The 56897-nt window shown below is 55.8% G+C and carries 54 protein-coding genes (2 of these 54 only partly in view); 24 read left to right on the plus strand and 30 right to left on the minus strand.

The window, feature by feature from the left end:
• Both IBT46_RS07945 and IBT46_RS07950 read right to left on the minus strand, forming a co-directional pair.
• A protein-coding gene (locus IBT46_RS07945; protein ID WP_370569421.1) for an A24 family peptidase crosses the window boundary here: on the minus strand, window positions 1-451 show its 5' portion. It extends 326 nt beyond the left edge of the window; the window shows 451 of its 777 coding nt (coding positions 1-451); it begins with the start codon at window positions 449-451; its stop codon lies beyond the left edge, outside the window.
• A gap of 204 nt (window positions 452-655) precedes the next feature.
• Window positions 656-1240, minus strand: a complete 585-nt coding sequence (locus IBT46_RS07950; protein WP_200545190.1) for a helix-turn-helix domain-containing protein — start codon at window positions 1238-1240, stop codon at window positions 656-658.
• Between the two features lie 402 nt (window positions 1241-1642).
• Between IBT46_RS07950 and mutT the strand changes: the two genes are divergently transcribed.
• Window positions 1643-2035: an 8-oxo-dGTP diphosphatase MutT gene (gene mutT, locus IBT46_RS07955; protein WP_105595364.1), complete on the plus strand. Its 393-nt coding sequence runs from the start codon at window positions 1643-1645 to the stop codon at window positions 2033-2035.
• 43 nt (window positions 2036-2078) lie between these two features.
• Here the strand turns inward: mutT and yacG are convergent, their stop codons facing one another.
• From yacG to coaE, 3 genes are read right to left on the minus strand one after another with little or no spacing between them, the layout of a single operon-like run.
• Window positions 2079-2282, minus strand: a complete 204-nt coding sequence (gene yacG / locus IBT46_RS07960) for a DNA gyrase inhibitor YacG (protein ID WP_200545192.1) — start codon at window positions 2280-2282, stop codon at window positions 2079-2081.
• Window positions 2283-2293: 11 nt separating this feature from the next.
• Window positions 2294-3037, minus strand: coding sequence for a cell division protein ZapD (gene zapD / locus IBT46_RS07965; protein WP_200545193.1), 744 nt, complete (start codon window positions 3035-3037; stop codon window positions 2294-2296).
• Window positions 3038-3041: 4 nt separating this feature from the next.
• On the minus strand, window positions 3042-3653 hold the full coding sequence (gene coaE, locus IBT46_RS07970) for a dephospho-CoA kinase (protein WP_200545194.1): 612 nt from the start codon (window positions 3651-3653) through the stop codon (window positions 3042-3044).
• A gap of 270 nt (window positions 3654-3923) precedes the next feature.
• On the opposite strand from coaE, the gene IBT46_RS07975 reads away from it, so the two are divergent.
• Window positions 3924-4964, plus strand: coding sequence for a GMP reductase (locus IBT46_RS07975; protein WP_200545196.1), 1041 nt, complete (start codon window positions 3924-3926; stop codon window positions 4962-4964).
• Window positions 4965-5006: 42 nt separating this feature from the next.
• On the opposite strand, the gene hofC is transcribed toward IBT46_RS07975, so the two are convergent.
• From hofC to IBT46_RS08010, 7 genes are all read right to left on the minus strand, one after another.
• On the minus strand, window positions 5007-6206 hold the full coding sequence (gene hofC / locus IBT46_RS07980) for a protein transport protein HofC (protein ID WP_200545198.1): 1200 nt from the start codon (window positions 6204-6206) through the stop codon (window positions 5007-5009).
• Window positions 6203-7594 carry a type II secretion system protein GspE gene (gspE, locus tag IBT46_RS07985; RefSeq protein WP_200545200.1) on the minus strand — a complete coding sequence of 464 codons (1392 nt, stop codon included), beginning with the start codon at window positions 7592-7594 and terminating at the stop codon, window positions 6203-6205. Before gspE ends, hofC begins: the two co-directional genes overlap by 4 nt.
• Window positions 7591-8031 carry a prepilin peptidase-dependent pilin gene (gene ppdD, locus IBT46_RS07990; RefSeq protein WP_105595371.1) on the minus strand — a complete coding sequence of 147 codons (441 nt, stop codon included), beginning with the start codon at window positions 8029-8031 and terminating at the stop codon, window positions 7591-7593. The genes gspE and ppdD overlap by 4 nt, the downstream gene beginning before the upstream one ends.
• A gap of 306 nt (window positions 8032-8337) precedes the next feature.
• The gene (gene nadC / locus IBT46_RS07995) at window positions 8338-9228 is read right to left on the minus strand and encodes a carboxylating nicotinate-nucleotide diphosphorylase (protein ID WP_105595372.1); all 891 of its coding nucleotides are present in this window, start codon (window positions 9226-9228) and stop codon (window positions 8338-8340) included.
• A gap of 157 nt (window positions 9229-9385) precedes the next feature.
• A complete protein-coding gene (locus IBT46_RS08000) occupies window positions 9386-9922 on the minus strand; it encodes a DUF4865 family protein (protein ID WP_200545201.1) in 537 nt (178 codons plus the stop codon).
• Window positions 9919-10317: a tautomerase family protein gene (locus tag IBT46_RS08005; RefSeq protein ID WP_200545204.1), complete on the minus strand. Its 399-nt coding sequence runs from the start codon at window positions 10315-10317 to the stop codon at window positions 9919-9921. The genes IBT46_RS08000 and IBT46_RS08005 overlap by 4 nt, the downstream gene beginning before the upstream one ends.
• Before the next feature lie 3 nt (window positions 10318-10320).
• On the minus strand, window positions 10321-10629 hold the full coding sequence (locus IBT46_RS08010; protein WP_200545206.1) for a carboxymuconolactone decarboxylase family protein: 309 nt from the start codon (window positions 10627-10629) through the stop codon (window positions 10321-10323).
• Between the two features lie 105 nt (window positions 10630-10734).
• Between IBT46_RS08010 and IBT46_RS08015 the strand changes: the two genes are divergently transcribed.
• Window positions 10735-11655, plus strand: coding sequence for a LysR substrate-binding domain-containing protein (locus IBT46_RS08015; RefSeq protein WP_200545208.1), 921 nt, complete (start codon window positions 10735-10737; stop codon window positions 11653-11655).
• On the opposite strand, the gene IBT46_RS08020 is transcribed toward IBT46_RS08015, so the two are convergent.
• The 3 genes from IBT46_RS08020 to IBT46_RS08030 all read right to left on the minus strand — a co-directional run bounded on the left by IBT46_RS08020 (window position 11630) and on the right by IBT46_RS08030 (window position 13505).
• Window positions 11630-12334 (minus strand): anti-sigma factor domain-containing protein, encoded by a 705-nt coding sequence (locus tag IBT46_RS08020; RefSeq protein WP_200545210.1) that lies wholly within the window; start codon window positions 12332-12334, stop codon window positions 11630-11632. The two genes, IBT46_RS08015 and IBT46_RS08020, sit on opposite strands and share 26 nt — an antisense overlap.
• A complete protein-coding gene (locus IBT46_RS08025; RefSeq protein ID WP_200545212.1) occupies window positions 12331-12876 on the minus strand; it encodes an RNA polymerase sigma factor in 546 nt (181 codons plus the stop codon). The genes IBT46_RS08020 and IBT46_RS08025 overlap by 4 nt, the downstream gene beginning before the upstream one ends.
• Before the next feature lie 71 nt (window positions 12877-12947).
• On the minus strand, window positions 12948-13505 hold the full coding sequence (locus tag IBT46_RS08030; RefSeq protein ID WP_200545214.1) for a fasciclin domain-containing protein: 558 nt from the start codon (window positions 13503-13505) through the stop codon (window positions 12948-12950).
• Window positions 13506-13688: 183 nt separating this feature from the next.
• Between IBT46_RS08030 and ampD the strand changes: the two genes are divergently transcribed.
• Both ampD and ampE read left to right on the plus strand, forming a co-directional pair.
• Window positions 13689-14258: a 1,6-anhydro-N-acetylmuramyl-L-alanine amidase AmpD gene (ampD, locus tag IBT46_RS08035; RefSeq protein ID WP_200545216.1), complete on the plus strand. Its 570-nt coding sequence runs from the start codon at window positions 13689-13691 to the stop codon at window positions 14256-14258.
• A gap of 3 nt (window positions 14259-14261) precedes the next feature.
• Complete coding sequence (gene ampE, locus IBT46_RS08040) at window positions 14262-15116, plus strand: beta-lactamase regulator AmpE (RefSeq protein ID WP_200545218.1); 855 nt, start codon at window positions 14262-14264, stop codon at window positions 15114-15116.
• Between the two features lie 78 nt (window positions 15117-15194).
• On the opposite strand, the gene aroP (IBT46_RS08045) is transcribed toward ampE, so the two are convergent.
• Window positions 15195-16550 carry an aromatic amino acid transporter AroP gene (gene aroP, locus IBT46_RS08045; protein WP_200545220.1) on the minus strand — a complete coding sequence of 452 codons (1356 nt, stop codon included), beginning with the start codon at window positions 16548-16550 and terminating at the stop codon, window positions 15195-15197.
• 1027 nt (window positions 16551-17577) lie between these two features.
• A complete protein-coding gene (gene aroP / locus IBT46_RS08050) occupies window positions 17578-18933 on the minus strand; it encodes an aromatic amino acid transporter AroP (RefSeq protein ID WP_200545222.1) in 1356 nt (451 codons plus the stop codon).
• A gap of 501 nt (window positions 18934-19434) precedes the next feature.
• Between aroP (IBT46_RS08050) and pdhR the strand changes: the two genes are divergently transcribed.
• The 8 genes from pdhR (at window position 19435) to IBT46_RS08090 (ending at window position 29108) form a co-directional block, all read left to right on the plus strand.
• On the plus strand, window positions 19435-20199 hold the full coding sequence (pdhR, locus tag IBT46_RS08055) for a pyruvate dehydrogenase complex transcriptional repressor PdhR (RefSeq protein WP_200545224.1): 765 nt from the start codon (window positions 19435-19437) through the stop codon (window positions 20197-20199).
• Window positions 20200-20389: 190 nt separating this feature from the next.
• Entirely contained in the window at window positions 20390-23053 is a 2664-nt protein-coding gene (gene aceE / locus IBT46_RS08060; RefSeq protein ID WP_200545226.1) for a pyruvate dehydrogenase (acetyl-transferring), homodimeric type, read from the plus strand.
• 13 nt (window positions 23054-23066) lie between these two features.
• Window positions 23067-24677: a pyruvate dehydrogenase complex dihydrolipoyllysine-residue acetyltransferase gene (gene aceF, locus IBT46_RS08065; RefSeq protein ID WP_200545228.1), complete on the plus strand. Its 1611-nt coding sequence runs from the start codon at window positions 23067-23069 to the stop codon at window positions 24675-24677.
• Between the two features lie 176 nt (window positions 24678-24853).
• Window positions 24854-26281 carry a dihydrolipoyl dehydrogenase gene (gene lpdA / locus IBT46_RS08070; RefSeq protein WP_105595386.1) on the plus strand — a complete coding sequence of 476 codons (1428 nt, stop codon included), beginning with the start codon at window positions 24854-24856 and terminating at the stop codon, window positions 26279-26281.
• Window positions 26282-26535: 254 nt separating this feature from the next.
• Window positions 26536-27240, plus strand: coding sequence for an SDR family oxidoreductase (locus tag IBT46_RS08075; protein WP_200545229.1), 705 nt, complete (start codon window positions 26536-26538; stop codon window positions 27238-27240).
• Between the two features lie 13 nt (window positions 27241-27253).
• On the plus strand, window positions 27254-27928 hold the full coding sequence (locus tag IBT46_RS08080) for an energy-coupling factor ABC transporter ATP-binding protein (RefSeq protein ID WP_200545231.1): 675 nt from the start codon (window positions 27254-27256) through the stop codon (window positions 27926-27928).
• On the plus strand, window positions 27925-28569 hold the full coding sequence (locus IBT46_RS08085) for an energy-coupling factor transporter transmembrane protein EcfT (protein ID WP_200545233.1): 645 nt from the start codon (window positions 27925-27927) through the stop codon (window positions 28567-28569). The genes IBT46_RS08080 and IBT46_RS08085 overlap by 4 nt, the downstream gene beginning before the upstream one ends.
• Entirely contained in the window at window positions 28569-29108 is a 540-nt protein-coding gene (locus IBT46_RS08090) for a biotin transporter BioY (protein WP_200545234.1), read from the plus strand. The genes IBT46_RS08085 and IBT46_RS08090 overlap by 1 nt, the downstream gene beginning before the upstream one ends.
• 561 nt (window positions 29109-29669) lie before the next feature.
• On the opposite strand, the gene IBT46_RS08095 is transcribed toward IBT46_RS08090, so the two are convergent.
• Entirely contained in the window at window positions 29670-30656 is a 987-nt protein-coding gene (locus IBT46_RS08095; RefSeq protein WP_200545236.1) for a zinc-dependent alcohol dehydrogenase family protein, read from the minus strand.
• A gap of 46 nt (window positions 30657-30702) precedes the next feature.
• On the opposite strand from IBT46_RS08095, the gene IBT46_RS08100 reads away from it, so the two are divergent.
• From IBT46_RS08100 to IBT46_RS08110, 3 genes are read left to right on the plus strand one after another with little or no spacing between them, the layout of a single operon-like run.
• Window positions 30703-31137 (plus strand): thioesterase family protein, encoded by a 435-nt coding sequence (locus tag IBT46_RS08100; protein ID WP_200545238.1) that lies wholly within the window; start codon window positions 30703-30705, stop codon window positions 31135-31137.
• On the plus strand, window positions 31137-32654 hold the full coding sequence (locus IBT46_RS08105) for a class I adenylate-forming enzyme family protein (protein ID WP_200545240.1): 1518 nt from the start codon (window positions 31137-31139) through the stop codon (window positions 32652-32654). The genes IBT46_RS08100 and IBT46_RS08105 overlap by 1 nt, the downstream gene beginning before the upstream one ends.
• Complete coding sequence (locus IBT46_RS08110) at window positions 32611-33819, plus strand: thiolase family protein (RefSeq protein WP_200545242.1); 1209 nt, start codon at window positions 32611-32613, stop codon at window positions 33817-33819. Before IBT46_RS08105 ends, IBT46_RS08110 begins: the two co-directional genes overlap by 44 nt.
• A 12-nt stretch (window positions 33820-33831) precedes the next feature.
• On the opposite strand, the gene IBT46_RS08115 is transcribed toward IBT46_RS08110, so the two are convergent.
• Both IBT46_RS08115 and IBT46_RS08120 read right to left on the minus strand, forming a co-directional pair.
• On the minus strand, window positions 33832-34719 hold the full coding sequence (locus IBT46_RS08115; RefSeq protein WP_200545244.1) for an enoyl-CoA hydratase/isomerase family protein: 888 nt from the start codon (window positions 34717-34719) through the stop codon (window positions 33832-33834).
• The gene (locus tag IBT46_RS08120; RefSeq protein WP_200545246.1) at window positions 34716-35657 is read right to left on the minus strand and encodes a LysR family transcriptional regulator; all 942 of its coding nucleotides are present in this window, start codon (window positions 35655-35657) and stop codon (window positions 34716-34718) included. The genes IBT46_RS08115 and IBT46_RS08120 overlap by 4 nt, the downstream gene beginning before the upstream one ends.
• A gap of 101 nt (window positions 35658-35758) precedes the next feature.
• On the opposite strand from IBT46_RS08120, the gene IBT46_RS08125 reads away from it, so the two are divergent.
• On the plus strand, window positions 35759-36757 hold the full coding sequence (locus tag IBT46_RS08125) for an aldo/keto reductase (RefSeq protein ID WP_200545248.1): 999 nt from the start codon (window positions 35759-35761) through the stop codon (window positions 36755-36757).
• A gap of 39 nt (window positions 36758-36796) precedes the next feature.
• Here the strand turns inward: IBT46_RS08125 and IBT46_RS08130 are convergent, their stop codons facing one another.
• The 3 genes from IBT46_RS08130 to IBT46_RS08140 are packed head-to-tail and all read right to left on the minus strand — an operon-like array spanning window position 36797 to window position 41172.
• Entirely contained in the window at window positions 36797-38179 is a 1383-nt protein-coding gene (locus tag IBT46_RS08130; protein ID WP_200545250.1) for an aspartate aminotransferase family protein, read from the minus strand.
• A gap of 50 nt (window positions 38180-38229) precedes the next feature.
• The gene (locus IBT46_RS08135) at window positions 38230-39648 is read right to left on the minus strand and encodes an APC family permease (RefSeq protein WP_200545251.1); all 1419 of its coding nucleotides are present in this window, start codon (window positions 39646-39648) and stop codon (window positions 38230-38232) included.
• A gap of 30 nt (window positions 39649-39678) precedes the next feature.
• Window positions 39679-41172 (minus strand): aldehyde dehydrogenase, encoded by a 1494-nt coding sequence (locus IBT46_RS08140; protein WP_200545253.1) that lies wholly within the window; start codon window positions 41170-41172, stop codon window positions 39679-39681.
• A gap of 1475 nt (window positions 41173-42647) precedes the next feature.
• Between IBT46_RS08140 and acnB the strand changes: the two genes are divergently transcribed.
• Window positions 42648-45245: a bifunctional aconitate hydratase 2/2-methylisocitrate dehydratase gene (acnB, locus tag IBT46_RS08145; protein WP_200545255.1), complete on the plus strand. Its 2598-nt coding sequence runs from the start codon at window positions 42648-42650 to the stop codon at window positions 45243-45245.
• A 259-nt stretch (window positions 45246-45504) separates the two neighbouring features.
• Here acnB and IBT46_RS08150 read toward each other — a convergent pair whose 3' ends face one another.
• On the minus strand, window positions 45505-46422 hold the full coding sequence (locus IBT46_RS08150; RefSeq protein WP_200545257.1) for a LysR family transcriptional regulator: 918 nt from the start codon (window positions 46420-46422) through the stop codon (window positions 45505-45507).
• A gap of 66 nt (window positions 46423-46488) precedes the next feature.
• Between IBT46_RS08150 and IBT46_RS08155 the strand changes: the two genes are divergently transcribed.
• Together IBT46_RS08155 and yacL are read left to right on the plus strand one after the other, a co-directional pair.
• Window positions 46489-47106 carry a LysE family translocator gene (locus IBT46_RS08155; protein WP_200545259.1) on the plus strand — a complete coding sequence of 206 codons (618 nt, stop codon included), beginning with the start codon at window positions 46489-46491 and terminating at the stop codon, window positions 47104-47106.
• 195 nt (window positions 47107-47301) lie between these two features.
• The gene (gene yacL / locus IBT46_RS08160; protein WP_105595406.1) at window positions 47302-47667 is read left to right on the plus strand and encodes a protein YacL; all 366 of its coding nucleotides are present in this window, start codon (window positions 47302-47304) and stop codon (window positions 47665-47667) included.
• A gap of 170 nt (window positions 47668-47837) precedes the next feature.
• Here the strand turns inward: yacL and speD are convergent, their stop codons facing one another.
• The 3 genes from speD to IBT46_RS08175 all read right to left on the minus strand — a co-directional run bounded on the left by speD (window position 47838) and on the right by IBT46_RS08175 (window position 49989).
• Window positions 47838-48647 (minus strand): adenosylmethionine decarboxylase, encoded by an 810-nt coding sequence (gene speD, locus IBT46_RS08165; RefSeq protein ID WP_105595407.1) that lies wholly within the window; start codon window positions 48645-48647, stop codon window positions 47838-47840.
• A gap of 27 nt (window positions 48648-48674) precedes the next feature.
• Window positions 48675-49532 carry a polyamine aminopropyltransferase gene (gene speE, locus IBT46_RS08170; RefSeq protein ID WP_200545261.1) on the minus strand — a complete coding sequence of 286 codons (858 nt, stop codon included), beginning with the start codon at window positions 49530-49532 and terminating at the stop codon, window positions 48675-48677.
• 109 nt (window positions 49533-49641) lie between these two features.
• A complete protein-coding gene (locus IBT46_RS08175) occupies window positions 49642-49989 on the minus strand; it encodes a YacC family pilotin-like protein (protein WP_105595409.1) in 348 nt (115 codons plus the stop codon).
• 180 nt (window positions 49990-50169) lie between these two features.
• Here IBT46_RS08175 and cueO point away from each other — a divergent pair, with 180 nt between their 5' ends.
• Window positions 50170-51879 carry a multicopper oxidase CueO gene (gene cueO / locus IBT46_RS08180; RefSeq protein WP_200545325.1) on the plus strand — a complete coding sequence of 570 codons (1710 nt, stop codon included), beginning with the start codon at window positions 50170-50172 and terminating at the stop codon, window positions 51877-51879.
• 58 nt (window positions 51880-51937) lie between these two features.
• Here the strand turns inward: cueO and IBT46_RS08185 are convergent, their stop codons facing one another.
• The gene (locus IBT46_RS08185; protein WP_200545263.1) at window positions 51938-53218 is read right to left on the minus strand and encodes a cystathionine gamma-synthase family protein; all 1281 of its coding nucleotides are present in this window, start codon (window positions 53216-53218) and stop codon (window positions 51938-51940) included.
• 248 nt (window positions 53219-53466) lie between these two features.
• Between IBT46_RS08185 and hpt the strand changes: the two genes are divergently transcribed.
• Entirely contained in the window at window positions 53467-54003 is a 537-nt protein-coding gene (gene hpt / locus IBT46_RS08190) for a hypoxanthine phosphoribosyltransferase (protein WP_105595412.1), read from the plus strand.
• Window positions 54004-54115: 112 nt separating this feature from the next.
• Here hpt and can read toward each other — a convergent pair whose 3' ends face one another.
• Window positions 54116-54778, minus strand: a complete 663-nt coding sequence (gene can / locus IBT46_RS08195; RefSeq protein ID WP_105595413.1) for a carbonate dehydratase — start codon at window positions 54776-54778, stop codon at window positions 54116-54118.
• A gap of 119 nt (window positions 54779-54897) precedes the next feature.
• Between can and IBT46_RS08200 the strand changes: the two genes are divergently transcribed.
• Window positions 54898-55824 carry an ABC transporter ATP-binding protein gene (locus IBT46_RS08200; protein WP_200545265.1) on the plus strand — a complete coding sequence of 309 codons (927 nt, stop codon included), beginning with the start codon at window positions 54898-54900 and terminating at the stop codon, window positions 55822-55824.
• Window positions 55821-56591, plus strand: coding sequence for an ABC transporter permease (locus IBT46_RS08205; RefSeq protein WP_200545267.1), 771 nt, complete (start codon window positions 55821-55823; stop codon window positions 56589-56591). Before IBT46_RS08200 ends, IBT46_RS08205 begins: the two co-directional genes overlap by 4 nt.
• A gap of 50 nt (window positions 56592-56641) precedes the next feature.
• On the opposite strand, the gene panD is transcribed toward IBT46_RS08205, so the two are convergent.
• Window positions 56642-56897, minus strand: the 3' portion of a protein-coding gene (panD, locus tag IBT46_RS08210) for an aspartate 1-decarboxylase (RefSeq protein WP_062747172.1). The gene runs 125 nt beyond the window's last position; only the last 256 of its 381 coding nucleotides appear in the window; its start codon lies beyond the right edge, outside the window — the gene reads right to left on this strand; the stop codon is at window positions 56642-56644.

The following is a 56897-nucleotide window of genomic DNA, read 5'->3' on the forward strand; positions in this document are numbered from 1 at the left end:
GGAGGAGCTGAAACAGCATACCCAGCCATAACAGCGGAAGCGTCAGTAAATCGGGCAACAGCTGATGTTCAATATCGATCAGGGTCAGTGCCAACAGTAGCCAGACAAGTATCCATGAGGCGATCAGCGTTCCTCCTGGCGGCAACAGTGCGGCCATCATCATCCATAACAGCATGCAGCTTAATTCGACCAGCGGATAACGGCACGATATGGCGTGCGAACAGTAGCGGCAACGCCCCCGTAGTATCAGCCAGCTAAAAAGAGGGATATTATCAAAGTATTCAAGCGGATGAGCACATTGCGGGCAATGGGATCGCGGCAGCCACAGATTCAAGCCGTCCTCCTGACGCTTGATCATGTGCGGCAGGCGATAAACCACCACATTGAGCAGACTGCCAAAGCAGATCCCCAGCAGCGCAGTGAAGAAGAACAGAACGGGATTATTCATCAGGTAACTCCTTTTACCTTTTACATATTATCCGGGGCGATAAGCTTGTTACTGCGTTACTGCGTTACTGCGTTACTGCGTTACTGCGTTACTGCATTGGTTGAGTGAAGCTATCGCCATTTATCCGTCAGGTACAGCATAAATGGCGGCTTTATTGCGGCTATGGAAACCTGCTCGCAGCTTCTCTTCATCTTTACATTCATGTTGTTAGATAAATACGATCAGAGCCACAAACATACACAGGATAAAAGCATTCTGCGTAATTGATGATTGTGAAAAATACGGTGAACGCATTAACTGCTCTGATAGTGCAACATTGTTGTGCTGTGTATTAGGTGTATTTATTACCGTATTCTCAAGACCTATATCAGAATCTGAATTGATTGCGCTTACTTCCTGCTTCACTGATGTATATTCTTCAACAGGTGCTTTTGCCAGCGTTTTCCACTGATTCTCATTTAATTTCAAACCATAATACGGTACGGTAATCAGCAAATTTGCGGGTAAGTTATTGCGATGTAACAAAGCTCTGATCTGGAATGTCAGTTGATGATAATTGTTGTCACTAATTCGCTGGTGGTTTTCGTACCAAACGATATTGATAATATCCCGCTTGGTGTAGACTTTCTTAATCAGACATACGAGTAAACGTTTTTGTGCTTCATTTAAATCGATGCTGAGCTGGCGCGATGCTATCTCCAGAGTATTAGTATTACAGTTAACAATTACACCTTCAGATAACTCCAGTGTGTCGTGATTAAGTATTTCAATACATTCTTCAGTGCTAAACATGATGTAATCCTTATGTGTTGATATTTTCAATGCCGATAATGCTAATTTTAAGTGTTATTGCTTGCAAGAGGGTGGATTTATTAAGACGTGATTAATAATGAATTAATGTGTTTATCTTGTTGTTTTTAAAGTGATTAATTATGACTTCCTGATGTTGTTTAATAATAAATTAAAAACAACATTATTGGTTTTTTTTATCTTTTTTCATAATGACTTTCATTTTTTTCATGGTGGTTTAATACATTTTTATATGTTTTTTGTTCATCTTTTAATGAAGTCGGGACTTCCTGGCTTTGTCTGAATTCTCTACAGGGGACATACACTGAAATCATGAGAAGAGTGTTGCGGATGCACCAGGGTAAATGCTAATGTTTAACAGGTTTTTCTATCAGAGTGATAATTATGAAGTATCTGCACATTGCTGTGGGGATTATACGTGATGCACAGCAGCGTATTTTTTTGACTCAGCGTTCGGCTGATTCTCATATGGCAAATAAATGGGAGTTTGCTGGCGGGAAGTTGGAGTCTGGTGAAACGGCTGAACAGGCATTAAAACGTGAGCTGAATGAAGAAGTCGGCATTGACGCGATTAGTTTTCTCCCCTTTATGACAATTGAACATCAATTTGACGATCGGCACGTGACAATCGATTTCTTTATTGTGGAAGAATGGCTGGGTGAACCCTATGGACGGGAAGGTCAACCACAGCGTTGGGTGGCTCAAAGTGAACTGGTGGCTGAAGAATTCCCTCCAGCTAATGCTGAAGTTATTGCTCGTCTGAAAGCCAGCGCGTAAAACGCCAGGTAATATTCGACGAGCTATAACATTAAACTGGCCGTTATCGGAATTCGTCTTGCTGCTCACTCCAGTCATCGCTATCGTTTCGATCGCTATGGCTGGGGATATATTTCTCTTCAGCAGCCCATTCACCTAAATCAATCAGCTGACAGCGCTTGCTGCAGAAAGGGCGCCATGTGCTTTGTTGATCCCAGATCACCTGTTTACCGCAGGTGGGGCAATCAACCATCGTTACGTCACTCATTTTTTATAACCTTAACAACAGGCCAGCTCGAAATCGAGACGGGCAGGGACTTCACCATTTTCACTGTCCAGCGGCAGGAAGCGAATGGCATAACGGCTCTTATGGCCGGAAACTTGGGGATATAGCGAATCCTCAAGCTTTAACTGTACACGCAGCAGATCGGAGCTTTCGGCGTTGTCCTGAAAGAACCCATTCAAACTGGTGTGATTGCGGAAGATCCCTGCCTGGCGAATCAGGTCAAGAATGGTGGTAAGTGCAGCTCGAATCGGTTCCAGCGAACTGAGCCACTTACTGACCTGGCGATCGCGCACCGATTGTTCAACGTGCAGCCAGATGTGCAACGTCGGGAGATCAAAACTACAGCATCCACCGGGAATGCTTAAACGCTGACGGACCAGACCGATCATCCGATCTTCACGTAGAGCCTGTCCCATCCGCGGTGCAGCCATCAGCGCATCGTTGCGCTTTCTGAGGTCGCTGCTCAGGGCATTGACTAAGGTGATATCAACACCGGGCAGTTCAGCCCATGAACGCAACTTCTGCTGCTGCCGTTCCAGTTCTTTTAAAATTTCGGTTCTTAACTCGCCGCGTTCAAAAACGTCCAGCAGTTCTGCCGCATTGCGAAAAAAAGTCAGTGCGCCAAGATGGTCAACAATATTCTGGCTTGCGGATAGCTGCTTGAGTAAGAACTCAATGCGTAGCCAGGTGCGCATTTTTTCATTCAGTGGGTATTCAAAAAGAACCGTTGTGCTCATACTGTTAATCCCGATCTTTTGCCGCAGCCAGTGCGATGTAGCGCTGGTTGAGTACGGCAACATGCGTTATCACCTCTTCCGGTGACGCGCTGTTATCAATAATGTCATCAGCCACCGCCAGGCGCTCATCGCGTGAAGCCTGGGCGGCCAAAATGTTTTCAGCCTGTTCACGACTGATATTGTCGCGAGCCGTGGTGCGGATCAGTTGGGTTTCTCGATCCACATCAACAACCAAAACCCGGTCAGCCAGGCGTTGTAGTCGATTTTCTACCAGTAGCGGGACAACCCACAAACACCATGCAGAACGTGCTAATGCTAACTGTCGTTGTGTCTCTGCGTGGATAAGAGGGTGTAACAAATTGTTAACCCAGTTTTTCTCTACGCCAGAATTAAAAATGATATGGCGTAACGCCGATCGGTTCAGGCCGCCGGTTGGCAACAGAACATCGTCACCAAACCTTTCCTGCAAGGCCAACAGCGCCGGTTGACCGGGCTCGACCACCTGACGGGCAATGATATCGGCATCAATAACGTCAATGCCCAGCTGCGCAAAGGCATTGGCCACGGTACTTTTCCCGCTGCCGATCCCGCCGGTCAGCGCTACGGTGTAAGGCATAGCTTGATTCTCGCTCCCTTGCAACGGTACATCTGCAACGTCACCGGGCTTTTACAATGCGGAAGACGGCAAATATGAGGCACAGATCACAAGAGATATTTACAGGTAAATTTATCGGATTGTAGCGTAAATATTTCATGTTTCGCAGTCTTGTCGACGCGTTTTTAGCGCGTATGATAACGTCACTGGAACTGGCATTCAGCCTGTGATCGGAGATCTCCCCGGAAAGGGGACGTTTCTGAATCAACGCCATAAACCAGGAAAATCGTTATGCGTATTGAAGAAGATATCAAGTTAGGCTTCAAAGATGTCCTCATTCGGCCTAAGCGTTCAACGCTACAAAGCCGTTCTCAGGTGGAACTGGAACGTCAGTTTACCTTCAAGCATTCGGGTATTGCCTGGTCAGGTGTACCGATTATCGCCGCCAATATGGATACCGTTGGTACCTTCAGCATGGCGGAGGCGCTGGCTTCTTTCGATGTTCTCACCGCGGTGCATAAGCATTACAGCGTTGAGCAGTGGAGCCAGTTTATCGCCCGGGTGCCGCAGTCTGTGCTGCAACACGTGATGGTTTCAACCGGTACCTCTGCTGAAGACTTCAATAAACTGCAGAAAATTCTCGCACTTTCACCTCATTTGAACTTCATCTGTATTGATGTTGCCAATGGTTATTCAGAGCATTTTGTTACGTTTCTTAAACGGGCGCGAGAAGCCTGCCCTGGCAAAACGATCTGTGCCGGAAATGTGGTAACCGGTGAAATGGTGGAAGAACTTATCCTTTCCGGTGCCGATATTGTAAAGGTTGGCATCGGGCCGGGTTCTGTTTGCACCACGCGGGTAAAAACCGGCGTCGGTTATCCGCAGCTTTCCGCCGTTATTGAGTGCGCCGATGCCGCACACGGCCTGGGCGGACAGATCGTCAGCGATGGTGGCTGTTCTGTACCGGGCGATGTTGCTAAAGCTTTTGGCGGTGGCGCGGACTTCGTCATGCTAGGCGGGATGCTTGCCGCTCACGATGAGTGCGAGGGCGAAATCATTGAAGAGAACGGCGAGCAGTTTATGCTGTTTTACGGCATGAGTTCTGAGTCTGCGATGAAACGCCACGTCGGCGGCGTAGCGCAGTATCGTGCAGCAGAAGGTAAAACCGTTAAACTGCCGCTGCGTGGTCCGGTTGAACTGACCGCCCGTGACATACTGGGTGGCTTACGCTCGGCTTGCACCTACGTTGGTGCGGAACGACTGAAAGAGCTGACCAAACGCACAACGTTTATTCGCGTTGACGAGCAGGAAAACCGCGTTTTTAACCGCTAGCGGTCGTCGTTGAACCTCCCTGCGTTGCTTGAAAAGGGAGGTTCAGCCCAGCGCATCCCCAAGGCGAAATACCGGCAGATACATTGCCACCACCAACGTTCCTACGATAATACCAATCACCACCATCATCATCGGCTCCAGTGCCGCCGCAAGCGTATCGGCCAACTGGTGTGTCTCGGCCTCATGCCAGCTGGCAAGCCGGGTCAGCATCGCATCCAGCGATCCAGACTCTTCACCCACCTTGATAAGCTGGTAGCACAGAGGCGTAAACAGACTGTGTGGTTTCAGCGCCTGGTGCAAAGGATTACCTGCGGCAATATGCTGCTGAAGCTTAACGATGGCTTCCTGCCAGAGTAATGCACTGACCGTTTTCTCCACCGCCTGTAGGCTTTGCAATAAAGTCAGACCCGCGTGCTGAGTCAGCGCCAGGGTCGTGTAAATCTGGCTGAGCTGGCTGCCCCGATAAAGCGCTGATAATAACGGAGTCTTCAGCAGAAGCCTTTGTTCAACTCTTTGCCAGTTCGGGATGTTTTTACGCTGCCTGCGATAGAACATGCCGGCAGCGATGACCGGCACTATCAGCAGCGGTGCCTGCTGCTGTAACCATTCTGAAAAGGCAATCACCGCCGCGGTAAAGGCAGGCAGTGGCGCATCAAAAGTCTGATAGATCGCGACAAATTCCGGCAGTACAAAAATCAGCATGCCGATGCTCACCAGTAGCGCGACGGCCAGAATAAACAGCGGATAGCGCAGCGCTTTCTTCACTTTTTGCTGCAACAGCTGCTGCCGTTCCTGCTGCTGTGCAAGACGCAGGCAGCATTCATCCAGCTCGCCTGTGAGTTCACCGATATGAATCAGCGCAGGATAGAGTGGCGAGAACACTTCTGGCCACTCCCGTAGTGCTGATGAAAATGGCTCGCCGTGCGTTATCTTCTCCTGCAGGTTTAGCAGGAGTGCCCGCCAGCCTGAATCGGGATGGCCTTCAGCGAGCAGCTGAAGCCCACTGACCAGTGGCATTCCCGCTTTTAACAGCGTTGCAAGTTGACGGATGAAGGCGATTTTATGTTGCCACCGCCAGTCACCAGCACGGTAGCGGCGACCGCGGGAAATTTTTAACGGTAGCTGTTTCATACCGACGATTTCATCAACGACCCTGGCAGAATCTGGCGCAAAGCCGCAGCCGCTGTGAATGGCACCATTATCGTCGATCGCCTGCCAGCGAAATAAATAGCGCCTGCTCATCCCGGTCCTCCGGTCACTCGCGTCAACTCTTCGAGTGTTGTCTCTCCTCTATTTACGCAGTGCAGCCCGCCGACGAATAAAGGTTCCATACCCTGTTGCAGAGCTAACTTTGCCAGTGCTTCCGGGCTGGCATTCTGCGCAAGGGCATTTTGCAGTGATGGAAAAACGGGCAGCATCTCAAACAGCGCCAGCCGACCGTAATATCCTGAAAAGCAGCGTTCACACCCAACGGCTCGCCAGTTCTGCACCGTTCCCGGCCAGATATCGCTGGGAAAATGCGCCAGTGCTTCCGCTGGCTCGCGGCAGTGCGAACAGAGCTTCCTCACCAGGCGCTGCGCAACGATCAGTTTGAGTGCGGAGGCCAGCATATAACCCGGAACACCCATCTGCCCCATGCGAACCAGCGTTTCCGTGGTGGAGTTAGTGTGCAGGGTAGAGAGCACCAGATGCCCGGTTTGCGCGGCCTTGACGGCTATTTCAGCCGTTTCAGCGTCGCGGATTTCCCCCAGCATAATCACGTCCGGGTCCTGGCGAAGCAGCGCCCTAAGTACAAGATTGAAACTCAGCCCGGAACGCGTGTGGATCTGGGTCTGATTGACTCCCGCAAGCGGGATCTCTACAGGGTCCTCTACGCTGCACAGATTGCGGCTGGGTGCATTAAGCCAGCTCAGACCGCTGTAAAGCGTAAACGTCTTGCCGCTGCCGGTAGGGCCGGTCACCAAAATTAACCCCTGTGGTTTAGAGAGCGCGCTACGGTAGTGTTTTAGCAACGTCGCAGGCATGCCGAGTTTTTCCAGTGATATTGCCTGTTCATCACTTTGCAGTAGCCGTATTACTGCTTTTTCGCCGCAGCGGGTGGGCAGGGTCGATAACCGGAAAGACTCGGTTTTATCGGCAAGCACCAGCGAAAACTGGCCATCCTGCGGGACTCGCCGTTCAGCGATATCCAGACTGGCAAGTATTTTAAGCCGGGCGATTAGCGGCGCGCTGCCCTCACTGAGAACCATTGCCTGCTGTAAAACGCCGTCCACCCTTATCCTGATCCGCAGAGCGTGCTCCTGGGGTTCAATATGTACATCGGAGGCGCGTTTTTGCAGTGCCATACTCAGCAGTTGGTTAACTCTGTCTACTGCGCCAGCGCCTGCCTCATCAGTGCTTTCTGCCCCTTCCAGGGTTCCCTGATTACGGTGTAAATATTGCTCGAGCCGTGCCTGCGGCCAGCATTCCACGTCGATTACGCCAGGCGTGATAAAACGCAGCTCTGTCATCATCTCATGCGGTGGTGTACCGGACAGCGCAATGTGCAGGCGCTGGTGGCTGAACTCAACGATTGCGGCCTGATAGCGCTCGCAGATGGCTTCAACGGCACGCTGGCTGGCGCTAATCATTGTTTCTGCTCCTGTTCAAAGCGGAACAGGTCCTCACAGGCTTCCTTTAATCCACTGCTGTCGCTGGTGCAGCTACGTTGCCAGCTGAGATAACCGTCGCTGCTGTCCCACTGTGGCGTTAATGTCACGTTCAACCCTTTCAGGCTTTCCTGACCGGTGAGCGAGATAATGCCTGCGCTTACCGTTATCGCAGAAACGTAGCGCGAAGTTCGCGTTGAAGGTACACCCTGACTGCCAGCATCACAGCCGGTAATGCCGCCGTGCTCAATCGCACATAGCTCAACACCGGTTTTATACGGCATAGCCGTTTGCAGCATGTCTGTCAGTGCAGCCTTCTGCAGGTAGTTCTGGTATGCGGGCAGGCCAATCGCACTCAATATGGCGACAATGGCAATAACGATCATCAATTCAATCAACGTAAATCCCTGCTGGCTCATGGTAAGTCTCCTTGTGGTTAACAGGAGGGACCATAATCCTGAATAAAAACGTGGAATAGCGGCAAAGCAGGCAATTCAGAGGCTGATTCAAAACAATTAAATGGGGTAGCTTTGTTGCATAAAAGGTTTGCGGCAAGTGCCGCATTTTGTCCCTTAAGGGCTTTTGAGGGACAGGCGCAAGGCGTATCTTTCGCCACTCCCGGCCATGTATTTCAGGCCGAAGGGCACCAGTTAAAGGGATTTCAGGGATAAAAAAGGTCAGCACAAAAGGCTGACCAGGGGAGGTATATGGAAAGCGGCAGAGGCTTAACGAAAACGCATCGACAGATCCAGCGCCCGCACGTGCTTGGTCAGTGCGCCAACAGAAATATAGTTGACCCCGGTTTCGGCAAAGGTCCGCAGCGTTTCATCGGTGACGTTGCCAGACACTTCCAGCAACGATCGGTTATTGCTCAGAGTGACGGCTGCGCGCATCTGCTCAACGCTGAAATTATCCAGCATGATAATGTCTGCGCCAGCATTCAACGCCTGTTCCAGTTCGTCCAGGGACTCGACTTCAACTTCAACCGGCACGTCCGGGTGCAGCCAGAATGCTTTTTCAACCGCTTTGGCAATCGAACCACAGGCTATGATGTGGTTCTCTTTAATCAGGAAAGCATCGGACAGGCCAAGTCGATGGTTAGCACCACCTCCGCACAGTACGGCATACTTCAGCGCTGTGCGCAGTCCCGGCAGTGTCTTTCGTGTGTCCAGCAGCTGAGTGTGTGTGCCTTCCAGCAGGGCAACATAGCGGCTAACCTCCGTTGCCACACCGGAAAGCGTTTGAACAAAGTTCAGCGCTGTGCGTTCCGCCGTCAGGATCAGCTGCGCCGGGCCGCTAACCTCAAACAGCGTCTGGTTGGCGGTAATCGCATCCCCATCGGCAACGTGCCAGGTAATTTGCGTTTTATTCCCCAGCTGGATAAACACCTCTTCAACCCAACGTTTTCCGCAGAAGATCCCCGGTTCACGGGTGATCACCACCGCGTGAGCCTGGGTATCCTCTGGCAGCAGGCCAGCAGTGATGTCTTTGCAGGGATCGACTTCGCCACCAAGGTCTTCACGCAGCGCCTGGGCGACGGCAGGGGGAATATCGTCCTCAATACGCTCCATCAACTCGATACGGCGGTTATCAGGATCGTAACGGCGGGATGTCATGATTTAACTCCGAAAGGTCGGGTAACAGATATTGCCATGCTAGCCTGTTTTTCCCCCGTTTGTCAGCCATCGGTGGGGCCTGTTACCCGACATTTTCTTATCGACTCCGGTGCCAGAAACATCGGTATTCGCTCTACTCTGGCGTTAAACCGACTGGCTACCGAGTAGAAAGGGAGATATGCCCAACGCGATAGCGCTCTGTACTCGGGGTATCGTCAAACGGCATTTCGCTTAGCTCAAAGCAGAGCCGCCGCCACTGCTGTACATCCCAGGCAAGGATGCGGGTGATACCGGCTGCTGGTTCGGGGAGGTTGCTGATTTGGCTTAAATCGCTGTCTGCGGCAATGGGCACGATCTCGCGTCGGGCAAAGGCGGACCGTTGCAAAGTGCTACCCGGGCGGAAGCCCAACACCGGCCAGCAGTCGATAGCGGGCCTGCCGAAGTCTGTAACCAGTTTTTTAAAGCCGGTGCTTTGTAAAAAACCGGCCATGCCAGCGCTGTCCTGCCACAAATAGAACGGCGCGTAGAGTGGTTCACTGGCGGTATGCGGATCGCTACTGCTGGCATAGCACCAGGCTTTGATAACCAGGCCGGGAAAGTTATCCAGCAGGTGTCCGTTTTCCCGCACGCGATTTTCAATAATCGTCATGTCGTAATCGGTGGGCAGGCGAAAGCGATATTGCATGGCGATCATAGCGGCTGCTCCTGCGGCCAGTTGAACGGATTTCCGTTGGCAAATGACCAGTCTTCAGGCTGGCTGAAACTTAATGTGATCATCACATCTTCCGGGCGCACCGCCAGTTCGGCAGAGAGCCGCCGGGCAAGATTCTGATAGAAAAGATGTTTCTGCTCAACGCTGCGTGGCCGGCCTGCGGTGATATGGAACCAGATGAATCCCTCTGAACGCGGTCCGCCAAGATAGTGACGAGGGAAAACACGCAGCCCGGGGGCATATTCATCAAACAGCTGGAAGCAGTCATCCTGCGGTACATCGAAGAAATCGACCAGCGTTTGGTGTAACAGAGTTGAAAGCGTTTGACGGAACGCCGCGGTTTTTCCGGCAGGCAGGGCGATACGGGTAAAGGGCATGGTTTACTCCTCCGGAAAATGTAAATGACCGAGTGCGGTGACTGCGGCGGGCCAGCCGCAATAAAACGCCAGATGGGTAATGGCTTCGGTCAGCTCGTCACGTCTGAGGCCATTTTCCTGGGCAAAATTCAGGTGCCACGGCAGCTGCTGATGGCGGCCTGTTGCAATCAATGCGGCAACGGTAATCAGGCTGCGATCGCGCCTGCTCAGCTCGCTGCGCTGCCAGATAGCGCCAAACAAAGTTTCATCTGTAATCGCAGCAAAATGGGGGGCAATTGCCGCCAGATCGTCGCGGGTAAGTGAGTGAGGCATCTTAACTCCCTGTGGATATTGATGAGTGAATGCCAGAATAGAGGGAAGTAATTGTTTATAAAATCGCATATATTTGGATTGATAATCCCGAAAATCAGGATGGTTATGTCTCGGAACAAACGTGTGACTTTTGACCTTGAAGCGCTGCGCACTCTGGTCACCGGTATTGAGCTGGGCAGCTTTGCGCTGGCCGCCATAAAACTTAATCGCTCAACGTCAGCGGTCAGCGCCCAGTTGAAAAAGCTGGAGCAGCAAAGTGGCCTGCCGCTGCTGCAAAAGTCCGGACGTCGACTGGAACTCACTGCTAATGGTGAATTACTAATGGCATATGGTCGCCGCCTGCTTGCCCTCAATGACGAAGCTTTTAGCGCACTCTGTGGCCGTCATCTGGCGGGCAGCGTAAGCCTGGGAATGCAGGAGGACTTTGGTGAGGCGCTCTTACCAGACTTGCTGGGGCAGTTTGCCCGTGCTTTTCCACAGGTTGAAGTCTCAGCACGTATTGGTCGCAATGGTGAACTTGTGCAGGCGATGCGTCATGGAGATCTTGATCTGGCGCTGTGCTGGCAGGGTGACGAAAATACACGGTTTATGCAGGCACTGCCTGCCGCACCGCTTCACTGGATTGGACGTTCTGATGCCGATCTGGCGCGCTGGCTGACAGGAGAGGAGACGCTGCCGCTACTTCTGTTTGATGCGCCCTGCATGATGCGAAGCCGTGCAATTGGTGCCCTTGACCGGGCGGCGATCCCCTGGCGGGTGGCTTTTACCAGCCGCAGCCTGAGCGGTATCTGGGCCGCAGCCGCAGCCGGGCTGGGTATTACGCTTCGCAGTCGTTTTGGTCTACCTGCCGGGCTACAGGTGCTACAGCATGCACGGCTGCCATCGCTGGGCAAGTTGGGAATAGCGCTGCATACGGCCGACGAGCTACTGAACCCTGCGGCAGAGCGGCTGCGCGATATCATTTTAGAACGGCTGGTACCCCCCGTGTCGCAGCCGTCCTCTACAGTAGAGATATTTTACCGCTGAATAGTACGGGGCCAGTAGGTTGGCCGGTTGGTGAACCGCCCGGCGGCTCCAGACTGATTGCGAGATCCGGTAAGGCATCAGGTTTTAGAGGAGCAAGGTTCACCCGACGGTTGCCGGAGACATCCAACAGTCCTAATGACTGCGGCTTGCCGCCTGGTGGGATCAGCCAGAGTTGCAGACTGTGGTCAGGCCCGATGTTCGGTGGTGCCGCCGTCTGCACGGTCAGCCTGTTTTGCGCCGGGTTGATGCCGATAACCCAGATCCCCTGTTGCTGACTGTTGCTCAAAACGGCAATCGCCTGAGGGGGCACGGGGGCAGGAACCAGCTGGGTATAGAGCAGTGCACCGGCAAATGAGGCTGCCAGACCCCAGCCAAGCCACAAAGGCCATGCACTGCGCGGTATTTTTACCGGTTGCGTGACAGGTGGAGACGACAACGTGCCGGGTTGTAATTCTGTGGGCAGATCGCCAACAATGCGCGGCCACAGTGTTTCTGGCGGTGTAACGGGGATGACATCGCTATCCAGTGCGACCAGCGCGTTTTGCCAGCGCTGGACTTCAGCTGCCAGCTCGGGTTCCTGCTCGATACGGCGCATGAAACGCAGGCGAGCCGCACCACGCAGCGTACCCAGGGCATATTCTGCGGCCAGGGCGGAATCAAAATCGTGTTTGCTTTTCATATGCCCACGCAGCCTTTTAAATGCATTAAGGCCCGGCGTATCCAGCTTTTGACGGTACCGGCAGGCTGTTGCAGATGTAGCGCGATTTCACCGTGTGAAAGACCATGATGATAAGCCAGAACGATGCTTTGCCGCTGCTCTGTGGGCAGGGCGTCCATGCAGGTTAAAAGCCTGCGTGATTCGTATGTCGAAGGTGCATGATCGCACGTACCTTCAGCCGCGATCGCATCGCCCTCATCGTCCAGTTCCAGAACGCGATTGTCCTGCAAACGCAGATAATCAATCGCACGATGGCGAACAATATTGGTCAGCCACGTTTTGGGCGCGCTTTGGGTCGGATCGAAGCTACCAGCCCGCTGCCAGAGAGCGAGAAAACTGTCATGCAGTACTTCCTCCGCCCAACCACGACGGTGAAGAAGACGTAGCGCGATGGCAAACAGATAGGGCGAGTAGCTGCGGTAAAGCGCTTCGAAAGCGCGTTTATCACCGGCTGCCACTGCCCGAATCAGTAAAACCTGACTGTCGATTGATTCTTCCGCCATGAATCGTCCTGAGAGAAGTGCAGAGGTGAACAACGCGTTCCCCCTGCACAGGGTATAGACCCTTTTTATCGTTATGGCATTAGCACAGTATCAATAACGTCGATTGCGCCATTTTTCTGCTGAACGTCATAGGTACTGATGTTGGCGACATTACCCTGGTTATCTTTCAGCTGCAGGTTGTGTGGGCCATTCTGCATCACCCACAGCGAAGCGCCGTTAACGGTTTTCAGCTCGGCACGGCCATGGCCCTGTTTGACCTTTTTCTCCAGCGCCTTCATGTCATATTTCCCGGCCACGACGTGATAGGTGAGGACGGCGGTCAGTTTGCTTTTATTTTCAGGTTTTAGCAGCGTATCGACGGTACCCATAGACAGTTTGGCGAAAGCCGCATTAGTGGGGGCAAATACGGTGAAGGGGCCGGGACCTTGCAACGTATCGACGAGGCCTGCTGCTTTAACTGCGGCGACCAGCGTGGTGTGATCCTTCGAGTTCATCGCATTTTCAACGATATTTTTAGAAGGGTACATGGCTGCCCCTCCCACCATCACAGTGTTTTGTGACATCTCTGCCAGAGCGGCAGCGCTAAACAGGAAAGATGCACACAGAGCGGAACGGATGACAGTTTTCATGCTGAATTCCTCGGGTAAGAGAAGGCGTATTTGCCTCACATTGCTATCTACGTTCAGCGATGAAAAACGGATGCAGAAAAATGAAAATATCTTTTTTACGCGATAAGTGTGCGGTGAGAAGTTTGCCGGAGCCAAAATAAATCATGTTAATCTGAGCAGATTCTGATGACAGGGGAGTAGGGCATGCAGTTGCAAGATGGCTGGATTAACGAAGCCAGAAAAGTTCCGTCGCCGCATTTTAACCAGCGACCGAATGATGAAAAACCCTCGCTGTTGGTGATCCACAATATTAGTCTGCCGCCCGGTGAGTTCGGCGGCCCCTGGATTGACGATCTGTTTACCGGTCAGCTTGATCCCAATGCTCATCCTTATTTTGCCGGCATCAGCCATCTGCAGGTTGCCGCTCATTGCCTGATCCGCCGTGATGGAGAGGTTGTGCAATATGTGCCGTTTCAGCTACGTGCATGGCATGCGGGCGTGTCAAACTATCAGGGTCGCGATGCCTGCAACGATTTTTCAGTCGGTATTGAACTTGAAGGCACCGATACATTGCCCTACACCGATGCGCAGTATCGTTCGCTGCAGGCCGTTACCGAGCAGCTGATTGCTGAGTATCCGGCAATGGCCCTGAATATTACCGGGCACAGCGACATTGCACCGCAGCGTAAAACCGATCCCGGCCCGGCATTCGACTGGGCCCGATTCCGCACTGCTCTGGCGCAGCAAGTCCAGGGTAAAAATGATGGGAGTTAAGGCATGACGTTATTTAGCCTGTTGTTGGTTCTCGGATGGGAACGCCTGTTCAAAATGGGCGAACACTGGCAGTTGGATCACCATCTGATGCCATTATTCCGCAGATTTAAGCATTTCTCACTGCTGCGCACCCTGTTGATGACGCTGTTAGCAATGGCCGTAGTGGCCGCGGTGATGCTGGCGCTGAAAGGCTGGTTTTTCGGTGTGCCCCAGTTAATTTTTTGGATTCTTGTTGGCCTGCTGTGCATCGGGGCAGGCTCGGTTCGCCTTCACTACCACGCTTATCTACGTGCTGCCAGCCATAATGATGTGCATGCACATGATGCGATGGCGGAAGAGCTGACCCTGATCCACGGTGTGCCGGGTGAGTGCAGCGAACGTGAATATCTCGGTGAGTTACAGAATGCGCTGTTGTGGATTAACTTTCGCTTTTATCTTGCTCCACTATTCTGGTTTGTCGTCGGTGGTCCGTGGGGGCCGGTGCTGCTGGTGGGTTATGCCTTCCTGCGCGCCTGGCAAAGCTGGCTGGCACGTCAGCGTGACCCTCTGATCCGTTCCCAGTCCGGCGTGGATGCGCTGCTTCACTGGATCGACTGGCTGCCGGTTCGGCTGGTTGGTGTTGCTTATGCGCTGCTGGGGCACGGCGAGCGTGCCCTGCCTGCCTGGCTGGCCTCGCTGGGGGATCGCCATACGCCGCAGTACCAGGTACTGACTCGCCTTGCACAGTTCTCACTGGCACGTGACCCGCATTTGGATAAGGTAGAGACGCCACGGCTGGCGGTAACGCTGGCGAAAAAGGTATCGTTGGTGCTGGTGGTGGTAGTCGCAATACTGACGATTTACGGTACGTTGGTATAACCCCAACAGGTAACGAGTACAGCAGTAATAAAAAATCAGGCCAGCATCTGCTGGCCTGATTGCATTTTTCCGGGGCGATTATGCCTTCTGAGAACGGTTTTTCAGCCAGTAGCCGATAGCCAGAATCAGTATCCATACAGGAATCAGCCAGACGGAGATAGCCATTCCCGGGGTGATTGCCATCAGCACCAGAATACCGGCGAGGAACAGCAGGCAGATCCAGTTGCCCAGCGGATACAACAGCGCCGGGAAGCGGGTTTTCACGCCCTGCTGATCCTTTTTACGGCGGAACTTGATGTGCGCCATGCTGATCATTGCCCAGTTAATCACCAGCGCAGAAACCACCAGTGCCATCAGCAGACCAAAGGCTTCACCCGGCATCAGATAGTTCAACAGTACGCAAAGCCCGGTGGCAATCGCGGAGAACAGAATCGAAATCACCGGTACGCCACGACCATCTACTTTCAGTAGCGCTTTTGGGGCATTGCCCTGCTGAGCCAGACCAAACAGCATGCGGCTGTTGCAGTACACGCAGCTGTTATACACCGACAGCGCGGCGGTAAGGATGACGACGTTCAGCGCGTTAGCCACCAGAGCATCGCCCAGTTCGTGGAAGATCAGCACGAACGGGCTGGTATCCGGGGTGACGCGGGTCCAAGGCAGCAGCGACAGCAATACGGCAAGTGAACCGATATAGAAGATCAGGATGCGCCACAGCACCTGGTTAGTGGCTTTAGGAATGCTGGTTTCCGGATTATCCGCTTCTGCAGCGGTGATCCCCACCAGTTCCAGGCCGCCAAAAGAGAACATGATAATGGCCATCATCATGACCAGGCCGCTAAAGCCGTTCGGCAGGAAGCCGCCCTGATCCCACAGGTTGCGTACAGTAGCCTGCGGGCCGCCGTTGCCGCTGAACAGCAGCCAGCCGCCAAACAGGATCATACCGATAACGGCGACCACTTTGATAATGGCAAACCAGAACTCCATCTCGCCGAACACTTTCACGTTGGTCAGGTTGATGGCGTTGATCAGCACAAAGAAGGCGGCGGCAGACATCCAGGTAGGTACGTCCGGATACCAGAATTGAATATATTTACCGACGGCCGTCAGTTCGGCCATGGCTACCAGCACGTACAGTACCCAGTAGTTCCAGCCGGAGGCAAAACCAGCGAAGTTACCCCAGTACTTATAGGCAAAGTGGCTGAATGAACCGGCGACCGGCTCTTCCACGACCATCTCTCCCAGCTGGCGCATAATTAAAAATGCGATAAACCCGGCAATCGCGTAACCCAGAATAACGCCAGGGCCGGCAGATTGAATAACAGACGCACTTCCCAAAAACAGGCCGGTACCCACGGCCCCACCCAACGCGATCAGCTGAATATGGCGGTTTTTCAGGCCACGGTGCAGCGTTTCGCCCTGCTGTTGTCCCATGTCTAACCTCATGATGTTTTATTATTTTTTCGTCTTTTCAGCAGGCCCTGTCGCCATGCTGTTTCGAAAAGTTTACGATTGTTGTGTGAGTAAATATGAGCCAGAACGTAGCCTCAGGAAGAGAATAGTGCTAAGCGCAGAGGTTTGCACTCGCTTTCTACGCTACGCACGCAGAAATGACTAAAAAATCAGCGTGCTGTCTCATTTTTTACTGTCTATGTTTTGTCACAAATTGGTGCAAATGACGAATAACATTCTCTTATGACCGGTGGGATTGCTTGGCTGGTGGATAGGCGATTGGGAACCCGTCTCTGCGGCGTCCGGGCGGTCCTCGCGCCCTGCTGTGCAGGGTGCCTTCAGCTTCGGCATCGGGACTGTCGGATCGGCCCGGAGCGGGCGTCCTGCCCGCGCCAGGCCTGAGCCCAGCATCCATGCTGGTCTCTCCGGCCCCGCTGCCTGCGCCTCAGCGCTGCGGATTACCCGGCCGCCGCAGAGACGGGTTCCCTTTTGACTCAATCACTCGCTGTAAGCAACGGAAAGAGAGGGACGGTTTTTCTGGTGGGCTTGGGTGGTGTTTTTCGGCTGCTGTCCCGGTTGGGCAAACACCGGGCAGAACGGAGAAAGCTTGCGAACGGACCGATCTGTTTATCAGGCAATACCAATATCAGAAAGCGGACTGGCTGCTGCCCCGAACGGGCAATCCGCAGCGCTGAACGGAGAGAGGAAGCCAGGATTCGCCCACAGGGAAGTGGGCGAAAGGGACAGCCGCGCAGGACGCGCGTCTGTACCGGGCCGTCAGGCTGACGAGCGAAGTGAAGGGACCGCAAAGCGGCGCGAGGACCCGCCCGGCAGGGGCAGCAGCCAGTCAGCGCTATCACTGTTATCCCAGAGATAACCAACAACATAAGACCAGTCAGCGCCGCCACCGTTATCCCAGAGATCACCAGCGGCATTAACCTTTCAGAGCTACCACTGTTATTTCCGACAACTTCATTTCAGCTCGGCCTTGACGAGTATCAATGTAACTTTAACCCTTCACCGAACGGCGCTTAAACGCATAGCCAATCGCCAGAATGCCAATCCACACCGGAATCAACCACACGGAAATCGCCATACCCGGCGTCATCGCCATAATCACCAGCACACCGGCCATAAAGGCCAGGCACAGCCAGTTGCCGAACGGATAGAACAGCGCCTTAAAGCGTGGCTCAATCCCCTGCTGGTTAGCACGCTTGCGGAAACGCAGGTGTGCAAGACTGATCATCGCCCAGTTAATGATTAATGTAGAAACCACCAGTGACATCAGCAGGGAGAATGCCTCGCCTGGCATCAGATAGTTGATCAGCACGCCGATAGCGGCGGCGGCGGCGGAACTCAGAATGGCATTCACCGGCACGCCACGACGATCGACCTTCATCAGCGCCTTCGGTGCGTTACCCTGCTGCGCCAGACCGAACAGCATGCGGCTGTTGCTGTAAACACAGCTGTTATACACCGACAGCGCAGCGGTCAGGATCACCACATTCAGCGCATTAGCAACGAACGCATCACCCAGTTCGTGGAAAATCAGCACGAACGGACTGGTATCTTCCGAAATGCGAATCCACGGCATCAGCGACAGCAGCACGGTCAGTGAACCGATATAGAAGATCAGAATACGCCACAGCACCTGATTGATCGCTTTCGGGATGCTCTTCTCAGGATTCTCGGCTTCCGCAGCGGTCAGGCCGATCATTTCCAGCCCGCCGAATGAGAACATAATGATTGCCATCATCATCACCAGGCCGTGCAGACCGTTCGGCATAAAACCGCCGTGATCCCACAAGTTGCTGACCGTGGCCTGCGGGCCGCCGTTGCCGCTGAACAGCAGCCAGCCGCCGAAACCAATCATGGCGACGACCGCCACCACCTTAATAATGGCAAACCAGAACTCCAGTTCGCCGAACACCTTCACGTTGGTCAGGTTAATGGCGTTGATCAATATAAAGAACACCGCAGCGCTAACCCAGGTCGGGATCTCGGGATACCAGAACTGAATATATTTACCGACGGCAGTCAGTTCGGCCATGGCAACCAGCACATACAGCGCCCAGTTGTTCCAGCCGGATGCCAGCCCGGCAAACGGTCCCCAGTATTTATGCGCGAAATGACTGAAGCTGCCGGCCACCGGCTCTTCAACAATCATCTCACCCATCTGACGCATGATCAGAAAGGCAATAATACCGGCGATGGCGTAGCCAAGAATGACGGCGGGGCCGGCTGATTTGATGACCGATGCGCTGCCCAGAAACAGTCCCGTACCGACGGCACCGCCTAATGCGATCAGCTGAATGTGGCGGTTTTTTAACCCGCGATGCAGCGTCTCGCCCTGCTGATGTTCCATACTCTTCCTCGTGATGCTTGTTTTTATTTATGTCTGCCAGAGTGCTTAAATCTAATAACGTACTGAAATATTTACGCTTCTCGATTAGGGAAAACCTGGCCGTATCTGGCGTCGCGCAGAGAATAGTGTTAGGCGAAGGGCTTTGCACTTTCTTTCTCATTCTGTGCGCCTGCGTGGTTAAAAAATCACCGATCGCACCGGGTGAGTGCATAACGATTTTAGGGAGCAGCATAAGGGAAATCGTGCATCGCATTTGGTGCTTTTAGTGGGGTGCAATTCAACTAAGCTGCTGCCGTGTTTCAAAAAAGTTTTAAAAATTAACATTTATTATGCATTCGAGGGCGCTCGAAAATTTCCGCTTACCCCTTGCCAGGAACGAGACGGGGGTCTGGTTTCGCCGGGTTGTCATATAGACATCAGGTGAATACTTTGTTACTTTACGGGCACCTTTTTTAAATTGGTATTACCAATTAACTCTGGCACATCGTAGAAGAAGGGATAATGGCCTACAGTAAGATCCGCCAACCAAAGCTCTCTGACGCCATCGAGCAGCAGCTTGAGTCCCTGATTATGGAAGGGACGCTGCGTCCCGGAGAGAAATTACTGCCCGAGCGCGAGCTGGCCGTGCAGTTTGATGTCTCCCGTCCTTCCCTACGAGAAGCAATCCAGCGTCTGGAAGCAAAAGGTCTGCTACTTCGCCGTCAGGGCGGTGGCACCTTCGTCCAGAAAACCCTGTGGCAAAGCCTGAGCGATCCGCTCATCGAACTGCTTGCCGGCCATCCTGAATCCCAGTTCGACCTGCTGGAAACGCGTCATGCGCTGGAAGGGATTGCCGCCTATTATGCCGCGCTTCGCGGGACCGACGACGATATTGCACGTATTCAGCACTGCCATCTGCAGATTCAGACCGCCCAGGACAGCGGCGATCTGGACGTAGAAGCCGATGCGGTGATGCAGTATCAGATTGCTGTCACAGAAGCCGCGCATAATGTGGTGCTGCTGCATTTGCTACGCAGTATGGGTCCGATGCTGGAACAGAACGTAAGACAGAACTTCGAGTTGCTCTACTCGCGTCGGGAGATGCTGGTGAAAGTGAGTGAACATCGCGCCAGTATTTTTCAGGCGATTGTGGCACGCGAGCCGGAACAGGCCCGTGAAGCCTCACACCGCCACCTGGCGTTTATCGAGGAAATATTGCTGGACAGAAGTCGGGAGCAGAGCCGTAGAGAGCGTTCCCTGCGACGTCTACAGCAACGTAAGGAATAACGTAAGTAAAACGCGTAACTATAACGCGGCACTATACCCGAAACCATTGGCGTAACGGCTAACACAGCGCCAGCACCAGGGACGCAGGGTATAAACGACGAGCCTGTCTCTTTGTGTTTTAAACGACAGAACGCAAAGAGACAGGCTCCAGACAATTCAACGTATTAGACACAGATAAGGAATACCCCCCATGTCAGAACGTTTAAACAATGACGTGGATCCGATCGAAACTCGCGACTGGCTACAGGCGATCGAATCGGTCATCCGTGAAGAAGGTGTTGAGCGCGCACAGTATCTGATTGACCAGGTTCTGAGCGAAGCACGTAAAGGCGGCGTGAAAGTGGCTGCCGGTGCTGGGGCCAGCAACTATATCAACTCTATTGCTGTTGAAGATGAGCCGGAATACCCTGGCAACACATCTTTAGAACGTCGTATCCGTTCTGCTATTCGCTGGAACGCCATTATGACCGTTCTGCGCGCATCGAAGAAAGATCTGGATCTGGGCGGCCACATGTCCTCCTTCCAGTCTTCTGCCACTATCTATGAAGTGTGCTTCAACCACTTCTTCCGTGCGCGTACGGAAAAAGACGGCGGCGATCTGGTTTACTTCCAGGGCCACATTTCTCCGGGTGTTTATGCTCGTGCCTTCCTGGAAGGTCGTCTGACCGAAGATCAGATGAACAACTTCCGTCAGGAAGTTCATGGTAAAGGTCTGTCTTCTTACCCACACCCTAAACTGATGCCTGACTTCTGGCAGTTCCCGACCGTATCAATGGGTCTGGGTCCATTGGGTGCGATCTATCAGGCTAAATTCCTGAAATATCTGGAACACCGTGGCCTGAAAGATACCTCTCAGCAGACCGTTTACGCCTTCCTGGGCGACGGTGAGATGGATGAGCCAGAATCTAAAGGTGCGATCACTATCGCTACCCGTGAAAAACTGGATAACCTGGTCTTCATCATCAACTGTAACCTGCAGCGTCTGGATGGCCCGGTAACCGGTAACGGTAAGATCATCAACGAACTGGAAGGTATCTTCGGCGGCGCAGGCTGGGAAGTGCTGAAAGTGATCTGGGGCGGTCGTTGGGATGAGCTGCTGCGTAAAGATACCAGCGGTAAACTGATCCAGCTGATGAACGAAACCGTTGACGGCGACTATCAGACCTTCAAATCCAAAAACGGCGCGTACGTGCGTGAGCACTTCTTCGGTAAATATCCGGAAACCGCTGAGCTGGTGAAAGATCTGAGCGACGACGAGATCTGGTCACTGAACCGTGGTGGTCACGATCCGAAGAAAGTCTACGCTGCACTGAAGAAAGCGCAGGACACCAAGGGCAAACCTGTGGTTATCCTGGCTCATACCATCAAAGGTTACGGTATGGGTGACACCGCGGAGGGCAAAAACATTGCTCACCAGGTGAAGAAAATGAACATGGACGGCGTGCGCTACATCCGCGACCGCTTCAACGTGCCGGTTGACGATGCTGCCATCGAAAAACTGCCGTACGTGACCTTTGCTGAAGGCTCAGAAGAGCACACCTACCTGCACGCACAGCGTCAGAAACTGGGTGGCTACCTGCCAACTCGCGAACCTAAGTTCAGCGAGAAGCTTGAAATGCCAACGCTGGAAGATTTCCGCCAGCTGCTGGATGAGCAGAACAAAGAGATCTCTACCACTATCGCTTTCGTGCGTGCCCTGAATGTGATGCTGAAGAACCCGTCGATCAAAGATCGCCTGGTGCCAATCATCGCTGACGAAGCGCGTACCTTCGGTATGGAAGGCCTGTTCCGTCAGATCGGTATTTATAGCCCGAACGGCCAGCAGTACACCCCGCAGGACCGTGAGCAGGTTGCTTACTATAAAGAAGACGAAAAAGGTCAGATCCTGCAGGAAGGCATCAACGAACTGGGTGCAGGCGCATCTTGGCTGGCGGCGGCAACGTCTTACAGCACCAACAACCTGCCAATGATCCCGTTCTACATCTACTACTCCATGTTCGGTTTCCAGCGTATCGGCGACCTGTGCTGGGCAGCAGGTGACCAGCAGGCTCGCGGCTTCCTGGTAGGCGGTACTTCAGGTCGTACGACGCTGAACGGTGAAGGTCTGCAGCACGAAGATGGCCACAGCCACATTCAGTCTCTGACCATCCCTAACTGTATCTCTTACGATCCAGCTTATGCGTATGAAGTTGCCGTGATCATGCATGACGGTCTGGTACGTATGTACGGTGATGCACAGGAAAACGTGTACTACTACATCACCACGCTGAACGAAAACTACCACATGCCAGCGATGCCGGAAGGTGCTGAAGAAGGTATCCGTAAAGGTATCTACAAGCTGGAAACTATCGAAGGTAGCAAAGGTAAAGTTCAGCTGCTGGGTTCAGGCTCTATCCTGCGTCACGTGCGTGAAGCGGCAGAAATCCTGGCGAAAGACTACGGCGTTGGCTCTGACGTGTACAGCGTCACCTCCTTCACCGAACTGGCCCGCGACGGTCAGGACTGTGAGCGTTGGAACATGCTGCACCCAACTGAAGAAGCACGCGTACCGTACATTGCTCAGGTCATGAGTGATGCACCGGCCGTCGCGTCTACCGACTACATGAAACTGTTTGCAGAACAGGTTCGCAGCTACATCCCAGCCAGCGACTATCGCGTACTGGGTACTGACGGCTTCGGTCGTTCAGACAGCCGTGAGAACCTGCGTCACCACTTCGAAGTGGACGCATCTTACGTTGTAGTTGCAGCACTGGGCGAACTGGCTAAACGCGGCGAAATCGATAAGAAAGTGGTAGCGGACGCTATTGCCAAGTTCGAAATCGATGCTGATAAAGTTAACCCGCGTCTGGCATAAGAGGTAAAGAGTAATGGCTATCGAAATCAATGTACCGGACATCGGCGCGGACGAAGTTGAAGTCACCGAAATCCTGGTGAAGGTTGGCGACACTGTTGAAGTTGAACAGTCGCTGATCGTGGTGGAAGGCGATAAGGCTTCTATGGAAGTCCCTTCTCCGCAGGCGGGCGTGGTTAAAGAGATCAAAGTTGCGACCGGCGATAAAGTCGAAACCGGCAAACTGATCATGATCTTCGAAGCAGCAGGTGGCGCAGCTGCGCCATCCGCTCCGGCTGAAGAGAAGAAAGAAGAAGCGGCTGCACCCGCTGCTGCGGCTCCGGCTGCGGCCAGCGGCCCGAAAGAAGTGAACGTACCGGATATCGGCGGCGACGAAGTTGAAGTTACCGAGATCATGGTAAAAGTGGGCGACACCGTTGAAGCGGAACAGTCGATCCTGACCGTTGAAGGCGACAAAGCCTCAATGGAAGTGCCGGCTCCGTTCGCGGGTACCGTGAAAGAGATCAAAGTAGCGACCGGCGACAAAGTCAGCACCGGTTCACTGGTGATGGTCTTTGAAGTAGCGGGCGCTGCGCCAGCTGCTGCGGCTCCGGCTGCGAAAGCTGAAGCACCGGCTGCGGCCGCACCGGCGAAGCAGGAAGAGAAAGCGGCTCCGGCTGCTGCCCCTGCTAAAGCTGACGCGAAATCCGACTTCGCTGAAAACGACGCTTACGTTCACGCGACTCCGGTTATCCGCCGCCTGGCGCGCGAGTTTGGCGTAAACCTGGCTAAAGTCAAAGGCACCGGCCGTAAAGGGCGTATTCTGAAAGAAGACGTTCAGACCTACGTGAAGGACGCGGTAAAACGCGCCGAAGCGCCAGCCGCTGCTGCGGGTGGTGGTCTGCCTGGCATGCTGCCCTGGCCGAAAGTGGACTTCAGCAAGTTTGGTGAGATTGAAGAAGTTGAACTGGGCCGTATCCAGAAAATCTCTGGTGCGAACCTGAGTCGTAACTGGGTAATGATCCCGCACGTTACGCACTTCGACAAAACCGATATCACCGAGCTGGAAGCCTTCCGTAAGCAGCAGAACGATGAAGCCGCTAAACGTAAGCTGGACGTGAAATTCACCCCAGTGGTCTTCATCATGAAAGCCGTTGCTGCGGCTCTTGAGCAGATGCCTCGCTTCAACTGTTCACTGTCTGAAGACGGCCAGAAACTGACGCTGAAGAAATACATCAACATCGGTGTGGCGGTTGATACGCCAAACGGTCTGGTGGTTCCGGTGTTCAAAGACGTGAACAAGAAAGGGATTACCGAACTGTCTCGCGAGCTGATGGCTATCTCCAAGAAAGCGCGTGATGGCAAGCTGACCGCTGGCGAAATGCAGGGCGGCTGCTTCACCATTTCCAGCCTGGGCGGCATCGGGACAACTCACTTCGCGCCGATCGTGAACGCGCCTGAAGTGGCTATCCTGGGCGTCTCCAAGTCTGCTATGGAGCCGGTCTGGAACGGTAAAGAGTTCACTCCGCGTCTGATGATGCCGATGTCGCTCTCCTTCGACCACCGCGTAATCGACGGTGCAGATGGTGCACGCTTCATCACCATCATCAATCAGGCACTGGCTGACATTCGCCGTCTGGTGATGTAACAGCAGACAAGGCCGGCGCAAGCCGGCCTTGTTATAAGGGATGTAGATATTCGTGGCACCGCGGTTTGCAGATTATTAACAATTCTGTAAACTCTTGCGGTGAACGCGTCCCGGTGGAAGAAGGGCGTTGAATCAAAAGCTGTCTGACCCGCCGGACTATCAAATAAGAGGTCATGATGAGTACAGAAATTAAAACTCAAGTCGTGGTACTTGGGGCAGGTCCTGCAGGCTATTCTGCAGCCTTCCGTGCAGCGGATTTAGGTCTGGAGACCGTCATCGTTGAGCGTTACAGCACCCTTGGTGGTGTTTGTCTGAATGTCGGCTGTATCCCTTCTAAAGCCCTGCTGCACGTGGCGAAGGTGATTGAAGAAGCGAAAGCGCTTGAAGCTCACGGTATCGTGTTCGGCAAGCCGCAAACCGACGTAGACAAGATCCGCGCCTGGAAAGAGAAAGTCATCAACCAGCTGACCGGCGGTCTGGCAGGTATGGCGAAAGGCCGTAAAGTGAACGTGGTTAACGGCCTGGGCAAGTTTACCGGCGCAAATACTCTGGTTGTGGAAAATGAGAAGGGTGAAACCACCACCATCACTTTCGACAACGCCATCATCGCAGCGGGTTCCCGCCCAATTCAGCTGCCGTTCATCCCGCACGAAGACCCACGCGTTTGGGATTCTACCGATGCGCTGGAACTGAAATCAGTCCCAGAGCGTCTGCTGGTTATGGGCGGCGGTATCATCGGTCTGGAAATGGGTACGGTTTACCATGCCCTGGGTTCACAGATTGATGTCGTCGAGATGTTTGACCAGGTGATCCCTGCTGCAGATAAAGACGTGGTGAAAGTGTTCACCAAGCGTATCTCCAAGCAGTTCAACCTGATGCTGGAAACCAAAGTTACTGCCGTTGAAGCAAAAGAAGACGGCATCTATGTAACTATGGAAGGCAAAAAAGCGCCAGCAGAACCACAGCGTTATGATGCGGTGCTGGTAGCTATCGGCCGCGTACCGAACGGTAAAGGTCTGGATGCTGGTAAAGCGGGCGTGGAAGTGGACGATCGCGGCTTTATCCGCGTCGACAAGCAGATGCGTACCAACGTACCGCACATCTTTGCTATCGGCGACATCGTGGGTCAGCCAATGCTGGCACACAAAGGCGTGCATGAAGGCCACGTAGCGGCAGAAGTGATTTCTGGTAAGAAACACTACTTCGACCCGAAAGTGATCCCATCTATCGCCTACACCGAGCCAGAAGTTGCCTGGGTGGGTCTGACCGAGAAAGAAGCGAAAGAGAAAGGCATCAGCTACGAAACCGCCACCTTCCCGTGGGCGGCTTCTGGCCGTGCTATCGCTTCCGACTGCGCAGACGGTATGACCAAGCTGATCTTCGACAAAACCACTCACCGCGTGATCGGTGGTGCGATTGTTGGTACTAACGGCGGCGAGCTGCTGGGCGAAATCGGCCTTGCAATCGAAATGGGCTGCGACGCTGAAGACCTGGCGCTGACCATCCACGCTCACCCGACTCTGCACGAATCGGTTGGCCTGGCAGCTGAGATCTTCGAAGGTAGCATCACCGACCTGCCAAACCCGAAAGCGAAGAAGAAGTAATCGCTGACGGCTCCGCAAGGGGTAATTCGCGTTAGTTAGCGAAAACTAAGCCGCTATTGTTAACAGATAGCGGCTTTTTTACGGATAGTCCCGGACGATCGACCTGACGCGGCCTCACCTGAGCGTCACGAATGGTTGAAGCGAGATTTCGCTATTAGCCTGGTTTTAACTGACTTGTAAACCAAAAACGTATTTTTCCTTTTACGCTAAATAGCGTATCTTTGCCGCTCACGTTTTCAGATTTAAGGCTCTCCGTGTCAAACAACGTCGCCCTGATTACCGGTGCCAGCCGTGGCATTGGCCACCATCTTGCCCGCCATTTCTATGTGCAGGGATATCATCTGATTCTGCTGGCACGTGATGCGCAGGCGCTGAATGCGCTTGCCGCCGGGTTCGATCCGTCCCGCGTGCAGACGCTGGCGCTGGACGTGTGTGATTTTGCCAGCGTGTCGCAGCGGGTGCAGCACGCGCTTTCCCGCCACGCCCGGCTGGATGTACTGATTAACGCCGCCGGTATTTTCCGCGCAGGCTCCACGCAGACGCCGATGGATGACTTCAGCGCGCTGTTGGCCACCAACGTTACCGCCATCCATCATCTTTGCCAGCTTTGCACGCCGTGGCTGCAAAAGTCTGAAGATGGCCGCATCTTTAATCTGGCTTCGGTCAGCGGCGTGCAGCCCTACGGCAGCGTCGCCAGCTATGCCGCCAGCAAGCACGCGCTGGTCGGCTACAGCCGCTCGATTGCCCGCGAGCTGGGCTCGCTGGGGATTAAAGTCACCACGCTGTGCCCGGATGTGGTGGATACCGATATGGCCGCCGGTTCGGGGCTGTCTGCGGAAGAAATGCTGAGCACGGACGATATCTGCCGCGCGGTGGATTTTGTGATGTCGCTGTCACCGGCTGCGGTCATTGAGCAACTGACGATTGGTCGCCAGTATCGTCCGCGTAAACCGTCCTGAGCGAGGCATTCAGATGATTGAACTGAAAGAGGTTTCCCACGCTTACGGCGATCGCAAAGTGCTGAAGAATATCAACTTACAGCTAACCGAGAAGCGTATCGGCATCGTTGGCAGTAACGGCTGCGGCAAAAGTACCTTCGTTCGCCTGCTGAATGGCTTGCTGTTGCCTTCTCAGGGCGATGTGCTGATCGACGGCCTGAATACCCGTCAGCAGGGCAAAGCGGTGCGGCATAAAGTCGGCTTTGTTTTCCAGAACCCCGATAACCAAATCGTCTTTCCGGTGGTGGAAGAGGATCTGGCTTTCGGCATGAAGAACCTCGGGCTGGATAAAGCCACGATCCGCGAGCGTACCGACGCGGCGCTGGCCCGCTACGATATGCAGGATCTGCGTCAGCACCCGGCGCACCTGCTCAGCGGTGGGCAAAAGCAGCTGCTGGCGATCTCCGGCGTGCTGGTGATGGAGCCGGAATATATCGTTTTTGATGAACCCACCACACTGCTGGATCTGCGCAACAAGCGGCGAATTGCCGCCGCGATTGCCGAGCTGGATCAAACCGCGATCGTTGTTTCACACGATCTGGAATTTTTGCAGGATTTTGACCGCGTATTGGTGTTTGAACGCGGGGAAGTTGCCGTAGATGATGTGCCCGCCGTGGCGCTGAAAGAGTATGTCAGGATGATGTCATGACCTTGAGTGATTACGTACCGGGTAACTCGTTTATCCATCGCCTGCCGTCGGGGATCAAGATCCTTTCCCTGGCGCTGGTGGGTACGCTGCTGTTTGTTTTCCCCCTGCTGGCGGTGGTGCTCTCCACGCTGGTTGTCGTTGCTGCGCTTTACCCGCTGGCGGGTATTGGGCCAAAAATAATGCTGCTGCAGCTGAAACCGCTGCTGTGGGTGCTGGCGCTGCTGTTCGCCGTACAGTGGTGGATGGTGGACTGGGTTTCCGGCGTGCTGGTTGTTGCGCGTCTTTCCGCGCTGCTGCTGCTGGCGGCACTGGTGACGCTGACTACACGCACAACCGATATGATTGATGCGCTGGAAAGCGGGCTGTCCTGGCTGCGTTTTTTGCGTATCAACCCGGCGAAGGTCAGCCTGGCACTCTCGCTGGCCTTGCGTTTTATCCCGGTGCTGGCCGCCATCACCGCCGAAGTGCGTGAAGCGCAGAAAGCGCGCGGCCTTGACCGCAGTGTGATTGCCGTGGCGATCCCGGTTATTGTCCGTACCCTGAAAATGGCTGATGACATTGCGGCGGCGCTGGAAGCCCGCGCATACGATCCCCAGCTTAAACGTCCCCAAAGCGATGCTGAAAAGTCGAGAGGCTCTTAATGTCCACCAGAGATATTGTTTATATAGCGCTGTTCGCCGCGATGACTGCGGCGCTGGGGCTGTTCCCGGCCTTCAGCCTGCCGGTGATTGGCGTGCCGATTACCGCGCAGACGCTGGGCTGTATGCTGGCGGGGGCAATCGCCGGTGCTAAGCGCGGTGCGCTGGCGATGGTGCTGTTCGATCTGCTGGTGGCTATCGGGCTGCCGCTGCTGGCCGGTGGCCGTGGCGGGCTGGGAGTTTATATGGGGCCGGGCGGTGGTTTTATTCTCTCCTGGCCGCTGGCGGCACTGGTCATTGGCCTGCTGTATCAGCGCGGTCTGCGTTCACTGACGCTGGTGAAGGAGCTGCTGATTATTGCGCTGGGTGGGATTGTGGTGATTTATGCCTGTGGTATTCCGTGGATTGCCGCCGTTGCGGGTATCACGCTGAAGCAGGCCGCACTCGGCTCGCTGGGATTTGTGCCGGGCGATATTGTGAAGGTGGTGCTGGCGGCGGTGATTGTACGGGCGGTGCGGCGGGCGTATCCGACGTTGGGATAGAGTTGGACGCTGAGAATTGCTATATGGGGCTGTTCTGCCATAAGACGCCGCTGTTGAATTAGTGTGTGGGGTTCAGCCTCTGCTGCTGCTCCAGGTCGGTCCTCGCGCCGCGTTGCGGTTCCCTCGGTTACGCCATTGCGCCGAACGGATCGGCCAGGATTGAACGTCCCTGTTCAAACCCGGCCTGACGCCAGCATCCCTGCTGTCGTCTCCTGGCGCAATGGCTCCACCTCAGCGCTGCGGATGCCCTTACGCAGCAGCAGAGGCTGCCCCGTTTAGCTGTTTCATCGCTTTTATTTTCTACGCTTTTTCTTTTTCAGAAAACGCGAAAGATGGGAGCGGGCGGGTTGTGCCCCCGTTCAGGCAATCCGCAGCGCTGAACGGAGAGAGGAAGCCAGGATTTGGCCGCATGGACGCGGCCGAAAGTCACAGCCGGGCAGGACGCCCGTCTGTGACGGTCCTGAAGGCTGACGAACGAAGTGAGGGTACCGCAACGCAGCACAAATTCCCATCTGTAACGCGCTCTGGCTCGCCTGCGAACGAACTTCCGACACGGCTGCCTCAAAGTTTCAGCAGAATCTTCCCCTTCAGCGCACCGGACAACACCGCATCCACCGCCTGATGAATATCCGCCAGCGCAAACTCGGCTACCACCTCGGTGGCAATCACCCCATCGCGGATCAGTGCCATCACCTCATCGATACGCCGCTGCACCAGCGTCTTCTCATGGCCATGTACCCACAACCGTAAATGGAAATTAGAAAAACGAATATCCGGGCGGCTGCGCCAGAACGTCGGAGGGATCGGCTGACCGGACAGCAGGCCATAGTGAATAAACTGTCCACCCGGCATCAGCGCCTCAGCCAGCGACAGCGACTCTTCACCGCCGATGCAGTCAAGAATCGCCTCCACGCCGCCGCCGCGCTGAAGCGCCGCCAGCTGCTGCGGATAATCCGGGCTGCTACTGTTCAGCACACTCTCAACGGGGAAGTCGTCAAACAGTGCCAGGTTCTCCGCCTTGCGCACGATGGCGATGGCCCTGATGCCCAGATGGCCGGCAATGCGGATCAGCATCTTGCCAATCGCCGAGTTGGCGGCGTTGATGATGACCCGCATCCCGGGCGTAAAATGCAGCTCTTCGGTCAGCATCAGCAGGGCGGTCATCGGATTCACGTAGCTGGTCGCCGCTTCTTTATCACTGACGAAATCGGGCAGGGTAAAACACCACTGCGCCTCGCTGTCCTTATAGGTCTGCCAGGCACCCATGCTGCCCACCGGCAGCACCCGCTGGCCGGGCAGAAGCGAGGGATCGTTGCTCTGAACGATATGCCCCATGCCCTCGAAACCGGGGACGAAAGGCAGGGAAATACGTGAACGGTAAGCACCGGAAATAGTAATAATATCAGAGGGATTTATCGTCGCCCACGCCATCTTAACCCGTACCTGACCGGCAGCTAATTCGCTCTGCTCACCGGATTCCAGCCGCAGAATATCCCTGATATTACCGAACTCGCGGACCATCGCTCTGGTGAATAAACTCTCTTTCATGGTATATTTTCTTTAGTGGCTTCTGGTTTACAGGTTGATGATTTTTATGCAGCAGTATAATAGTGAAACATTTCGCGTATCAATGCGTGATATCGATCTGAATGGTCACGTCCATAATTCAGTTTACCTGGATTATTGTGAAGATGCCGTGGTTAATGCCTTTCGCCGTGCAGATATTTTAGCGTTATTTCGCCCGCAGACGGCAGGCGTGGTTTATCACGTAAAAAAATGTGAAGCGACTTTCCATTTCCCATTATCGGTCGACGATGTGGTAGAGCCTCAGGTATTCATTGAGAAGCTCGGCAACAGCAGCTTAATATTTTCTATTCACCTGAATTTACAGGGAAGAAATATTCTGGCTGCCGAAGGAAAATTAGTCTGGGTCTGCATTAACCCTGCCGATAATAAGCCCTGTCCGATCCCTGAAGAAACCCGTAAGGCTTTGATCCATCACTTTCCGCAGCCAGGGGCCGGAGCCTGATGCCGGTTCACGACAGAGTTCAGCAGCACGCCCAAAAACATCCCCACGCCATTGCGGTGAATATTGATGGCCAGACGCTGAGCTGGTTACAGCTGTGGCAGCGCTCGCAGGCACTGTATCAGTTTATTCTCAGTGAGTCCCTGAGCGGCCATACCGTGGCGATAGCGACCGGCAATGCGATTGCTTTCCCGATAGCCTGGCTGGCGGCAACCGCACAGCCTCTCACTGCGGCAATCATAGACCCGCTGCTGCCTGCCGCGCAGCTGCGCGAAATGCTTAGCCGCATTAAGCCGGGTCTGCTGCTGCTAAACCAGCAGGATCGGGCGACGATCGCGCTGGCCGATGCGCTACAGATCCACTGGCTGGCGGTGGATCGCTGGCTGGAAAGCGATCCTTCCGTTACCGAAGATCGGCCCGCATTCAGTCAGGGAATGCAGGAGACCACGCCGTTTTTGATCAATTTCACCTCCGGCACCACCAGCCTGCCGAAGGCGTTTGTCCGATCGCGCCGCTCCTGGCGCAGCAGCTTTGAAAACGGCGAAGCGATCTTTCAACTGACGGATGCGCCCTCAACGCTGTTTCCCGGCCCGCTGTCGAACGGCATTGGCCTCTACTGCCTGAATGAAACGCTGTATGCGGGCGGCTGTTTCTACAGCCTCGGCAAGTGGCAGCCCGATGCCGCGCTGGCGCTGATCGCCGGGCAGCAGATCCAGCGACTGGTGGTGGTGCCAACGATGATTGCCGGTTTTGCCCGCGTGGCTGATGGAGAAGCGTTTCCCGGCCTGCGTAATCTGCTCAGTGCCGGAGCCAAGCTGGAGCTGAACCACTATCGGCAGGCGAGGGCGCTGTTTCCCGCAGCGCGGATGCAGGAGTATTACGGTGCATCGGAGGTGGGATTTGTCGCCGTTTCCACACTGAATGACGACAGCATCAGCGACTCTCTGGCCAGCGTTGGGCAGGCTTTTCCGGGGACCACCATTGAAATCCTCGACGATGATGATGTGCCGGTGGCGATGAATCAACCGGGGCGGATTTTTATTCGCAGCGAACAGATTATCGAGGGGTATTTATGGGGTGATGACGGCGGCGCATTTAAAAAAACACCCTGTGGTGCCACGGTATCGGATATCGGCTATCTGGATGAACGGCAGAATCTGCATATTATCGGCCGCCGGGGAAATATGATCCTCAGCGGCGGTAATAATATTTACCTGTCAGAAATAGAAACGACGATCAAAGCGATCCCGGGTGTTATAGAAGCGGTGGTTATTGCCATTGATGATAATTATCTGAGGAAAAAGATCGTCGCTATTATTGAGGCGGAATTAACGCTGGCGGAAACGATCCCGGAAATATGCCGCGAGCATCTGGCGAAATACAAATTGCCACGCCACTATTATCACATCAGCCACTGGCCATTAACGCCCGCTGGAAAAATTAAACGTGCCGGGCTGGAAATAAGGATCGCAAATCATGACCTCAGAACCGATCTCACTGAACTATCAGCCAGAAGATGACTGGCAGCCGGTGGTTGTCGCTGCGGTACGCACGCCGGTAGGTAAGGCGTACGGCATGCTGGCCGGGCTGCCGATGGAAGCACTGCTGGCACCCTTGTTCACCCGGCTGCTTGCCACCTTACCGCAGGGATTCAGTGCTATTGATGAGGTGATTATCGGCAATGCGACCGGCGGCGGCGGCAACATTGCCCGTCTGGCGGCGCTCAGTGCCGGGCTGCCGCTGGCGGTGCCGGCGGTGACGGTCGATCGCCAGTGCGGTTCCGGACTGGAGGCGGCGATCAACGCCTGTCGTCTGATCCAGGCGCGGGCGGGAGAATGCTATCTGGCCGGTGGCGTTGAGAGCGTGAGTACCGCGCCGTGGCGGGTAGAGAAGCCCGGCTCGCTGAAGCAGCAGCCGCGTTTTTACGGCCGTGCGCGTTTTTCCCCGGACGATATCGGTGACCCGGATATGGGTGAAGCGGCGGAAAACGTGGCCCGCCGCTGCGGCATCAGCCGCGAACGGCAGGATCGTTTTGCCCTGCGCAGCCATCAGCGTGCGGTTGCCGCACAGCAGCAGGGTGCATTCCGCGATGAGATCGTGCCGCTGAACGTGGCTGGGCAGGCGATCGCGCAGGATGAATGCCCGCGCCCGACAACCTCGCTTGACCGGCTGGCCGCGCTGCCGCCTGCCTTTGCCGCCGACGGCAGCGTGACGGCGGGCAACTGCTGCCCGCTGAACGACGGGGCATCGCTGCTGCTGGTCATGAGCCGCCGACTGGCGCGCGAGTGTGGTTTTGTACGCGGGCTGCGCTTTATTGATGCCTGTAGCGCCGGAGTGGACCCCAACTACCTCGGGCTGGGTCCGGTTCCCGCCACGCAAAAACTGCTGGCGAGGCAGCCGCAGCTGAACCTCGACCGCGTTACCGCCATTGAGTTTAATGAAGCCTTTGCCGCTCAGGTGCTGGGCTCACTGGATGCGCTGGGCATCGACGAGCAGCGCGTTAACCGCCAGGGTGGGGCTATCGCGCTCGGCCATCCCTACGGCGCGTCCGGGGCGATCATGGTAACGCGGCTGTTTAGCCAGCTGGTACAGACGGCAGATTGCGAGGACGGGTTTGGCCTGGCGATGCTGGGAATTGCCGGTGGTCTGGGGCTGAGCGCGCTGTTTCGCGCACAGACGCTGTAATACACCCGGCTGTTATCTGCCGCGCCACTGCGGCGGGCGGCGCTCGCTAAAAGCACGCAGGCTTTCCTGATAATCTTCGCTCTGCTGAAGCTGGCGCAGCACCTCATCGGCGGAGGGCTGAGGGGCTTTCTGCTGCGTATCCTCACCGGTGGAGGGCAGAGGATGTGTCTCCTCACCGTCGTCGGCGCAGGGCATGGGGGGATTCTGCTGTGTATCCTCACCGTCAGCGGTGGTGCGCAGATGCTGTTTCAGCAGCGCGTTGCATGCCTGCACCGCCAGCGGGGCACTGCGATTGATGCGCGCCGCCAGCGCCAGCGCTGCATCCTTCAGGTCGTCATGCGCGGCCAGCTGATTGAAGAGTCCCAGCGCCAGCGCTCGCGGCGCATCGATAGCTTCGCCGGTCAGCAGCAGTTCGCGGGCGATATTCACCGGCAGTCGGGCGGCAAGCTGGCCGATGGCTCCGCCGAGCGGCAGCAGGCCGTGCGTCACCTCGGGCAGGGCAATTTTTACCTGCTCGCCGGCAACGATAAAATCGCAGTTCAGCGCCATCTCCAGCCCGCCGCCAACCGCATGGCCGTTCAGGGCTGCGATCCAGATTTTTCGCCGGAGCTGATGCTGTAGCGGATTGTAGCCGCCGCAGCGGTTGCGCACCTTTTTGCCTCCGTCGATAAACGCCTCCTGCAAATCTGCCCCGCTGCAAAACGCGCTGCCGCTGCCGGTCAGGATCACCGTCCAGATCTCCGGGTTCTGCTCGCTGTAATCCAGCCACTGCTCCAGCTCGGCAATCATCATCGCGTTGTAGGCATTGCGCTGCGAAGGGCGGTGCAGCGTCAGGCACAGTACGTGGGAAGCCGGGCGGTCTGCCAGCACAAAGCGGGTTAGCGGTTCATCTGCGATCATGGCGGATTTCCTGCGTGGAAGGATTCAGGCGAGTCTACCACGCCCCGATTGATCTGCTGCACCCAGTCAATAAAGCAGCGCAGCGCGGCGGAGTGGTATTTGCGACTGGGGTAGTAAAGCCAGAGCCCCTCAGGCTTTGCGGCATAATCGGTGAGGATTTCCACCAGTGAACCGTCGGCCAGCCAGGGCTGCGCCAGCTCGCGCATCACCAGCGCCGCACCCGCTCCGGCGCGGGCGGCCTGAATCATCAACATATCGTTATCCAGCGTCAGATCGCCGCTGACCGCCACATCGAGCGCCTTACCTTCCGTCTGAAATTCCCATTTGTACAGCATGCCGCTGGGGAAACGCCGCTGAATGCACGGATAGCCCGTCAGCCCTTCGGGATGCTGCGGCGTGCCGTGCTGAGCAATCAGCGCCGGGCTGGCAACGATCGCCCCGTGTATCGGCGGGCCAAAGGGAATGGCAACCATGTCCTGCGGGATCGCCTCGCCGAAACGCACGCCGGCATCGAATCCCTCTTCAATGATATTGACCAGGCTGTCGCTGGTGGCGATCTCCAGCGCGATATCCGGGTAGCGCTGGCGAAACGGCAGCAGAATCCGCTGTAGCCAGAGCGTTGCGGCGCTGCGCGGCATATTTAAACGCACCGTTCCACGCGGATCGGCCCGCCAGCTGTTCAGCTCGTCGACCGCACTGGAAAGATCCACCAACGCTGGCTCAATCCGTGAGAGAAAAGCACGCCCGGCCTCGGTCAGCGAGACGCTGCGGGTCGTGCGGTTCAGCAACCTGACGCCGATGCGATGCTCCAGATGGTTCATGGTATGGCTGAGCGTGGACGGCGTGACGTTGCGCTCTTCCGCCGCCTTGCGAAAATTCAGGTGGCGGGCAATGGCGGCAAAAATCTCCAGTTCCTGGAGCGTGGTGCGATTTTTCATATTGATGATTATTTTTCACTAAACTGGTTAAATGGCATCAATTGTTGATTTATTCCGTGAGAAGTATAACTGCTTCATCGCCAGTTAACCGGAGTATCACCATGAAAAAAAGAACGTTAGGCACTGAAGGCTTGCAGGTTTCCGCCATTGGCCTTGGCTGCATGGGAATGAGTTTCGCCTACGGTGCCAGCGATGAGCGCCAGGCGATTAATACGCTGCATCGCGCTTTCGACCTTGGGGTGGATTTCCTCGACACGGCAGAGGTTTACGGTCCTTTTACCAATGAATCGCTGCTTGGCCGCGTGCTGAAAGGGCATCAGGGGAAGGTCAAAGTTGCCACGAAATTTGGCTTCCATATTACCGATGAAGGCGAGGGCTGGGAGCGCATTAAAGGCGTGAACAGCCGCCCGGAAAACATCCGTGCGGTGGCAGAGGCTTCACTACAGCGGCTGGGCATTGAGGCGATAGACCTGCTGTATCAGCATCGCCCCGATCCGGCGGTGCCGGTGGAAGAGGTGGTGGGCACCATGGCCGATCTGGTGCGCGAAGGTAAGGTTTTGCATCTGGGGCTGTCGGAAATCTCCAGCGAGACGCTACAGCGTGCGCAGGCGGTACATCCTATCGCTGCCGTTCAGAGTGAATACTCGCTGTGGAGCCGCGATCCTGAACAGGGGCTGCTGGAAACCTGCCGTCGTCTCGGCGTCGGTTTTGTTCCCTACAGCCCGCTGGGGCGAGGCTTTCTGACCGGTAAAGTGGCGGCGGCAGGCACGCTGGCCGAAGATGATTTCCGCCGCTATCTGCCGCGCTTCCAGCAGCAGGCGTGGGAACATAATCAGCAGCTGGTTGTACAGCTGACGGAGATGGCGCAGGGCTATCGGGCGAGTCCGGCCCAGCTGGCGCTGGCCTGGGTGCTGGCGCAGGGGGAGAATATTGTGCCGATCCCGGGGGCGCGGCAGTTGGCCCATCTGGAAGATAACTGCGCGGCGGCCGATCTGGTCATTAACGACCGCGATCTTGCCACACTGAATACGCTGTTTGCCCCGGAGAATATTGCCGGGGAACGCTACAGCGAGCAGGAGTTTGCGCTGGTGGAGCGGTAAGGGGAGGCGGCAGACCGATCGTGGTCTGCCGTCAACCGGTTAGCGAATCTTGTATTCCTGTGCGGTGCGTTCCACTGCCCGGCGGGTTTTTTCCACCAGCTCATCCAGCTCAGCATGAGTAGCGACCAGCGCCGGGGCCATGATCATTCGGCCCTGCGTGGAGCGGATAATCACCCCTTCCTCGAAGCCATAGCTGCGGCAGCGCCAGCCGATCTCATCCTCATTTGCGAAGCGCTTCCGCGTGGCTTTATCGGCAGTAAACTGCAGCGCAGCCACCAGACCGCTGCCCTGGATCTCACCGATCATGGGATGCTCGCTAAATACCTCACGCAGTTTCCGTTGCAGGTAAGGCCCGGTATCGTTTTTTACCCGCTCAACGATTTTTTCATCACGCAGCGCCTTGATATTGGCAATCGCCACCGCTGCCGCCACCGGATGCCCGGCATAAGTCAGGCCGTGAGCAAACACGCCGCCGTGCTCGACCAGCGCTTCCGCCATGCGCCTTGAAAGGATCAGGCCGCCCATTGGAATGTAGCCCGAGGTCAGCCCCTTGGCGATGGTGATGGTGTCCGGCTCAAAGCCAAAATGCTGGTGTGCGAACCACTCTCCTGTACGGCCGAATCCGCCGATGACCTCATCCGCGCACAGCAGCACATCGTACTGGCGGCAGATGCGCTGGATCTCCGGCCAGTAGCTTTCCGGCGGGAAGATCATCCCGCCCGCCCCCTGGAACGGCTCGGCGATAAATCCGGCGACGTTCTCACTGCCCAGCTCAAGAATTTTTTCCTCCAGCTGACGGGCGCACTTCAGCCCGAACTCTTCCGGCGTCAGATTGCCGCCGTGGGCGAACCAGTATGGCTCATCGATATGGGCGATATCCGGCAGCATGCCGCCCATCTCGTGCATAAACTTCATGCCGCCCATCGCGGTACTCGCCAGCGTTGAACCGTGATAGCCGTTCCAGCGGCCAATCATCACCCGTTTCTGCGATTTGCCCACCACCTGCCAGTAGCGGCGCGCTGTACGGATTAACACTTCGTTGGATTCCGATCCGGAATTGGTATAAATCACGTGGCTGTAGCGGTCGGGCAGCAGGCTGAACAGCAGCTCGGACAGCTCGATCACCGACGGGTGGGTGGTATGGAAAAACATATTGTAATAGGAGAGCTGCTCCATCTGCCGCGTGGCGGCGTCGATCAAATCCTGGCGGCCGTAGCCGAGAGCGGTACACCATAGCCCTGACATGCCGTCAAGATACTGGCGGTCGTCATTGTCCCAGACGTAAAGCCCTTTAGCGCGGTTCATCACGCGCGGGCCCGCCGCGTTCAGTTTTTTCTGGTCGACGAAGGCGTGGATGTTGTGTGCCGCATCCATACCCTGCCAGTCCCGGGTACTGTGCTGTTTTGTATCGTCATTTTTCATCGGTTGTTCTCCAGTCGGTGTAAGGTACGGCAGGTTTTTTCCTGCCTGATTTAGTTTTTAAGCGATGGATTCAGTGCTTTCTCGATGGGCTCCGGGGCAAACAGCGGCTTGTGCATCACCAGCTTCACCCACAGCGCACCAATAACCGCGACTACGGCCAGCACGCCGCCTGCGACGGTAAACACTTCACCCGCCATCTCTGGCGTGGGGGAGGCATTCCAGATGCCGTACAGCATGCCGACGATCCCAAGAACCTGCGGCAGTGGGTAAAAGGGGGTACGAAACGGGCGCGGCAGATGCGGATAGCGGCGGCGTAATACGATGACGTTGATATGCGTGATGATATAGGCCAGCAGCCAGCAGATTGCGGCGGCCAGCAGCAGCAGGCTGATGGAGTCGGTGTTCATCAGTAGCAGCGGCAGTCCGGTGATCGCGGCAACAAACAGCACCGCCAGCCACGGCACGCCGTTACGGCTATGGCGGTTAAAGCAGGGGAAAGCCTGACCGTTTTGCGACATGCCGCTGAGCATACGTGGAATGGTGGCCAGAGAAGAGTTCAGCGTGCTGCAGGTAGCGGTGATGGCGGCCGCTAACAGCAGCAGCTTGCCGCTTTCACCGAACACTTTGGTGGCGAACAGGAAATGCGGCAGATCGTCTCCGGTCAGGGCGGATCGCGGCAGCACCAGCAGGGCACCGAGGCAGTAGAGCATAATGGTGATAAAAATCAGCGTCAGGCCCACCATCATCGCGCGCGGAATATCACGCTGGGGCCGTTTGGTTTCTTCAATCAGCGGGCAGACGAACTCCGCCCCGACGAAGCCCCAGACGGTGGTGGCGACCAGCGCGACCGCTCCCCATCCCCAGCCCTGCGGCGCCAGGCTCCCTTGTGCGATAACATCCTGCACCGTTTCCGCCTGCGAACTGGTGATGGCGCAGATACCCAGTACCAGCAGCACTATCATCATGATCACCGCCAGCGCCGTTTGCAGGCGGGCGAAGATATCGATGTTCATCAGGTTGAACAGGGTAAACAGCAATAACACCCCGGCAGCTACGGCCAGCGGCGGCAGTGAACTGTGCGGGAAAACTTTGCCGATAATCAGGTCAAGCAGCAGCAGCTCGGCGGACAGCGCAAACATCGCCACCACGATATAGCCTGAAAACGTCGCGATGATCGCCGGAAAGTGACCGAGGGCGACCTCGGTATAGCTGCACAGGCTGCCCGATCGCGGGATCATGAGTGACAGCTCGGAGAACGAGCAGGCATAGCTGAGCGCCAGCAGCCAGGCCAGCGTCAGCGGAAGGATCAGGCTTAACCCGGCGATCCCTGCGGCGTGCAGCATCATCACCATTACCCCCTGCGAGACCACCAGGCCAACGGCAACGGATATCAGCGAGAGAAAACCCAGCTTCGCCACCGGCTTCACTGAAGCGAGCTTACTGGCTGATACGTCTGTATTTTGCGACATAAGATTGTCCTTTATGCAGGAGAACGAGGGTCACTGGCACAGCTGAATCCAGGTGGTTTTTAACTGGGTAAATTTGTCGAACGCGTGCAGCGAGAGGTCGCGGCCAAAGCCCGACTGCTTGCCGCCGCCGAAGGGGACGCTGACGTCGATAGCATCAATAGTATTCACGGATACCGTGCCGGCATTCAGCCGCTGGGCAACCCGGTGCGCACGGCTTAAATCGCCGCTCCACAGCGATGCCGCCAGTCCGTAGATGCTGTCATTGGCGAGGGCGATCGCCTGCTCTTCACCATCGAAGGGCATCACCGCCAGCACCGGGCCAAAAATCTCTTCCTTTACCAGCTGCATATCGGAGCGGACGCCGGTAAATATGGTCGGCTGGATAAAATTGTTTGAGCCGTTAATCGTCAACCGCTCGCCGCCGCAGCGCAGTTCTGCTCCCTGTTCGCGGGCAACCTGGATGTAGCTCATGACTCTGTCGCTATGTCGGCTGCTGACCATGGCACCGGCGCGGCTGGCAGGATCGAGCGGATCGCCCGGCTGCCATTTCTGGGCCTGAGCCAGCAGGCGTTCAACGAATTCATGGTGAATGCTGTGCTCAACCAGCAGGCGGGAGTTGGCGGAGCAGACTTCGCCCTGGTTGAAGAAGATAGCCGCTGCGGCCTTTTCCGCAGCCAGTTCAAGGTTGTGGCAGTCGGCGAAGATCAGGTTCGGGCTCTTTCCGCCGCACTCCAGCCAGACCTGTTTGAGGTTGGACTGCGCGGCATAATGCATAAAGTACTTTCCGACCTGGGTGGAACCGGTAAACACCACGGCATCAATATCCTCATGCAGACCGAGCGCTTTACCGGTGATTTCGCCATTGCCGGGAAGTACATTGAGCACGCCCGGCGGCAGGCCCGCTTCCAGTGCCAGTTCTGCAAGGCGCAGCGCGGAGAAGGGCGACTGTTCTGCCGGTTTGAGTATGACGCTGTTGCCTGCGGCCAGCGCCGGGGCCAGTTTCCAGGCGGCCATATCCAGCGGGAAATTCCACGGTACCACGGCCGCGATAACGCCGATCGGTGCGCGGGTAATCATGGCGACGGCGTTCTGCGCGGTGGGGGCTATCTGGCCGTAAAGTTTGTCCAGGCTTTCGGCATACCATCTGAACACGCCTGCCGCGCCGGGTACGTCCAGCTCCCTGGCATCGGTCACCGTTTTGCCCATGCTCAGCGAATCCAGCAGCGCCAGCTCATCGGCATGCTGCATGATCAGGTCCGCCAGGCGCAGCAGAACCTGTTTACGGGAAGCGGGTGACTGCTGCGACCAGTCGCCGCGTTCGAAGCAGCGGCGTGCCACGCTAACGGCCCGATTGACCGTGATCTGCTCGCTGATATCCACTTCGGCCAGCAGCCGCTGGGTTGCCGGGTTGATAACGGCGAAGGTTTTTTCACTGGCCGAGGTCAGTTTCTGGCCATCAATAATTGCCCGTTGGATAAAGTGCTGCTGTTCCGCGCGCTGCTGCCACTTCTGTTGTGTCCACATCGGTTTACCCCCGCTGGTGCATGTTGAGATGACAGGATGTTTAAAAATTGTTAAATCCTGCGTCATCCTAACGCCGGGGGGAGTGGGCGAAAATTAGTAAAAATGTATAGGGTGAGCATGAAAATCCGTGGCAGGAGGGCTGGTGGAGAATATTGTCTGGCTGAGTTGGCGATGGCTATAGCTATGGGGATCGGGGTTCAGCCTCTGCGGCGGCCGGGCGGTCCTCGCGCCGCTTCGCGGTCCCCTCGGTTTCGGCTGCGGGTCTTACGGATCGGCGCGGAGCGGGCGTCCTGCCCGCGCCACGCCTGAGCCCAGCATCCCTGCTGGTCTCTCCGGCCCCGCCGCCTGCACCTCGGCGCTGCGGATTGCCCGGCTGCCGCAGAGGCTGCCCCCCCTTTATGCAATGTGCTGGCTGCCTGAAACTCCACGGAAATTGTGATATTTAACAGGTCACTACGGTGAAATAGAAGAATGTCCTCGGGTTATACCGTAATGGAGAACGGGTCGGTAATGGTCCTTTCTGGTCTCTCCGGCTAGGCTGCCTGCACCCCGGCTCTGCGGATTGCCCGGCCGTCGCAGAGGCTGCCCTCCCTTTATGCATGTGCTGGCTGCCTGAAACTTCATGGAAATCATGGTGTTTCGCGGGCCATGCCTGAAGCAGTATGAGAATTGTGACGATTAACAGCCCGTACCTGAGCTGTATAAGAACGGTACTTTCGAACAGGCAACATTGTTATTAAAAGCGGGCTGACTGTGGCCCCTGAAGGGTAATCCGCAGCGCTGAACGTAGCGAGGAAGCCAGGATTCGCCCACAGGGAAGTGGGCGAAAGACGCAGCCGCGCAGGACGCGCGTCGGCGTCGGTCCGACAGGCTGACGAACGAAGTGAAGGCACCGCAAAGCGGCGCGAGGACCGCCCGGCAGGGGCTACAGCCAGCCAGCGTGAGCACCATTCCGCCAGTCATCGCAGTGCCGATCCGACAGGCTGACGAACGAAGTGAGGGCACCGCGAAGCGGCGCGAGGACCGCCCGGCAGGGGCCACAGCCAGCCAGCGCGAGCACACAACTCCCAGCCTCCACCAGCTAGCGCGAGCACATAACTACCAGCCATCACCAGCCCCTAACCCGAATCTCAGGTTATCAACTCATGCGAAAAGTTGACGATTTTTAGCACAAAATTAAAAGCGACAAAGATTAATTACTGGATTAAATGCCGCTATATCACCCAACCAACAGAATAAATACTAAACATTAACCATCTGACTAGTGTGGAATGCTGTAAAAAAGGAACTAACCGGAGTTGACGCACCTCGCAAATAATGTTGCTTATTTGTAAACAGATTAACATGCGAGCGAAATCCTGCTATGCTGCCCCACGCGGAACCGGGCGCCTTACCCTACACATGGATGGTTATCACTAATAGCGGTGACTTGGGTGACCCGGGATGCCATATACAATGAGAGCGAGGAGAACGTCGTGCTAGAAGAATACCGTAAGCACGTTGCCGAGCGTGCTGCCCAGGGGATCGTTCCTAAACCGTTAGATGCTTCCCAAATGGCCGCGCTGGTTGAACTGCTAAAAGCCCCTCCAGCGGGTGAAGAAGAATTCCTGTCAGACCTGTTGATCAATCGAGTCCCGCCGGGTGTAGATGAAGCGGCCTATGTTAAAGCCGGTTTCCTGGCCGCTGTCGCGAAAGGCGAAGCTACCTCCCCTCTGGTTACTCCTGAAAAAGCAGTTGAACTGCTCGGCACCATGCAGGGCGGCTATAACATCCATGCGCTGATCGAAGCCCTGGATGATGAAAAGCTGGCACCGATTGCCGCTGAAGCCCTGTCCCATACGCTGCTGATGTTCGACAACTTCTACGATGTTGAAGAAAAAGCCAAAGCGGGCAACCCACACGCGAAAAAAATTATTCAGTCGTGGGCTGACGCAGAATGGTTCCTGAAGCGTCCTAAACTGGCAGACAAAATCACCGTAACCGTGTTTAAAGTGACCGGCGAAACCAATACCGATGACCTCTCTCCGGCACCGGATGCATGGTCTCGCCCGGATATTCCACTGCACGCGCTGGCGATGTTGAAAATCGAACGTGATGGCATTGTACCCGACGATGCCGGTAACGTTGGACCGATCAAACAGATCGAAGAATTACAGAAAAAAGGCTTCCCGCTGACCTACGTTGGTGACGTAGTCGGTACCGGTTCATCACGTAAATCCGCCACCAACTCGGTGCTGTGGTTTATGGGTGACGACATTCCTTACGTGCCTAACAAGAAGGGCGGCGGCGTGTGCCTCGGCGGCAAAATCGCACCAATCTTCTTTAACACGATGGAAGATGCCGGTGCGCTGCCGATCGAAGTGGAAGTCGACAAGCTGAACATGGGCGACGTGATCGATATCTTCCCGTACAAAGGCGAAGTGCGTAATCACGAAACCGACGAACTGCTGGCGAACTTCGAGCTGAAAACCGACGTGCTGCTGGATGAAGTGCGCGCCGGTGGCCGTATCCCGCTGATTATCGGCCGCGGCCTGACCACCAAAGCCCGCGAATCCCTTGGCCTGCCGCACAGCGATGTGTTTGTTCAGGCGAAAGATGTGGCGAGCAGCAGCCGTGGCTTCTCACTGGCGCAGAAAATGGTTGGTCGCGCCTGTGGCGTAGAAGGCATCCGTCCTGGCGCTTACTGCGAACCGAAAATGACCTCAGTAGGTTCTCAGGACACCACCGGCCCGATGACCCGTGACGAGCTGAAAGACCTGGCCTGTCTGGGCTTCTCAGCCGACCTGGTGATGCAGTCGTTCTGTCATACCGCTGCGTATCCTAAGCCGGTTGACGTGACCACACACCATACCCTGCCTGACTTCATCATGAACCGTGGCGGCGTGTCGCTGCGCCCGGGCGATGGTGTTATCCACAGCTGGCTGAACCGTATGCTGCTGCCGGATACCGTCGGTACAGGCGGTGACTCCCACACCCGTTTCCCAATCGGTATCTCCTTCCCGGCGGGTTCTGGTCTGGTAGCGTTTGCCGCTGCGACCGGCGTGATGCCGCTGGACATGCCTGAATCGGTGCTGGTGCGCTTCAAAGGCGAAATGCAGCCGGGTATTACCCTGCGCGATCTGGTTCACGCCATTCCGCTGTATGCGATCAAAGCGGGCCTGCTGACCGTTGAGAAGAAAGGTAAGAAAAACATCTTCTCCGGCCGCGTACTGGAAATCGAAGGTCTGCCGAAGCTGAAAGTTGAGCAGGCATTTGAGCTGACCGATGCTTCCGCAGAGCGTTCTGCCGCCGGTTGTACCATTAAGCTGGATAAAGAGCCGATCATCGAGTATCTGCAGTCCAACATCGTGCTGCTGAAGTGGATGATCTCTGAAGGCTACGGCGATCGTCGTACGCTGGAGCGCCGCGTGGAAGGCATGGAAAAATGGCTGGCCGATCCGCAGCTGCTGGAAGCCGATGCTGACGCAGAATATGCGGCGGTGATCGACATCGATCTGGCGGATATCAAAGAGCCAATCCTGTGTGCGCCAAACGATCCGGACGACGCCCGTCTGCTGTCTGACGTGCAGGGCGAGAAGATCGATGAGGTCTTTATCGGTTCGTGCATGACCAACATCGGTCACTTCCGTGCTGCCGGTAAACTGCTGGATGCCCATAAAGGGCAGCTGCCAACCCGTCTGTGGGTGGCTCCGCCAACCAAGATGGATGCCGCGCAGCTGACCGAGGAAGGCTACTACAGCGTATTCGGTAAGAGCGGTGCGCGCATCGAGATCCCGGGCTGTTCACTGTGCATGGGTAACCAGGCGCGTGTGAAAGATGGCGCAACGGTGGTATCGACCTCAACGCGTAACTTCCCGAACCGCCTCGGTAACGGTGCTAACGTGTTCCTGGCCTCCGCCGAGCTGGCTGCGGTTGCTTCTCTGCTGGGCAAACTGCCTACGCCGGAAGAGTATCTGCAGTTTATGGATCAGGTGGATAAAACCGCCGTGGATACCTATCGTTATCTGAACTTCGACCAGCTGAGCCAGTACACTGATAAAGCTGACGGCGTGATTTTCCAGACTGCGGTCTGATAACGCCGAGAGTAATGATTTTTCCGATGTCAGTCGGTAAAAATCACTCAGACCGGGCAATGCTTCAGGCAGAAATGACTGAACATTGCCCCGTTAAAAAGAGCCGCCGGTCGGCTCTTTTTTATTGTCTGCTTAAACTTCCACCTTAGAAAGCGGCTGCTATTCCCCTCAGTCTTATCTTTCCCTGAGCTCAGGCGATTGTCATTCCCGTCCCCCTCAGCTTGCCCGACTGTCTTTGCTGCGTTGATTTTCCTCTTCTTTATGCCTGCAATCTTAACCATGCCAGCAGATCCGCCTCTGGGCTGCCCGGTGCGAGGGGTTTGGGTGACAGCAGGCAGTAGTGGGAACCATCCTCGACAAACCCCAGGGGGGCGTTCAGCACGCCGCTCTCCACATCGTCACGCACCAGGTGCCACGGGCCGATGGCTACGCCGAGCCCTGCCACGGCGGCCTGCAGGCTGAAATAAAAGTGATCGAACGTTTGCCCGCTGGTATCAAAAGGCGAATGCCTCGCAGCGGCCGCCCATTCCTGCCATGCGCCGGGCCGGGTACGCGTATGCAGACGCGGTGCATCGCGCCTGAGTGTCGCAGCGTGATGTTCTTCGTTAAACCAGCCTGCGGCCTTATCGGTACGGCAAACCGGGCCGACTTTTTCAGCAAACAACCGTTCGGCGTGATAGCTCCCCGGTAACGGAAAATCGCTGCGGCGAATCGCCAGATCGATGCCGTTAGCAAAAGAGAATGGGCCACCGCCGGCAACAAGATGAACGTCTGTGCCCGGATGGCGAGCCTGAAAATCTGACCAGCGGGGGATCAGCCAGCGCATCAGCAGCGTTGGCTCGCAGGAAAGCACCCACTGCCGCTTCTGGCGGGCGCGCAGCTCGCTGACCGCCTGGCGCATCAAATCCATTCCCTCGCCGACTGCCCTCGCCAGCGTGCGGCCCGCATCGGTCAGAAATACCCGTCGGCTGCGGCGCTCGAACAGCGCCACGCCCAGTTCGTCCTCCAGCAGGCGCACCGCACGGCTGACCGCGCCGTGCGTAAGGTGCAGCTCCGCGGCGGCTCGGCTGAAGTTCTCCTGCCGGGCGGCAGCCTCGAAGCAACGAAGCGCCAGCAGCGAAGGCAGTCGCTCATCGTTTAATGGTGATTCAGACTCACCTTTGATGTCAGAAATCATCGTTATTCATCCTGATAACCTGCCGCTATTATCGCGGCAATTAACTCATTTCTGACAGGATAACTCATGACCGAACTGATAGCTGTAATCACCATTACCCTGCTGGCCGTGATCAGCCCGGGGCCGGACTTTGCCATGGTTACGCGCAACAGCCTGATGCTGTCGCGCCGGGCGGGCGTGCTGACCGCGCTGGGGATTGGCCTTGGCGTGCTGGTTCACGTGACCTATACGCTGGTTGGCGTCGGGCTGCTTATCCAGCAGTCGCTGTGGCTGTTTAACACCATCAGGCTGCTGGGTGCCGTCTGGCTGGTGTATCTCGGCTTTAAAATGCTGCGCTCCCGCGCGGGCGGCACCCCGGTTGACCGCCGGGTGATACCGCTGTCGGACGCGGCGGCGCTGCGCACCGGCTTTCTGACCAACGTCCTCAATCCGAAGACGACGATCTTTATCGTCAGCCTGTTTATGCAGGTGGTGGGCCCTGAAACGCCGCTGGCGGTGCAGATCGGCTATGGGGTGTTTATCTCGGTGGTGCATATGGCGTGGTTCAGCCTGGTGGCGCTGGGCTTCTCGGCGGGGGCCGTGAGGGAGCGCCTGCTGGCCGTGCGCCACTGGATTGATCGTGCGTTTGGCGGCCTGCTGGTTGTTTTTGGCCTGCTGCTGGCCGTCACGGGAGGAAATCGTTAAGTGTGGCAGTGCCAATGCGCTCATGCTGCCGTGTGATACCCGCCGCTGACAAGCCGTTGTGAACCTGACCGTCGTCGATATTGCTGTTTTTCCCCCGTCGGGCTGCGATAATGCGCGCTGATGCTCAGTATTATCCGGGCAGAGGCGCAAAATAGCCTTGAGCATGCGCGGTCAGTCTGCCGGGAGGGGAACACGATGGAATATGAATTTTTACGCGATATCACCGGGGTGGTGAAGGTTCGCATGTCGATGGGCCACGAGGCCGTTGGCCACTGGTTCAACGACGAGGTGGACGAAAAGAATCTGGCGCTGCTGGATGAAGTCGAAGCCGCCGTTGCCAGCGTTAAGGGCAGCGAGCGCCAGTGGCAGCGCGTGGGGCGGGAATACACCCTGTGGCTGGATGAGGAAGAAGTGATCGTTCGTTCTAACCAGCTCGGCTTTGAAGGCGATGAAATGGAAGAGGGCATGAACTACTACGACGAAGAGAGCCTGTCGTTTTGCGGCGTAGAGGATTTTCTGGCGGTGATTGCCGCCTACCGGGCGTTTCTACAGGGGCGTTAAGCGCAGGCTGTTGAGGTGAGGATCGCTTTAGCCCTTGTGGCTGGCATGGCGCACGGAGGCGCAAGCAAGGTGAAATCCCTCGTTGATACCGCCCGCGCTAAAAACCAGCCAACGCGACCGGTTTGAATCGGTCACAACACGCTGGCTGGTTCGTTTTTATTCCTGAGTCGTTACTGCGTTTTTAATCCCACCGACGGAATATTGCGTCCGTAATAAATCTCCCGCATCTCTTTCCACAGCAGATCGGTGATCCGCTTGTGCTCCTGCGGGCTGAGATCGTCAGGTTTAGTGTTAAACAGATAGTGGCGAAGATCGAAATCCTTCAGCAGCATCTTGGTGTGGAACATATTTTCCTGATAGACGTTCACGTCCATCATGTCATACATCCCTTTCATATCGTCGGACATGAAGTTCTGGATTGAGTTGATCTCATGGTCGATAAAGTGTTTCACCCCGTTCACGTCGCGGGTGAAACCGCGCACGCGATAGTCGATGGTGACAATATCGGATTCCAGCTGGTGAATCAGGTAGTTCAGCGCTTTCAGCGGCGAAATCACCCCGCAGGTCGACACTTCAATATCGGCGCGGAAGGTACACAGACCGCCTTCCGGATGGCTTTCCGGGTAGGTGTGAACGCAGATATGGCTTTTATCCAGATGGGCAACTACCGAGTTCGGCAGCGGGCCGGGATGTTCAGAGGTATCAATATCGCGCGGATCGATCGGCTCTTCGCTGACCAGAATCGTCACGCTGGCGCCCTGCGGCTCGTAGTCCTGGCGGGCAATATTCAGCACGTTAGCGCCGATAATCGAGCAGGTTTCGCTAAGAATTTCCGTCAGACGGTTGGCGTTGTACTGCTCATCAATGTACGCAATATATCCGTCGCGTTCCGCTTCTGTGTTCGCGTAACAGATATCGTAGATACAAAAACTCAGGCTTTTCGTCAGGTTGTTGAAGCCATGTAGTTTAAGCTTTTGCAATTTCGTTCACCCCCTTAAAATGCCCGGTCATTTGGCCAGCGCATTTAACAGATACTGTGGCAGGGCAAAGCTGCCCGCGTGGATTGCCGGATTGTAGTAGCGGCAGGTCAGCCCGGAGGCGGCAAAGCGCGCGGCAATCGTTGGTGCATCCAGCTGGCGCAGCGCCGGATTATCGCTGGCCCAGGCAAAGGTCATGATGCCGCCGTAGTAGGTCGGTACCGCCGCCTGATAGAAGCTGACGTCTGTGAAATAGTGGCCGAGCTTGCGGTGGCTGTTGACCGCCTCGTCCTGCTGCAGGAAGCAGACGCCATTCTGCGCCACGAAGATGCCATTTTCATTAAGGATGCGGTGGCAGCCTTCGTAGAAGTCTGAGGTGAACAGGCTCTCTCCCGGACCGATCGGATCGGTGCAGTCAGAGATAATCACATCAAACTTTTCCTCGGTCTGCTTCACGAAGTTCACGCCGTCATCAATCACCAGCGTAAAGCGCGGGTCGTCATAGGCACCCTGGCTGTGGTTCGGCAGATACTGTTTGCAGAAGGTCACCACCCCGGCATCGATCTCAACCATGGTGATTTTTTTGATGCTCCGATGGCGGCTCACTTCGCGCAGCATGGCACCGTCGCCGCCGCCGATAATCAGCACGCTCTCCGCCGCACCGTGGGCCAGCAGGGGAATATGGGTCATCATCTCATGATAAATGAACTCATCGCGCTCGGTGGTTTGTACCACGCCGTCCAGCGCCATCACGCGGCCCAAAGCGGCATTTTCAAAGATGATCAGATCCTGGTGCCCGGTCTGCTCGCGATACAGTACGTTATCGACAGAAAAATACTGTCCGAATCCGGCATGAAGGGTTTCATACCACATTTCTTTATCGGCCATGGTGGGGTTTTCTCCTCATAACAGCCACGAAAAATGGGGGAAACAGGATAGCGATTTCTGACCGTGGTTGCACGGTCAATTCGGACGCGGGGAGGGGAACGGCGGGTGATTATCGGACGTAGGCAAGCAGGCTCAGAGAGTCGCGGGCCAGGGATTTGCACTTTGTGTCGTTCGGAATGGCAATACCGCTCAGATCGCGATAGCTGTCCTCACCGAGTGCTTTCATATTGAAGCTGTTGTAATTGCTCAAATCCCAACGATTCTGCTGCGCATAAAACATCAACGCACGACGAACCTGCCCGTCCGGAAGATCCTGGTAGCCACAATCATTTTTCAGATAAACAAATACAGCGGTTAAATCGGCCAAATCTTCTGCTTCCGTTTCACTCAGGGCGAAACTGGTGGAGGAGAAGCCAAAAAGCCCTAGCAGCAACAGAGCCTTGATGCTTTTCTTCATAGTTATTCTCATTCGTGTGCAATGAGCAGACGTTAGCACAGTTCAGGCCGGGTGCCAGCCCCTTTTCCCTTAGAAATCCTGCGATATGCCGTTTTCGCATTTTTTATCGCGGCTTGACCTTCCCGCTGGGTAAGGGTTTATGCTGCTTGTATTTTCGACATCTGACAAAAGGAATGGATGATGCAACGTCGTGACTTTCTAAAATTAAGCGCCGCGCTTGGCGCAGCCAGCGCCCTGCCGCTGTGGAGCCGCTCGCTGATGGCGGCTGAACAGCGTCCTTTATTACCCGTTCCCTCGCTGCTGCTGCCCGATGCGCGCGGTGAAATCAAACTCGTGGCCCAGCAGGGCACCAGCCACTGGCGGGGCAAAGATGTTCCTACCTGGGGTTACAACGGCGGCCTGCTTGGCCCGGCGATCCAACTGGAGCGTGGCAAAGAAGTCCGTGTCAATATCTTCAACCGCCTGCCCGACGCCACCACCGTACACTGGCACGGTCTGGAAATTCCCGGCGAAGTGGACGGCGGGCCGCAGGCGAGAATTGAACCGGGGCAGCAGCGCAGCGTCAGCTTTACCCCGGACCAGCCCGCCGCCACCTGCTGGTTCCACCCTCATCAGCACGGCCGTACGGGTTATCAGGTTGCGCAGGGACTGGCGGGCCTGGTGCTGATCAACGATCCCGAGAGCGGCAAACTCCTGCTGCCAAAACAGTGGGGCGTGGATGATATTCCGGTGATTCTGCAGGACAAACGCCTGACCGAAGACGGCAGCAAAATCGATTATCAGCTCGATGTGATGGACGCGGCAGTCGGCTGGTTTGGCGATATGCTGTTGACCAACGGCGCGATTTATCCGCAGCACGGCGTGCCTCGCGGGTGGCTGCGCCTGCGCCTGTTGAACGGCTGCAACGCCCGCTCGCTGAAGCTGACTACCAGCGACGGCCGCCCGATGTACGTGATTGGCAGCGACGGCGGACTGCTGGCGGAGCCGGTCAAACTGAGTGAGCTGCCGATGATACCGGGTGAGCGCTTCGAAGTGCTGGTGGATACCTCCGACGGCAAACCGTTTGAACTACAAACGCTGCCGGTGCGGCAGATGGGCATGACGCTGACGCCGTTTGACCAGCCGCTGCCGGTGCTGTCGATAACCCCGCTGCGGGTGATGGCCAGCGGCACGCTGCCGGACAAACTGGTGGAGATACCTGCCGTTGCGGTGCCGCAGGCTTCCGACACTCGTTGGCTACAGCTGATGATGGACCCTGAGCTGGACCGCCGGGGCATGCAGGCGCTGATGGATAAATACGGCCATGCGGCGATGGCGGGGATGGACATGTCCGCGCACGGGATGAGCGGCATGATGGACGATAAATCCGCCGCAGCGCCGAAAGGAAAAATGCAGGGAATGGAACACTGCAAGGATCGGATGGCGCACTGCGGTATGGCCGGGATGGATCACGGCAAGATGGGCGGGATAGATCACAGCAAGATGGCAGGAATGGACCACGGCGATATCAAGGATAAACAGGCGAAACCCGCCACGCCGTTCGACTTCCATCAGGGAAATAAGATTAACGGTTTCGCATTTAACATGGAGAAACCCGCGTTTGAGGCGAAGCAGGGCGTGTGGGAGAAGTGGACCATCTCCGGCGAGGGCGACATGATGATGCATCCTTTCCACGTGCACGGTGCCCAGTTCCGCATCCTGTCTGAAAACGGCAAACCACCGGCAGCGCACCGCAGCGGCTGGAAGGACATGGTGCTTGTGGAGGGCTGGCGCAGCGAAATCCTGGTGCGCTTTAACCACAAGGCGGACAAACCCAACGCCTATATGGCGCACTGCCATCTGCTGGAGCATGAAGATACCGGGATGATGCTGGGCTTTACTGTGGCGTGATGATGGCCGTTGCCGGAGTGGAGATGATTTCCCCCGGCAACGGCCATCAATCAAACCGTTACCCCAGCAGCGCCAGCCGCAGATCCTCAATCAAATCGTCTTTATTCTCGATACCGATCGACAGGCGAATGGTGGTGGATTTAATGCCGATGCGGTCGCGGACCTCCAGCGGAACGCCGGAGTGGGTGGTGCTGGCCGGGTGGCTGGCGAGGGATTCTGTGCCACCCAGGCTGACCGCCAGCTTGAACAGCTGTAGCGCATTGAGGAATTTAAACGCTGCCGCTTCACCGCCGTGAATATCAAAGGAGAAGGTGGAACCGGCACCGCTGCACTGGGCGCGATACGTTTTGCCCTGCGGTGAGTCGGCGTCGAGGAACGGCAGGTAGTGGATATGTTCCACCTGCGGATGGTCGCGCAGAAACTCCGCCACCGCGGCGGCGTTGTCGTTAGCGCGCTCCATACGCAACGCCAGCGTCTCCAGCGATCGGCCAATCATCCAGCTGGAATGTGGATCGAGCTGGGTGCCGATGGCGCTGCGCAGCGCTTTTACCTGGCGGATCAGCGCCTTGCTGCCCATTGCTGCCCCGGCAATAAGATCCGAATGGCCACCAACGTATTTAGTCAGCGAATAGAGCGAGATATCCGCGCCGTGTTCGGTGGGGCGTGAGAATACCGGCCCCAGCAGCGTGTTGTCGCAGGCAATGACCGGGCGGTAATTCTGCTGCTGCTCAATCCTGTCCGCAACGCGTTTAATCAGCGCAATATCCACCAGGCTGTTGGTCGGGTTGGCCGGGGACTCAATCAGGATCACCGAAACGCGGCCCTGCGCCAGCGCCTTATCGGCAGCGGCCTGAACCGAGGCTTCATCCACGCCGTCGGCGAATCCCACGCTGGAAATATTCAGATTGCCGAAGGTTTTACTCAGCAGGGTTTCAGTACCGCCATACAGCGGCTGCGAGTGCAGAATGGTGTCGCCAGGACGGGTAAAGGCCAGCAGCGTGGTAGAAATCGCCGACATGCCGGAGGAGAACAGCGCTGCGCTGTCGGTGCGTTCATATACTGCCAGCCGATCTTCAACAATTTCGCTGTTCGGATGGTTAAAGCGCGAATAGACCAGGCCGTTTCCCTCGCCCGATGGCGGTTCGCGGCGGCCGGAAACGTAGTCAAAGAAATCGCGGCCCTCTTCGGCACTGTTAAAAACAAAAGTGGACGTCAGAAACACCGGCGGTTTGACTGCGCCTTCCGACAGCGCCGGGTCGTAACCGTAATTGAGCATCTGGGTTTCCGGCTGCAGTTCGCGGTTGCCGATATGCGTTTTTTTAGAATGTGAGGAAGCCATACAATCTCCTGCCTTTTGGCACGGTGCTTTTATTATTCGCGCTAAACTATCATGCGCGGTATGGGCAGGATAAATGAATTAACGTTCTATGGATAAAACATGTAGCGATATAAAATATGGATATCTTTACGTTTAGCAGTCCGTGTGTCTATTGCGTAATTTAACGCGGCGCGTTGCGCAACGGTGGGCGTCAGGAGGGAGAAATGTGCTAGACTGTGCCGCTTTCCCTGAACAATCGACGATTAACTATGAAACATACCGTTGAAGTAATGATCTCCGAAGCCGAGATCAAATCCCGTATCGCTGAGCTTGGCCAGCAAATCAATGAGCATTACCGCAACAGCGGCAGCGACATGGTGCTGGTTGGCCTGCTGCGCGGCTCCTTTATGTTTATGGCCGACCTGTGTCGCGCCATTGATGTTCCTCACGAAGTCGATTTTATGACCGCTTCCAGCTACGGTAACGGCACCTCCAGCACCCGCGATGTAAAAATCCTCAAGGATCTGGATGAAGATATTCGCGGCAAGGACGTGCTGATTGTCGAAGATATTATCGATTCAGGTAATACGCTGAGCAAAGTGCGGGAAATCTTCAGCCTGCGCGGGCCTAAGTCACTGGCGATTTGTACCCTGCTGGATAAGCCCGAGCGCCGGGAAGTGCAGGTGCCGGTTGAATACGTCGGCTTCTCTATTCCTGATGAGTTCGTGGTGGGCTACGGAATTGACTACGCCCAGCGCTATCGCCACCTGCCGTATATCGGCAAAGTGGTGATGCTGGACGAGTAAATCGGGCTAAATGACCGCGAGTGCACACCGCACAATCGACCAAGGCCGGAAATTTCGGCCTGTTATATGATATGCGGCAAAGTGCAGTCGGGCAGGGGGTGCCGCCCGTGGCTTACGGATTGAGGTCCGGGTCGTTCAGCAGGTTAGCGATGCCGTGACGGTAGCGCTGTTCCAGAATCTCGCGGCTGGTGGCCGTTACGCCCAGGTCGCGCAGATAGCCGTCCAGGATGCCGTATACCCAGCCGTGAATTGTTACCTTCTGTCCGCGTTTCCACGCTGACTGCATCACGGTTGAGTGACCAAGGTTGTAAACCTGCTCAATCACGTTGATTTCACAAAGTTTATCGAAGCGTTTTTCTGGTGCCAGCTCACCCAGCAGCGAACTGTGTTTGTACCAGAGATCGCGAATGTGCAGCAGCCAGTTGTTAATCAGGCCGAGTTCCGGGTTCTCCACCGCCGCCTGAACGCCGCCGCAGCCGTAGTGGCCGCAGATAATAATATGTTCTACTTCCAGCACCTCCACCGCGTACTGCACCACGGAAAGGCAGTTGAGGTCGGTGTGAATCACCAGGTTGGCCACGTTACGGTGAACAAAAAGTTCGCCAGGCTCCAGCCCGGTCAGGCGCTCGGCGGGTACGCGGCTGTCAGAGCAGCCGATCCACAGGAAACGGGGTTTTTGTGCCAGGGACAAACGTTCAAAAAAACCGGGATCTTCCTCCTTCAGCAATCTGGACCATTCGCGGTTATTGCTGATAAGGGTTTCAATATCTTTCATAATGGTGTCGACCAGTCACACAAAAACGTTGCGGTAATATAGGGCAATGCTCAGCGATTGAAAACGGCAAACAAGAAACTAAACGCGATACGATAAATACAAAGGGCTATTTCTTACCTATGACTTATGCACTGGAACTTGAAAAACTGACCAAAACCTACGCGGGCGGAGTTCAGGCGCTCAAGGGAATTGACCTCCGGGTTGAAGCAGGTGACTTCTATGCGCTGCTCGGTCCCAACGGGGCAGGTAAATCCACCACTATTGGCATCATCAGTTCGCTGGTGAATAAATCCAGCGGCCGGGTGCGGGTGTTTGGTTACGATCTGCAAAACGATGTGGTCAATGCCAAGCGTCAGCTGGGGCTGGTGCCGCAGGAATTTAACTTTAACCAGTTTGAAACCGTGCAGCAGATCGTCGTCGATCAGGCTGGTTATTACGGCGTGGAGAAGCGCGAAGCGGTGAAGCGGGCGGAAAAATATCTGACCCAGCTCGACCTCTGGCAGAAGCGTAACGAGCGTGCGCGTATGCTGTCAGGCGGCATGAAGCGCCGCCTGATGATTGCCCGCGCGCTGATGCATGAGCCGAAGCTGCTGATCCTGGATGAGCCAACCGCCGGGGTGGATATTGAGCTGCGTCGTTCGATGTGGACCTTCCTGAAAGATCTGAATGCCCGTGGCACCACCATTATTCTGACCACTCACTATCTGGAAGAGGCAGAAATGCTGTGTCGCAATATCGGCATTATCCAGAGCGGTGAACTGGTGGAGAACACCTCAATGAAGGGACTGCTGGCGAAGCTGAAATCTGAAACCTTCATTCTCGATCTGGCCGCAAAAAGCCCGCTGCCGCAGCTGGAAGGCTTCAAGTATCGGCTGGTGGATACCTCAACGCTGGAAGTGGAAGTCCTGCGCGAGCAGGGGCTTAACAGCGTGTTTAGCCAACTGAGCGCCCAGGGCGTGCAGGTGCTGAGTATGCGCAACAAGGCTAACCGTCTTGAGGAGCTGTTTGTTGACCTGGTCAATGGTCACACGGGAGAGAAAGCATGACACATTTGTACTGGGTAGCCCTGAAGAGCATCTGGAGTAAAGAGGTTAACCGCTTCGCCCGTATCTGGATTCAGACGCTGGTCCCGCCGGTGATTACCATGACGCTGTACTTTATTATCTTCGGTAATCTGATCGGCTCACGCATTGGTGAAATGCACGGCTTCACCTATATGCAGTTTATCGTGCCCGGCCTGATCATGATGGCGGTGATCACCAACGCCTATGCCAACGTCGCCTCGTCGTTTTTCAGCTCCAAGTTCCAGCGTAATATTGAAGAGCTGCTGGTGGCACCGGTGCCAACGCATGTGATTATCGCCGGTTACGTTGGCGGCGGCGTGGCGCGCGGAGTCTGCGTGGGCGTGCTGGTGACGGCAATTTCGCTGTTCTTCGTGCCTTTCCAGGTGCATTCGTGGCTGATGGTGGCGGTGACGCTGCTGCTGACGGCGATTCTGTTCTCGCTGGCCGGGCTGCTTAACGCGGTATTTGCCCGCACCTTTGACGACATCAGCCTGATCCCGACCTTTGTGCTGACGCCGCTAACCTATCTTGGCGGGGTGTTTTACTCGCTGACGCTGCTGCCGCCGGTCTGGCAGATGATCTCCAAGCTGAACCCTATCGTCTATATGATTAGTGGATTCCGTTACGGTTTCCTGGGCATCAATGACGTGCCGCTGGGCTTTACCATGGCGGTGCTGGTGGCGTTTATCGTGGTGTTTTATGCGCTGGCGTGGTCGCTTATCCAGCGCGGCCGCGGGCTGCGGACCTGATGTGATTGACTGAACTGAACGGGGCGACCAGCAATGGCCGCCCCGTTTTTTTACGCCACCTGAACCGGTACGGCTTTTGCCACGCGCTTCATCTGGTTGTCGCCTTCAAAGTAGGCCACTTTCGGCTGCCATTCGCGGGCTTCCGCATCCGACATCTGCACATACGAGCAGATAATCAGCAGGTCGCCTTCGCAGGCGCAGCGCGCGGCCGCGCCGTTCACCGAAATGATTTTCGAGCCGCGCTCTGCGGCAATGGCGTAGGTGGAAAAACGCTGGCCGTTGTTGACGTTGTAAATATCGATCGCT

Source organism: Erwinia sp. S38 (genome assembly GCF_016624545.1).
Classification (GTDB): domain Bacteria; phylum Pseudomonadota; class Gammaproteobacteria; order Enterobacterales; family Enterobacteriaceae; genus Erwinia; species Erwinia coffeiphila.

Coding starts and splice junctions, on each gene's coding strand:
- IBT46_RS07950 (WP_200545190.1), bottom strand. CDS start 1,240: ATGTTTAGCACTGAAGAATGTATTGAAATACTTAATCACGACACACTG.
- mutT (WP_105595364.1), top strand. CDS start 1,643: ATGAAGTATCTGCACATTGCTGTGGGGATTATACGTGATGCACAGCAG.
- yacG (WP_200545192.1), bottom strand. CDS start 2,282: ATGAGTGACGTAACGATGGTTGATTGCCCCACCTGCGGTAAACAGGTG.
- zapD (WP_200545193.1), bottom strand. CDS start 3,037: ATGAGCACAACGGTTCTTTTTGAATACCCACTGAATGAAAAAATGCGC.
- coaE (WP_200545194.1), bottom strand. CDS start 3,653: ATGCCTTACACCGTAGCGCTGACCGGCGGGATCGGCAGCGGGAAAAGT.
- IBT46_RS07975 (WP_200545196.1), top strand. CDS start 3,924: ATGCGTATTGAAGAAGATATCAAGTTAGGCTTCAAAGATGTCCTCATT.
- hofC (WP_200545198.1), bottom strand. CDS start 6,206: ATGAGCAGGCGCTATTTATTTCGCTGGCAGGCGATCGACGATAATGGT.
- gspE (WP_200545200.1), bottom strand. CDS start 7,594: ATGATTAGCGCCAGCCAGCGTGCCGTTGAAGCCATCTGCGAGCGCTAT.
- ppdD (WP_105595371.1), bottom strand. CDS start 8,031: ATGAGCCAGCAGGGATTTACGTTGATTGAATTGATGATCGTTATTGCC.
- nadC (WP_105595372.1), bottom strand. CDS start 9,228: ATGACATCCCGCCGTTACGATCCTGATAACCGCCGTATCGAGTTGATG.
- IBT46_RS08000 (WP_200545201.1), bottom strand. CDS start 9,922: ATGATCGCCATGCAATATCGCTTTCGCCTGCCCACCGATTACGACATG.
- IBT46_RS08005 (WP_200545204.1), bottom strand. CDS start 10,317: ATGCCCTTTACCCGTATCGCCCTGCCTGCCGGAAAAACCGCGGCGTTC.
- IBT46_RS08010 (WP_200545206.1), bottom strand. CDS start 10,629: ATGCCTCACTCACTTACCCGCGACGATCTGGCGGCAATTGCCCCCCAT.
- IBT46_RS08015 (WP_200545208.1), top strand. CDS start 10,735: ATGTCTCGGAACAAACGTGTGACTTTTGACCTTGAAGCGCTGCGCACT.
- IBT46_RS08020 (WP_200545210.1), bottom strand. CDS start 12,334: ATGAAAAGCAAACACGATTTTGATTCCGCCCTGGCCGCAGAATATGCC.
- IBT46_RS08025 (WP_200545212.1), bottom strand. CDS start 12,876: ATGGCGGAAGAATCAATCGACAGTCAGGTTTTACTGATTCGGGCAGTG.
- IBT46_RS08030 (WP_200545214.1), bottom strand. CDS start 13,505: ATGAAAACTGTCATCCGTTCCGCTCTGTGTGCATCTTTCCTGTTTAGC.
- ampD (WP_200545216.1), top strand. CDS start 13,689: ATGCAGTTGCAAGATGGCTGGATTAACGAAGCCAGAAAAGTTCCGTCG.
- ampE (WP_200545218.1), top strand. CDS start 14,262: ATGACGTTATTTAGCCTGTTGTTGGTTCTCGGATGGGAACGCCTGTTC.
- aroP (WP_200545220.1), bottom strand. CDS start 16,550: ATGGGACAACAGCAGGGCGAAACGCTGCACCGTGGCCTGAAAAACCGC.
- aroP (WP_200545222.1), bottom strand. CDS start 18,933: ATGGAACATCAGCAGGGCGAGACGCTGCATCGCGGGTTAAAAAACCGC.
- pdhR (WP_200545224.1), top strand. CDS start 19,435: ATGGCCTACAGTAAGATCCGCCAACCAAAGCTCTCTGACGCCATCGAG.
- aceE (WP_200545226.1), top strand. CDS start 20,390: ATGTCAGAACGTTTAAACAATGACGTGGATCCGATCGAAACTCGCGAC.
- aceF (WP_200545228.1), top strand. CDS start 23,067: ATGGCTATCGAAATCAATGTACCGGACATCGGCGCGGACGAAGTTGAA.
- lpdA (WP_105595386.1), top strand. CDS start 24,854: ATGAGTACAGAAATTAAAACTCAAGTCGTGGTACTTGGGGCAGGTCCT.
- IBT46_RS08080 (WP_200545231.1), top strand. CDS start 27,254: ATGATTGAACTGAAAGAGGTTTCCCACGCTTACGGCGATCGCAAAGTG.
- IBT46_RS08085 (WP_200545233.1), top strand. CDS start 27,925: ATGACCTTGAGTGATTACGTACCGGGTAACTCGTTTATCCATCGCCTG.
- IBT46_RS08090 (WP_200545234.1), top strand. CDS start 28,569: ATGTCCACCAGAGATATTGTTTATATAGCGCTGTTCGCCGCGATGACT.
- IBT46_RS08095 (WP_200545236.1), bottom strand. CDS start 30,656: ATGAAAGAGAGTTTATTCACCAGAGCGATGGTCCGCGAGTTCGGTAAT.
- IBT46_RS08100 (WP_200545238.1), top strand. CDS start 30,703: ATGCAGCAGTATAATAGTGAAACATTTCGCGTATCAATGCGTGATATC.
- IBT46_RS08105 (WP_200545240.1), top strand. CDS start 31,137: ATGCCGGTTCACGACAGAGTTCAGCAGCACGCCCAAAAACATCCCCAC.
- IBT46_RS08110 (WP_200545242.1), top strand. CDS start 32,611: ATGACCTCAGAACCGATCTCACTGAACTATCAGCCAGAAGATGACTGG.
- IBT46_RS08115 (WP_200545244.1), bottom strand. CDS start 34,719: ATGATCGCAGATGAACCGCTAACCCGCTTTGTGCTGGCAGACCGCCCG.
- IBT46_RS08120 (WP_200545246.1), bottom strand. CDS start 35,657: ATGAAAAATCGCACCACGCTCCAGGAACTGGAGATTTTTGCCGCCATT.
- IBT46_RS08125 (WP_200545248.1), top strand. CDS start 35,759: ATGAAAAAAAGAACGTTAGGCACTGAAGGCTTGCAGGTTTCCGCCATT.
- IBT46_RS08130 (WP_200545250.1), bottom strand. CDS start 38,179: ATGAAAAATGACGATACAAAACAGCACAGTACCCGGGACTGGCAGGGT.
- IBT46_RS08135 (WP_200545251.1), bottom strand. CDS start 39,648: ATGTCGCAAAATACAGACGTATCAGCCAGTAAGCTCGCTTCAGTGAAG.
- IBT46_RS08140 (WP_200545253.1), bottom strand. CDS start 41,172: ATGTGGACACAACAGAAGTGGCAGCAGCGCGCGGAACAGCAGCACTTT.
- IBT46_RS08150 (WP_200545257.1), bottom strand. CDS start 46,422: ATGATTTCTGACATCAAAGGTGAGTCTGAATCACCATTAAACGATGAG.
- IBT46_RS08155 (WP_200545259.1), top strand. CDS start 46,489: ATGACCGAACTGATAGCTGTAATCACCATTACCCTGCTGGCCGTGATC.
- yacL (WP_105595406.1), top strand. CDS start 47,302: ATGGAATATGAATTTTTACGCGATATCACCGGGGTGGTGAAGGTTCGC.
- speE (WP_200545261.1), bottom strand. CDS start 49,532: ATGGCCGATAAAGAAATGTGGTATGAAACCCTTCATGCCGGATTCGGA.
- IBT46_RS08175 (WP_105595409.1), bottom strand. CDS start 49,989: ATGAAGAAAAGCATCAAGGCTCTGTTGCTGCTAGGGCTTTTTGGCTTC.
- cueO (WP_200545325.1), top strand. CDS start 50,170: ATGCAACGTCGTGACTTTCTAAAATTAAGCGCCGCGCTTGGCGCAGCC.
- IBT46_RS08185 (WP_200545263.1), bottom strand. CDS start 53,218: ATGGCTTCCTCACATTCTAAAAAAACGCATATCGGCAACCGCGAACTG.
- hpt (WP_105595412.1), top strand. CDS start 53,467: ATGAAACATACCGTTGAAGTAATGATCTCCGAAGCCGAGATCAAATCC.
- can (WP_105595413.1), bottom strand. CDS start 54,778: ATGAAAGATATTGAAACCCTTATCAGCAATAACCGCGAATGGTCCAGA.
- IBT46_RS08200 (WP_200545265.1), top strand. CDS start 54,898: ATGACTTATGCACTGGAACTTGAAAAACTGACCAAAACCTACGCGGGC.
- IBT46_RS08205 (WP_200545267.1), top strand. CDS start 55,821: ATGACACATTTGTACTGGGTAGCCCTGAAGAGCATCTGGAGTAAAGAG.